Consider the following 57,671-nt stretch of genomic DNA (forward strand, 5'->3'; position numbering starts at 1 on the left):
TTGCTTTTATGCTATAGTAAAGCATTCATTATAATAAATTAAAATATAAATTATGGAAAATCAAGAAAAATTATTCGAAAAAGTGTACGAGATTTTAGGTGATATTACGGAATGTAATCCGAAGGAAATTCAGCCGGATACCAATCTGCTACACGATATGGGAATGACTTCCCTCATGGGGCTTGAAGTGTTGGTAGAACTGGAAAGAAATTTTCAGGTCAGCCTTGATGAAGAGCTTTTGGCTAATATGACTACCCCAAAGGATATTGTTAAAGTTTTGGAAGAAGAATTAGCAAGCTAAAATCTTGACTTTTTATTTCTATTTTGTTTAAAATATGAACAGGTAGGGAATAAAATAATATATCAAAATCAACTTATTGTAACAAACCAACACAAAATATGATTGACAATATTGATGTCGATGATTTGGTGATTGGAGCGGGTCTCTGTGGTTTAACATACGGCTTAACAGCTGCCACAGAGGGACGCTCTGTCGTCATTAGCGAGGCACATCATAAAGTAGGCGGCTATGCTACCAATTTTTACAGAAACAAAAGAAAATTCATTTTTGACTGTAGCCAGCATAAAGTAAGCGGGCTTAGAGAGCATGTAGGAAACCTTTGGAATACTCTAAAAAGACTGGAACTTCATTCTCTGCTGGAAGAATTTCATCTGCATGAAGAAATTGGAACCGTAGTGTATAGAGGCAACTTTATCAGAATTCCCTCAGAACCGAATGAAATTAAAGAGACTCTTACAACATACTTTCCGGACGAAACCACTGGAATAGAACGTCTTTTTAAAGACATAGAAACCCATGGATACCAACATTATATGTTTTTCAGAAGACTGATGAACGAGTATACCATCAACAAAGATATTTTAAGAGAAAGCAGGGGCCTCTCTAAAATAACAGCACGGCAATATTTTGAAACGATATTTAAAGGAAATGATATCATTGAAGTTCTCAGTCCTATTGCCATCTATTCGGGGTCTATTTCCAATGAAGTGAATGCTTTTTATTTTCTTCACTGTCTGTATGCTATGTTTTATGGAGGCCAGGCCTATGTAAAAGGGACAGGACAGCATCTCTCTGATGTATTGCTTAAAGAATTTATCAATCGTGGGGGGATTCTGTTAAAAAAGAACCCGGTCTATGAAATGGAAGACCATAATGAATATATGCTCGTCAAAACCCGGAAAAATATGATCCGGGCCAAAAATGTAATTGCAACCTGCCCTCCGGAAGATGTGCTGAAAATGCTGAATAAACAGGAATATACAGACCGCTTCCAAAGTGTTATCAATAATTTTGAGGTGGGCTGGGGACATTTTTGTGTATACATTGTGATCTCGGTTCCTCCGGAAGAAGTTGACATTTTTTCACCCGAATACCTTTTGGTTTCAGATTCAGGAGACGATTTTACGAAAGAAGACTTTGAAAATGACAGATATTATGATCTTTTTACCCTGAGCATAAGTAATTACCATAGGTTTGATCCTGCCGGCGGCTATGTCATCCAGCTTGTCATGCTGGATCATGGAGACCGATGGTTTCATCTTTCAGAGGAAGAATATACTGCCAGAAAACAAAAAATTCAGGATAAGTTTATAAAAAGAGCCCTTAAGACATTTCCAAAACTGGAAGGAAAACTGATCTATACAGAATCATCAACACCAAAAACAAATTACAAATTTACTCTTGCTACCAAAGGCTCTGCTTTTGCCTATAAAATGCTCCCCAGAACCAATTTAAACCTGCTTAGTAACTTCCCCAATGACAAAATTAAATTAGTCAGCACCTGGGCAGGAGGTCCGGGTTATGAAACCGCCATGTGCTTTGGCTTTACACAAGGTAAATTATTGAGTAAAAACACAAAATTATGAATCCGCTAAAGAAAAAAACACTCAGTCCAAAATTTTCAGATCTGCTGGAGAAGCTTAATAAAGCATCTGAGAAAAAGCAAATGAGCCTGCTTCTGGACCATCCCTGGGATGAACCCACAGATCAGGTATGGCTCAAAAAGAGAGAGAATATTTCCATCTATGGAACTCCGTATTATGATCTTGCATCAGAGGAAGAAAGAAGGCTTCTGTCTGTATATGAAACAGGAGCCTGGTGGTATACATTTATTGTATTTGAAAACCTGGTTTCGGAATATTATATGAAAATTGTAAATCATGGTTCTCTGAAAAGATTTCCGGAGGTAGTACAATATATACATCATTTCTGTAAAGAAGAAATTGTACATGCCATGGTCTTCCGAAAAGCAATGAATTATTTCAATATTGCTCCGTTTCCTGTTCCTTTAAACTTACGGGAAATATACAGCCATAATGCCTCCATGTCTGAATTTCCGCTGAAAGCCATCTATCTCACTATTTTAATAGAATGGCTGGCAGAAAACAATGCCATGGAAGACTGTAACAGCAAGGAAATTTCCAAGCTTTCCCGGGCAGTAGCTGTAGAACACCATAAAGAGGAAGCAAGACATATAGAATGGGGAAAAAATATGATCCGGGAATTTATAGATGTTGTTCCTGAGTTTTTAAACGAAGCCCGGGAAATTACAGCTCCCATGCTGAGAAGTATGCTGGACATGTCCATATCCAGTATAATGGTATACGCCAGAGTAGGCTTTAAAGATAAAGCATTTAAAAATTATAAAGAGCTTATCCCAACTGTTCTGAATGCTGAAAACAGAAAAAAAATCAATTCAAGAATCATGGCTCCCATGATGAGGTATTTCATAGAAATCGGGGTCTGCAACCACGAGAATAAAGAAGTATGGAAAGCGAATGGTTTTGAAAAAGATGTTGAAGATGCTATCGGGTTTTTTAAAAAGAAATCCGTTGATGAAAAAGACATAGACAATGTCATGGATAAAAATTATGATTAAAGAACACATTTCACAAAACTAACATTAATAAACATTAAATTTTCGATATGCACATTAACTTAGACGGCAGGCATTTTCTGGTGACCGGCGGAGGACGCGGAATCGGGAAAGCTATTGTCCGGCAATTACTTTCTTCAGGAGCTTCTGTATCATTCACCTATAACCGGGGTCAGGAAGCTGCAGAGAAATACCTACAGGAACTTTCAGCAGAGTTCCCGGATAAAATAAAGTTATATCATGCAGATATCCAAGATGAGGAACAGTCAAAATCATTAATAGAAACTGTTGAAAAATCCTCATTAGGGCCGTTGTATGGGCTCATCAATAATGCAGGAATTACTGCAGATTCCCCATTTTTCAGCATGTCCCACGATATGTGGAAAGACGTAATCAATACCAACTTAAATGGAACCTATTATCTTTCCAAAGCGGTCATAAAATCATTTATCCGGAAGAAGAATTCAAAAATAATCAATATTTCATCTGTTTCCGGTGTGCGTGGTGCTGTAGGCCAGGCCAATTATGGTGCCTCCAAAGCAGCCATTATCTCCCTTACCAAAACACTTGCCTTAGAATTTGCCAGGTTTAATATGCAGGTGAATGCCGTAGCTCCCGGATTTATAGATACTGAAATGGTTGCCCAAATGAATGAACAGGATAAGAAAAAAATAGACCAGATGATCCCCATGAAAAGAATGGGAATTCCTCAGGAAGTTGCTGACCTGGTCACTTTTCTCTGTTCTGAAAAAAGCAATTATATGACCGGCCAGACATTCATCATTGATGGTGGATTAACCTTATAAAATAAACACAAAACCAATATGAAAAGAGTTGTTATTACAGGAATGGGAGTTGTAAGCCCGCTAGCTTGTGAGAAAGATGATTTCTGGAAGAAAATACTCAATGGAGATACCGGAGTCAGTGATCTTACCAAGCTGGATTCCTCAGATTATAAAGGAATAACAAGAGCTGCAGAAGTGCATCTTGAAAAAGAATATCAAAATATAGACGTCATTGAGCATTTCCGGCCTTATGGAAAGGCTGCTACTTATGCTGCCGCTGCTGTAGATATGGGATTAAAAGATGCAGGGCTGGAAAATAGGTTGAGCCAGAAAAATAACTATGGAATTATCCTGGGAACAACGAATGGCAATCAGGATATTGTAGAACGTATCGTAGACGAATGGGATCTTGGTATGGAGCATGAAGAACTCGATCCTAAGGCAGCCGAAACCCTGAATAGATTCCGGCCTGTAGAACTGAGTGCCGGTATTGCAAAATATTATCATCTGGGTGGAACCAATATGGTTATCCCTACGGCCTGTGCAGCCGGGAATTATGCTATAGGAACAGCTTATTCTATGATTCAGGAAGGCCGGTCTCCCCTTATTATTGCAGGAGGTGCAGATCCTTTTACAAGATCATGTTATACTGTATTTTACAGATTAGGGGCAATGTCAAAAAATGATTGCAAACCTTTTGATCAGGATAGAACAGGGATGATTGTAGGAGAAGGTGCAGCCGTTTTAATTCTTGAAGAATTGGAGCATGCTCTGGCCAGAGGAGCAAGGATTTATGGAGAAATAAAAGGATATGGACTGGCTTGTGACGCTTATGATCCTACAGCACCGGATCCTGAAGGTTCAGGAGCTACATTATCTATGTCTAATGCTCTTGTTTCAGGTCATATTGACAGAGAAAACATTACCTATATAAGTGCTCATGGAACCGGAACAAAAGCCAATGATGCTCATGAGATCAAAGCAATGCGTAATGTTTTTGGAGAAGGAATAAATACTTTATATGTGAACGGAATAAAGTCTATGCTGGGACATTGTATGGGAGCAGCAAGTGCTCTTGAAGCGGTAAGTGCAGTTCTATCATTATATCACCAGCAAATTCCAAAAAATAGAAATACAGAAAAAATCGATGAATCTTTTAATATCAACTTTCAGATACAGCCACCTGCGGAAATAGAGCATCATGTAGAACATATTCTAAGTAATTCTTTTGCTTTTGGCGGTAACATCTGTAGTGTAATATTCAGTAAATATGATGCAAATTAATCCAAAAACCGATATTGTAATTTCTGCTATTGGCTTTAACAGCCCGTATGGAACAGAAATAAATGAATACCTTAACAATTTGGGAGATCAGCCCCTATCTTCTTCTATCATTGAAGATCATGATCCTCAGAAATTTTTAAGACCCAAAGGCCAGCGTTTTCTGAATAAAGCCACATTGATTTACTGTAATGCAGCATTTCAGTCTATTCATAACCGGGATTTAGGGAAGTACATACAAAGCAATCCGGAAAGGATTGGGCTCTATGACGGGACGGAACTGTCTAACCTTGAAGACTGTTTTATTTTCGATTTAACAGCTAAAAATCAGGGACCGGACAGAGTAAGCCCTATGAAGGCACCCAGTACAATAGCTAATGCAGCAGCCAGCCAGATGGCTATACAGACCGGAATAAAAGGACCCAACTTCAGTGTATGTGCAGGAATGGCAGGAAGTCTCCAGGCATTAGATATTGCTTACCTCCATCTGAAACTGGGAATTATAGATTATGGAGTAACGGCTTCTACGGAAGTGCGGAATTCCTATCAGAAACTAATACAAAAAAACCAGCGAGATAAATCTCCGGAATTGGGTATCTCTATGATTCTGGAGCGCCAGGAGTCTTTAGAAAAAGATAACAAAAAGCCTTTAGCCCGGATTAAAATGCTGCATTCTGAAACCTATACCCAAGATGCTATTCCTTTTGAAACCTATTTATATGAAATGCTATTCCCCATTATAAAATTAAATGATACTGATACGATCATTATCTCCGGCGGAACTTCTACAATACATATCAATAGATTCGAAAGTTTATTTAAAGAAAACAGTCTTCCTGTAACAGTACTGTATCCTGAGGATAAATTCGGAGATCTGGATAATGCCGGTGGAATGTTAGGTATTGCCTATGCTATTTCAGTATTTAATGGGCAAAACGCTCACAGAACAGACAAAAAAAACATCCTTGTCTTGTCGGCAGATCCATCGGGGACCGTAATCTACACCATTATAGAAAAAAACAGCATATAGTATGAAAGCCATTTTAGAATCCTATCAAATCACCCAAATAGTAAAATACCGATACCCTTTTTTACTCATAGATAAAGTCACCGAATATGTAAAAGGGGAAAGGCTAAAAGCCGTTAAAGCTGTTTCTATGGGAGAACCTTATTTTGCAGGGCATTTTCCTGATTTTCCCATCATGCCAGGGGTCCTCATTACCGAAGCTCTTGCTCAGGCATCTTCATTAATGATGGTCCTGGATAGTCTGGACTGGCAAGCCGGCAGTAGAATTCTGGCTTCTGAACCGACTTCAATGGGAGTATTGGGAAGTGTTCAGATCAGCTTTTTACAATCCGTACTTCCAGGAAATTTATTGGAACTGGAGGTCAGCATAGATTGGAAAAAGGGATCAGCCAGTTCTGTGAACGTTAAAGCATCCGTAGAAGGCTCTGTCTGTGCAAAAGGTAAAATCACGGTAATGTCTGTTGATAAAAGTAAAATCTCTTCTTAAGTATGAATACTCCTATTTTATTCTGTATTCCTTATGCAGGTGGGTCATCCATGTCATTTTCAAATATAACCAGCCTGATCAATATTGAAGGACTGGAGATTAAGTGCCTGGAACTTCCGGGAAGAGGTCTCCGACATAAAGAACCGCTACTCTCCTCTCTGGATGAGGCCGTGGATGATCTTTATGCCCATGTAAAAGATAGTCTGGGACCTCTGCAAAGACCAATTATCATCTGGGGCCACAGTATGGGTGCTATTTTAGCCCTATTGGTTTCGTCCAAATTAAATAAACATCAGTTCAATATGGTTGGGGTATTGGTTTCAGGAATGAAAGCGCCTACCCACCAGTCAGCTTCCCATACTCTGTCAGAAAAAGCTAAGAATAAATTATTATCTGACCTTTTACCTATCAAGTATGAACAAAATAAAGAAGCTCCCCTTTTTCAAAAGATTTATAAAAAAAGAATGGAGATTATGGAAAAAGATGTAGAAATATTGGAAAAGTACCAGAATGATAATTGGGCAGATATGTCTGTATCCAATACTATAGCCGTCATCATGGGTGAAGATGATGAGCTATATCCTACCCCGTCTTATTATGAAAACTGGAAACTTCATACCTCAGGCAACACTGAGTTCTTTCCAATAAAGGGCAATCATTTTTTCCCGATGCAGCATCCGGAAGAAACCGCAAGATTACTTACTCAGATAATAACACAACTATTGAATTAAAACCATCTATTAACTTAAAAAAAACAAAAAATGAAAAAATTATTATTCTTACCGGCAATCGCCTTGCTCAGCCTAACGTATTCTTGTTCCAACGATAGTATGACAATGGAACCTATTTATGAACCTAATGCTCAAGTATCAGCTTTATCAATGTCCAGAAATGCCTCATCGCTGTCTGCTTATTTTGGTGATAATATAGACTTCAACAGTTTACCCAATTATGCCAATCAAAATATTCCAATGTATATATTCAGGAACAATATTCCGTTTATTAATCGTATTACAAATGAAGGGGCTACCTTGGGAAGGGTTTTATTTTATGATAAGAAGCTGTCCAGCAACAATACCGTCTCGTGTTCCAGCTGTCATAAACAGGAATTGGCATTTGGAGATAATAAAATGGCCAGCCAGGGAGTAAACGGAACAACGGGCAGGCATTCCATGAGGTTGATCAATGTGAGATTTGCAGAGGAAGCCAGATTATTCTGGGACAAAAGAGCAACCTCTCTGGATACCCAGACTACCATTCCTATCAAAGATCATTTGGAAATGGGTTATAGTGGTACGAACGGAGCCCCGTCGTTTAATAATCTGATCACAAAACTTCAGGGGTTGGATTATTATAAAGAACTGTTTACAAGAGCATATGGCAGTCCGGAAATCACTGAGGAAAAAATGCAGAAAGCACTGGCCCAATTTGTCAGCAGTATCATCTCTTTTGATTCAAAGTATGATGAAGGAAGAACTATGATTGCATCAGATTTTCTTGATTTCCCTAACTTCACCGCAGAAGAAAACCTTGGCAAAAAGCTGTTCATGGAATTTCCTGTTGCAGTACGTGGAACCCGCGCAGGAGGTGGTTTAGGCTGTGCAAGCTGTCACCTGGCTCCGGAATTTGGAATGAGTGCCTTAAGTGGTAATAATGGCGTCATTGATAAAATAGGGAGCACTGATATAGATCTTACGGTTACCAATTCTCCTTCAATGCGGGATCTTGTCAATTCCAATGGGCAGCCTCATGCTCCTATGATGCATTCTGCCGTGTTTTCTACATTGGAGCAGGTAATAGATCATTATAATAATATTCCACAAGATCCAAGAAACAATAAACTGGATAACAACCTTCGGTTAAGAGGTTTAAATGCTACACCAGCAGAGAAAAAGGCGGTTATTGCCTTTATGAAAACCCTTACCGGAAAAAATGTTTACAAGGATAAAAAATGGTCAAACCCATTTATTAATTAATTGAATATCATGCAGAAAGCCGGCAAAAGCCGGCTTTCTGCATGATATATCCATATTACTTTAATCAGTTAAAGCCGAATTTAGAAAACAGTCCCGGTTTTTTCCATGATGCCCTGTATTCATCAGCAATAGAATTATAATCTGGAAATGAACACACATAATCCAATAAAATGTGTGCTTCCTTAAGATTGCCGGATTGGTACAAAACTGCGGCCTTTGCCAACTCTACACCCTCCATTAGCTTGTCATATCCCCATTCTTCATCATGATAGATAATAGAAAACCTTTCAGCAAGTGATAAAGTATGGTCTTTATGATTTAGTTTACTATAAACTCTAACTCCGTAGCTAAGCCAAAGCACATAATCTTCAGGATCCATGATTTCTGCATTGAAAGCATCATGGTCACTAAAGACAGACGCTGCTTCCTGATATGCTCCATGAAAATAGTTGCTCTTTACCATCATATAAAGTGTTTTAGCCCTGTCGAAATCATCCAGCAGAAAATCTTTTTTGCTTTCCAAATATTTATGGGCAGTAATGGTAACCTTTCTGTAATCTTCGTGCTCATTATAGATCTGCATCAGAATATATTGTGGATGAGGTTCCCGGGGAAAGCGTTCGGCAAGTTTTTCATAATAAGATTGTCTGGTTATATGATCTTCGGTATCCAGACGCTGATACATTATTTCCTCCAAAACGTTTTTTCCTGCCTCCAGATCCCTGTAGTCGTAGTCATTAATTTCAGGATGTTCCATAGTGTGCTGATAAAAATAAGTAAGCATTTCCTCAGCATTTTTGTAAACATTATCGCATCCCAGCAGGCAATGAACCTCAATTTGGCGTGCTTTATAGTATAAATTTTTATAGAAATAGTCTTCGTCTTCATCATCATAAAGACTGAAATAATTGTTCAGTGCTTCCGCAGTCTCTTCATCATTTTCACCTTCTAATAAAGCATCTATTCTTACAAGATGAAGTTCCCTGAACTCTGAATATGTAAGCCCTTCAGAAGCTTTGGCAGCAGAAGCATCATGATCTCCCTGCAATACATATTTGATGGCTAAGTTATTACAGCACATCGCTCTGGTATGCAGGTCATTGTAATAATCGCTTTCAAATTTTCCTTCTTTATAATATCTTCGGAAAGCTTTATCAGCCTGCTCATATACCATACGGCTCACATCTATCCATTGCAGCTTATCACTTTCATCCTCTATTTCTTCTATAAACTCATTGATACAAACCCCTTCGTTGTAAATGTCTGTGGGGAAATCGGAAAATGCAGGAATTTCAGCCGGTATCACTTTATAAAGATGATATTCCGATTCTGCTTTCCGTCTCCATGCCGTTACATTTGATGATAATGCCACAGCCTTTTGCAGGAAGGGTATGGCTTCAGCATAGCGTTTATTTTCATAGAGATAGGTTCCGGCAAAATGGTAGCCTGAGAAAAGTTCCGGATGTGTAGTAATCACTTCAAGAGCATGCTCATAATAAAAATATTCAGAAATATTCAGCAGGTCAGCATAGTTTCTTTCAATGATCAGCTGATAATAGAAAATATCAGACGGGCTGTACCCCTTTTGAATCAATTCTGCAAAACGATGATGCCATTCTACGAGCTTTTCCTGTATATGTAAAGCACTGTTAGTCCCTTTAATAGCTTTCAGCATCATCTTCAATGAAAGATCCGGAGCATTATTTTCATAAGCTATATCCGCAAGGTTGATAAAATCATAATCATCTCTGCTTACAAAAGTGAGGTGTCCCTGCTCAATAAGACTTATTAATTCCTCTCCTGAGATCATTTTTTCGCGGTCCAGCAGATAGATTTTTTTGATCCAGAACAATGAGGTATTCTTATCCCTCAGCTCACGGTTGTTTGCAAATGCTCTTTGAAAGTAATATATTCCAGCTTCAAGACTGTTTAAAAGAGCTTCATTTTCACCCAGGGATTCATATATTTTCACTAAAAAGTCATAGCCGTAGGCTTCGTATCCTGCATGATCCAGTAAACGTTCCGCATACGCTATGAATTCGGCCTTATTGGCTTCAGTAATATGTTTTTTCATCCTGCCTATCTGCATCAATGTATATTCGTTGCTTAAAGGATAATCCAGGATATTATAAAGTGCTTTAAGGTTGTTGGGATTTAGCTTTAGGATTTTGCGGAGATAAGGAATTACCTTATCATGTATAGCACTGTATACTTCTTCATGTCCTTCGTCATACACACTGTCATGATGAGCCACTGCCATTAAAAATAATACCTCTTCATTGTCAGGATTGGATAATAAATATTTTTCGCCCTCTGCAATACACTGCTCCAGTTCTCCACGGTAAAACAGCTGTTCAAAATTGTTGTACATTATTAATATTTTGTCTATAATTTGATAGTTATATTCTGTCTGCTTTAGAGGCTTCAGAATTTTGATTTGGTTTGCAAAAATAAAAAACAAAATTAAAAATAGGGTAAAACACCCATAAAATCAGCAATAATATAACATTAAATATATATAGATTTGTTTGTATAAACTCAATACATCTGATAGAGAAAAGTTTAGCATCATCATTCTAAATAGCAGATTAATAAATAAAAAATTAAAATCTTATTAAATCAGAAAAATATCTACATAAAATTGCACCTAATCCTTTAATTTTCAAATTTAAAGCCTTAATTTTGAGGCGAAATTCAGAAAATTCAGATTCTTCAACAGCTATGCACATGAAAAAAATGATGATCGGGCTTTGTTCGGCCCTGTCTGTTATTGTTTTGGGACAAAAAAAGCCCTCAAAAGTAAGTAATCTTACCCCTTACAGCTATCAGACATTCAATTGTGACAACAAAGGATATTTTGATGCTGCCAAATATGAGAAAGAAGAAATAGACGGCGTTAATAAACTACTATATAAATTCAATGGGGTCCATTTTGATACGAATCCTATTTTTAAACTTTCCAGCCTTGAAGAGATCCGCAAAAATAAAGAAGCTCATTTAGAAAACCTGGAAAAACAGTATCAGGAAAAAAAAGAAGAGCTGTACAGTCTTAAGGTGATCGATTTGCCTGTTTGGAAAAATCTGTATGAGAATGCTATTCAGACTTTTGAAAATGAGTATGAACTGAACAGGGAAGAGATTATGGCTTTCTCTGATCCTGCAACCCTCAAAAACAGCAAATTTTACAACACCTGTAGAGAACCTATAGACGCGATATCTTCTCCCGACCGGGAAAAAATGTTTGAGGCATGGAAAAATTTCACGGAACTAAAAAGCAAAAATAACGCAGATCCAAAAGCTGTAATGGCGAGGTTTGATCTTAAAATGAATGATCCTCAAAAAGAGGATTACGCTTTGATTGATTTAATTGGCCTTAGTTTTCACAACTGTGCCAACAGCAGCTTCAGACAAAAACGTGAAGATGAAGGAACGGTTTACAAAGATTTTGATAAAATTTTTATGAAGCTCAAAAAAAATTGTGAAGAGTTGTAAGATGTACAATATAAAGGTTGAATATCTCTCTTCTAATGCTTTCAAGATATTGTTTATCTTATCCTTACATAATCTGTTTCAATATGTTTTCATTTCCTTTTTTAAGATAAAAACCAAAGCACCTCAGAAAATCTGAAGCGCTGTAGATAGATCAATGTCTGAAGATCCGGAAAAGATACTTTCGTTCATAAGGTTACCACTATTTTACCTACTACCCGTTTGGTTTCCATTTCCAAATGGGCTTTAGCCATTTCCTCAAAAGAAAAGATTCTATGGATATGAGGAATCAAAGACTTATTTTCAAGTAAATCTGCAATGGCCTGGATTGTTTCTTTTTTGGAAGCCACCATCATAAACTCCAGATTTACATTTTGTTTTTCCGCTTTATCCTTTATGTTTTGAGGGATCTCAGGCGAAGGCAATGTCACAATGATACCTCCGGGCCGCACTATATCTATTGATCTGAGCAGAGTATCTCCCTGAATAGTATCGATAACAATATCAATATCTCCAGCTATATTCAGGCTATCTTTTTGAGTATAATCAATATGCTCATCCGCCCCAATCGACAGCACAAAGTCCCTATTATTTGCAGAGGAAGTTCCTATCACATAAGCTCCAAAATATTTAGCAATCTGTACCGCAAAATGGCCAACTCCTCCTGAGGCAGCATGAATAAGAACCCTGTCGTTTTTTTTGATTTCAGCAACATCCACTAAAGCCTGATAAGCTGTTACCGCCGCTAAAGCAGCCGCTGCAGCCTCTTCAAATGTATGATGTTCAGGAATCAGAGCCAGATGGCTTTCAGGAGCAGCTGTATATTCTGCATAGGCTTTTCCGTTTCCGAAAAAGTTGATCATTCCAAAAACTCTGTCCCCAACTTTAAAGGCCGTTACTTCCTCCCCTATTTCACTTACTTCACCGGCAATATCCCAACCTAAGATCACTGGTCTTTCATCCCTATATATCCAATTGAGAACATGATCATATGCCCTTGCATTTACATCAACAGGATTGATACTTATTGCTTTTACCTGCACCAATACTTCATTAGTTTTTATTTGCGGTTTTTCCGTATCAGTCAACTGCAGCTTATCGACACCTCCGGCTTCATTTAAAATAATTGTTTTCATTATATTTTTACTTTAAGTTTAAAACAAAAGTAAATTAATGCTATATTACAGACAAGTATGCACTTTTTTGTACTCTACATACTAAAAGTATACTATTACTGATTATCAAAGGAATAATTTTAATAAAATCATGAAAAAATATCTAAAAGACGAACCTTCCTGCCCTGTAGACTATGCATTTAAGAGAATTGGCGGAAAATATAAAGGCAGAATATTGTGGTATCTCCATGTAAAGACGATCATGCGTTATGGTGAATTACGAAAAACGATCTCCGATATTACCCCGAAAATGCTTACCCAGACTTTGCGCGAGCTGGAAGATGACAGCCTTATCAGCAGGAAAGTATACCATGAAGTTCCCCCAAAGGTAGAATATTCTTTAACCGAAGTAGGACAGCAGCTCATTCCTTTTATTGACTATTTACGGATATGGGGAAATGAACAAATGGAGAAACAAAAAGTAAAGCAAACAGTATAATAAGATTATAAAAAAGCGCCTCAGAAATCTGAGGCGCTTTTAGGTTAATTAAGGTTTGTTATTTAGTCTATGTGTTTCGGAGTAAATCCGTCTTCACTTAGTTCTTTATGTACATAGTCGGCTTTCATTTCAGTTTCGTAGTCTACTTTTTCATGTTTACCCATTCTTCTTAGAATTGAATCAAACAATGAATACACTACCGGTACAATGATCAGCGTCAGGAATAATGATGATGTCAAACCACCAATAATAACCCAGGCCAGTCCGTTGTTCATCTCTGCTCCTGCCCCTTTTGCAATCGCAATTGGGATCATACCGAAGATCATCGCAATCGTTGTCATCAAAATCGGACGAAGACGGGCATGGTTGGCCTGAATCAAAGCGTCATGCGTATTGGCACCTGCTTCTTTTCTCATATTCGCAAAGTCGACGATCATAATCGCGTTCTTCGCTACCAGACCAATCAACATGATCATTCCCAGCATCGTAAAGATGTTCAGTGAGTTTCCGGTGATGGCAAGAATTACCATTACCCCGATCAATGCCAGAGGGATGGAGAACAATACTACAAACGGATAAACAAATGAATCATATAGTGAAACCATTACCAGGTACACCAATACAATAGCAGCCATCAATGCAATTCCCAGGGTACCGAAACCTTCGGTCTGGTTTTCCATATCCCCGCTCCAGATATAGCTTACTCCTGCAGGTTTGGTCTTTTCGTTATCCATGAACTGAGCAGCCCATTCGTTGGCAACATCTCCTACCGGACGACCTACTACTTTAGATTTTACCTTTACAGAAGGCGCTTTATCTCTACGTTCCAATAAGCTTGGCCCTGAACCCATTTTCACATCTGCAAACTGGCTAAGTCTGATCTGCTCACCTTGAGGATTGGTAAACATCAGGTTTCTAACATCATCAATCGACTGTCTGTTGGCATCACCAAAACGGATGTTGATATCATATTCATACTCTCCGGCTCTGAATTTTCCATCTGTATTTCCACTGAATGCAGTTTGCATCGTTTGACCTACACTGGAAAGATTTAAGCCTAAAGAAGCCATTTTATCTCTGTCGATATTTACCTGAACTTCCGGACTTCCAGAATCGGTTGATAATTCTGCATCTACAGAACCAGGAACTTTTTTAAGCAATTCAAGGATTCTGTTTGCTTCCTTATTGGCTGTTTCGTTATCCTGTGCTGTTACCACCATTTCAATTGGCGCATTATCTGCTCCCATTAATCCGATCGGTGCGGTTTTAAACTCAACTCCGGTGAATTTTTCTTCTAACGCTCTTTTTATTTTAGCAGACTTGATATCTGTACTTTCATTACGTTCAGATTTATCTACCAGGATCACCTGGATTTCTGACTGATACAAAGTTGCCTGCGCTCCACCAAAACCTGATGACTGCTGACCAACCGTTGTAATCATATCTACTACATCCTTATCATTTCTAAGATATTTTTCAACCGCTAATGTCACCTGATTCGTTTTTTCAACAGAAGCATCTTTTGGTAATTCCATCTGAACAAGGAACTGTCCTCTGTCCATTTTAGGGAAGAATTCACCACCGATAAATCCAAAAGCAACCAACATAAATGAAGAGATCAGGATAATGAATGTTACAATCACAGTCATTACTCTTCTTAATGTTGATTTTAAAGCCCATTCCAAAATTCCTGTGATCCAGTGTGTGAATTTCTCCAATTGTTTTTCAAACCAAAGGATAAATTTCTCGAAAGGATTTTTTCCTGTTAAATGTACTAACTTTCCGAATCTTGATGATAACCAAGGAATAATCGTAAATGATGCCAATAAAGAGAACATCGTTGCAATAACCACTGTAACACAGAACTGTGCCAGGATATCAGCTACCAACCCCGAACTCATTGCAATCGGTAAGAATACCACCACGATTACCAGGGTAATAGCCGTTACCGTAAATCCAATCTCTGAAGCACCGTCGTAGGCTGCACGAATTCTGCTTTTCCCCATCTCCATGTGACGGTAAACGTTCTCCAAAACCACAATGGCATCATCCACAAGAATACCTACTACCAATGACAGTCCTAATAAACTCATTAAGTTTAAGGTATACCCCATCAGATACATCCCGATTACCGTTGCAATCAATGACATCGGAATAGAAACCATTACGATAAATGCGTTTCTGATGTTGTGAAGGAACAATAGCATTACCACTGCTACCAGGATAATCGCTAAGAATAAATCGAAGATTACGTGGTCTGCTGCTTCAAGTGTAAAGTCTGTGGTATCATCTACAATATTGATTTTAACTCCCTGAGCTTTATAATTGTCCTGAACCTGAGCAATTGTTTTCTGAATTGCTTCAGAAACCGAAACTGCATTGGCATCAGACTGTTTTTTTACCTGAAGTAAAATGGTCGCATTCTGGTTGTATCTTGCTACTTTTTCTACATCTTTCTGGGTATCAAAAACTGTGGCAATATCGGAAAGACGAACCTGAGCCCCGTTTTTATTGGAAACTACCAGATTGTTCATTTCTTGTACACTTCTATACTTTCCTGAAAGTCTGATGGTAGATCTTGAAGTTCTTGTTTTAAGCGCACCTGTAGGGAAATCTAAGTTGGAAGAAAGGATCGCCTGCTGTACATCTCCAATGGAAAGTCCGTACCCCTGCAATTTCTTTTCATCTAAACTTACCTGAATTTCTCTTTCCTGTCCACCTACAAGATCAACCTGAGCAACTCCGTTTACACGGGAAAAAATAGGCTCTATTTTTTTATCTAAAAGGTCATAAAGATCCTTGTTGTTCAGTTTATCACTGGAAATACTCAACGTCATGATCGGAAGATCATCCAATGAGAACTTCTGTAATGAAGGTGGATCTGCATCATCAGGGAGGTCTGCCAGAATAGCATTTACTTTTCTCTGTGCATCATTCAAAGCATAATTTACATCAGCTCCTGTGTTCAGCTGAACCATAATTACTGATAAACTTTCGTAAGAAGATGATTCTACTTTTTTTACGTTTTCCAAAGAACCTACGGCATCTTCAATCTTACGTGTCACCGAAGTTTCCACCTCTGCAGGCGAAGCTCCCGGATACACCGTAGAAATGGTTACCATATTGGTTTCAAATTTCGGAATCAATTCATACCCCATCATGGAGTAGCTTAATAAACCTCCCAATGTAAGGATCGTAAACAATACGATGACAAGGGACGGCCTTTTAATGGATATTTCTGCTAACTTCATCTGCTCTTACTTTACGATATTGATTTTTGAACCGTTGTCAAGGTTGATCTGGCCGCTGGTAATTACCTGCTCACCGCCATTAAGACCGCTGATGATCTGAACTTTATCACCATACACTTTTCCGGTTTTTACAGTAATCATTTTAGCTGTTCCGTTCTGAACGATGAAGATCTGTCCTGAGCTTACCCCGTTCGCGAAAGCTTGAGCAGGAACCGTCAACATATTCTGAGTTTCAGCACCGTGATTGGTTTTGAACAAAGCGGTTGCGTACATCCCTGCTTTTAGGTTCCCTCTGTTCTGAACTTCAATTTCAACCGGGAAATTTAAAGAAGCATCACTTTTAGGAGCAATGAATGTAATTCTTCCGCTGAAAGAATCATCCGGTAAAACGTTGACCGTAATTGGAACTTCCTGACCTAACTGAATTCTTCCCACCTGGCTTTCGTCTACCAGTACAGAAAGTTTAAGACTGTTGATATTAACGATTTCAAACATGGAAGTTCCTACAGAAACCACTGTTCCGGGCTCAACCATCTTTTTATTGATCGTTCCGCTGATTCCTGCACGGATGCTGGTATCATTTACCCTTACTCCCTGCGCTCTTACCGCTGCCTGTGCATTTTTCAGCTGTAATCTTGAATTATCAACCTGCTGCTTGGTAACACCTCCGGTTTTAAAGGCATTTTCGTAACGTTGGTTGTCAATAATTGCATTTTGCAAATTATTTTGAGCCTGAGAAACATCTACTTCAATTGCATCTTTTTTGATCACTGCCAAAGTCTGTCCTGCAGAAACTCTTGATCCTTCTTTTACCAAAACGCTTACGATACGTCCAGCAATTTCAGAAGACTGATTCATTTCCTGCTTTGGAATAAAAGTTCCGTTGGCTGAGTAATCTGTGTCGATATTTTCTCTTGAAACCGTTACCACATTCACGTTGATCTTATCCACCTGCTTGGCAACTTCTTTTACTTCCTGTGTCTGTTTTTCTTTATTATCTGCAATCTTGTAAGCTGCCAGACCTATCAGTACAGCTGCTACGATGATATATATTAAGGTTTTTTTCATAGTTTATTACGGGTTTTGTAGTGTGTTTAATTCTCCTTTAGCCTTGATTAATTTTATTTCCGCCTGTTTGTAATCCAATAAAGCATTGGCATAGTTCTGTTTTGCCTGGGTAAGAGCATTTTCAGCATCTAAAACCTCTGTAAGCGTTGCCAGCCCATACTGATAGTTGGCCTGAGTATTTTTCTGAACTCTTTCTGCCAGCCCTACATTATCTTTCATACTTTCGATATTGATTAATGCATTTTCCATATTGGTAATTGCATTTTTATAATCTAAACTTAAGTTCAGTTGGGTATTTTGAATATCTAAATCCAGGTCCTGAATATCAATTTCTGCCTGATTGATTTTGGCTTTGGTAGCTCCTCCGGTGAAAATCGGAACATTAATATTCAAACCAATTGCTGAATAATCACTCCACAGGACTCCATTGTTAATCCCGTTTGTAAGAGGAAATTTTCTACCTTGTCCTCCCCAGCCGTAATTGGCAACTAAACTCACTGTCGGATATAAATAAGCTTCCGTAGCTTTTTTATTAAACTGTAGAAGTTCTCTGTTTTTATTTAAAACTTTGATTTCTGTACGGTCATCAAGGTTTACATTGCTTGCTATCAATTCAGGTTTGGGTTCGATTGTTTTTTCTTCAAGCTCAATATCTGTAGAAATAGGAACTCCCATATAAAATTTCAAAGCATTTTTTGAAAGCTCTACCGAGTTGATTAAGGTCTGCTTATTTGAACCAATATTAGTCAGCTGAACATTGGTACGGTCTAAGTCGATGGCTTTTGCCAATCCGTTATCAACCAAACTCTTGATGACATTCCTTGTTCTTTCCGTATTGGCGTAGCTGGCTTCAACCGTTTTAAGATTCTCTTCCTGAACAAAAACCTGATAATAGGCTGTGGCTACATTTTCAATGATCTGTTCGTTCGTTAACTGAGCATTCAGAACATAGAATTCTCTTGTAGATTTTGCCGCTTTAAGACCGGTAAAAACTCTCTGGTCAAATATGGCCTGCTGAAGCTGTACAGAAGCTGTTGAGCTCCATGGCTGTCCCAGCTGCGCTCTGATTCTTTCTCCTCCGAATTCAAGCAAAGATTCCTGAATAACAGGATTGTAAGTTAAGCCTGCTGTGGCACTGATCTGCGGTAAAGCTCCAGCTCTTGCCTCATCAATTTTATATTCAGCCTTTTTGATCTGCAATGCTGCTTTTTTGGCTTCTGCCTTATTTTGCAGTGCCTGCTTGATGGCTTCCTGTAAAGAAACCTGTTGCTGGGCAGATACGGATGAAAAGCCGAAAATCATAAATGCTGCAGCTATCCCAATTTTTAGCTTATTAGCAGTTATACGTTTTCTTTTCATAATTTTATACTTCGTTTATTTTTTTAATGTAATTTTTCTCACAAATGTTTTTATTCCTAAAGGACGAATCATTTCTTAAAATACTTTAACATTTTTTTAATTTTTGAAAAGCATATTGATAATGATCTCTTTTCTGTCGGAAATAATTTCATCATATTCTTCATCACTGATCATCAGATTCTCCATAAATAAAGGCCTTATGGCACTTGGAAATACAAGTAGTGAAACCATATTCAGAATAAACTGAACAGGAGCCATTTTTTCAATATTCCCCAGTTCCATTTCTTTTTCAATATCCTTGTAAAGCGCATCCAGGATATCTTCTTCAATTTCTCTTTGATGACAGGTTCCTTTATTGATCTGAGAAACAATATAAGTTTCCAGATAGGGATACTGTAGGCTTGTAGCAAGACTGCTTTCTATAAACTCGCTCATTTTCTCTTTAAAGGGAAGGTCTGAGGTCTGAATAATTTTTGATTTCTCCTGTTCCACTTTCTGCGCTTCATCGAAAATAATCTGAATCAGATTATCTCTTGAGCGGAAATAGTAGTTAATCAGTGTTCTGTTCACTCCGGCTGCATCAGCAATTTCCTGCGTTGTAGCATCAAATTTTCCTTTCACAAAGAATAAATTCTTCGCCGTCTCCTTGATCAATTCCTGTGTTTGGTCTTTTTTTGCTTGATTTGACATTATTGTTAAACAATTTTGTGCAAATGTAAATCAAATTTTATTTTTGACAAAATTGTTAAACAAATTAATTAAACAAATTTGTTATGATTTGTGTCATATTTTTCATATAATTCAACAACTTGTGTTATTTAATATTTGATGAGAAGGGCATTTTTATATCTTTGCCGCAAAAAATTAATACCCTGATGCGAAAAATTTTATTGGTGTTCTCCGTTCTGAGTGGAGTTCTTCTATTTTCACAAAAAAAGATATCAGAAAACAATTCCTACTATTTTTACGAAAACAAAGGCCAGATCATAGATCAGGATGGAAAAGAAAATAATGATGTAAAATACCTGTTCCATTCTGATGGACTGAATGTACAGCTTCGTTCCGGTGGTTTTTCTTATGATATTTATGAAACCAAGAAAATAATAAATCCCAACTTTTCAAAAAAGACAGAGAATAAACTTCCAAGTCCCAGCCATTATAATATTGATGAATATATTTATGAGAAGTTGATACACAGAGTAGATATTGAACTTGTCAATTTTAATAAAGGAGCAACTATTATCACAGAAGGAAAATCTCCTGATTACAACAACTATTATAATCTTCCAAATCATCATAAAGGGGTCACAAATGTGTATCGTCATCAAAAGGTCCGTTATAAAAACATATATCCTCATATAGATTTGGTTTTCTTCAAACCTAAAGACAGTTTAAAACCGATTGAATATAATTTCGTTATCAATCCGGGTGGTAAAGTATCAGATATTAAAATGAAATTCCACGGAGCTCCCACTTCAATAAAAGACGGTAAACTTGCCATGAATGTGCGTTTTGGAGAAATTCATGAAAATATTCCTAATAGCTGGATAGAAGGACTCAGAAGAGAAAATATTAATGTTTCATTTAAAGATTTAGGAGATCAGACTTTTGGATTTAATTCGCCTGTAGATTCTTCAAACAGAACTATTATAATTGACCCTGTTCCTACGAGAGTTTGGGGAAGTTATGCAGGTGGAGCAGGTGAAGATTATGGAAGAGCTAAAACTGACAGCCAAAACAATGTTTATGTTCATGGATCAACCAGCAGCAACACTAATTTTGCAACTTCCGGAACTTATCAACAGAATCTAGCAGGTGGTACTGATGCCTATCTTATGAAGCTAACTAAAACCGGGCAAAAACTTTGGGGAACTTACTACGGTTTCGGAATGACTGATTATTTTATGGATGTTGACTTTGATGAAAATTTTAATATTTATGCAGGCGGAAGTGTTCAAAGAGGTTTATATAATGAAAATATTGTTTTAGTAAAATTCAATAATAATGGAAACTTGATTTTTCAAAAAGAATTTGTGTCAAGTAGAGAAGATAAACTTTATACTGTTTCTTATAATCAAAATCATGTATATATTGGGGGGCATGCTTTTAGCTCAGACTTCCCTACTGTAAATGCCATACAGCCAACAAAAGCTACTCCATCAGGTATGTCGGATGGGATTTTAGCATCTTTAAATTCAACAAATGGAAATGTAGATTGGGCAACTTATTTTGGGGGATCAGATTCTTCAACTTCTATTTTTCAAATATTTTCTTCAGTAAATGATCTGGAAATTGTGGGAGCTACACAATCTGTAAACATTCCAATGATTAATCCTTTTCAAGCCGTAAAAGCGGGAGTTACTGATGGGATATATTTAAAACTTTCAAAATCTGGAACTACACTTATAAGGTCCAGTTATTATGGTGAAGTAGGACAAGATGTGATACGACAGGCCAGAATTATTAATAATACACTCATACTTGCCGGAGAATACACCATACCTTCTCCATCAGGCGGTATCATAAACAAACCGGGAGTCTGGAGAGTAAATCTAACAAGTAATATTATAACGAAAAGTTATTTCGATTTCAATCCAGGTGGTCAGTTATTTGCCTATACTGATGTCTCAGGAAATATTTTCTTCATGGGACTTCATTTACAAAATTTTGGACAAGCAGATATTTCAACTCCCGGAGCCTATATGGGAATTCCTGCCATGTATATTGCTACCTTTTTAATTAAATACAATCAAAATAATATAAAAGAATGGGGAACGTATTATACAGGAAATGGGGCTACTCAGCTTGGCGAAATTACAAAGGATAATGAAGGTTCTATTTATCTAACAGGAATGTCTAGTGGAAATACCTCCGGCATTGCAACCCCAGGCACATTTCAGCAATCGCCTGGTGGTGGAAATGACATTTTTATAGCTAAATTTCAAGACTGTACCTCAGCTGCAGTGATCACGTCCAATTCTCCGGTATGTATTAATTCAACACTCCAACTTAATGCAACGGGAGGCACCACATACAGCTGGACAGGGCCAAATGGCTTTTCTTCTACTTTGCAAAACCCTAGTATCAGCAATGCAACGGCAGCCAATTCCGGCACTTATATATGCCAGATTTCCGGATCTGGAGCCTGTGACGGAAGTTTTACCGTAAACGTTGTGGTAGGTGATCATGTCGCTCCGGTTCCGGATATTGCCAATCTAGCAGACGTTACCGGAGATTGCCATACAACAATTACCAACATCCCAACTGCTACGGACAACTGTGCCGGAGTGATTAGTGCAACCACCACAGATCCTTTGTCTTATTCAATCCCAGGAACCTATATTATTTATTGGATATACAATGACGGAAACGGAAATACAGCCACTCAGAATCAAAATGTAATTATTACGTCTCCCGCTCTTCCCACTGCAATCAACTTAACACCCACCTTCTGTGCTACAAACAATCCAAAAATTTCAGATATCCAGATCACGGGCCAGAATATAAAATGGTATGATACTGCAGGAACTCTATTAGCGGTTACAACTCCTCTTGTCAATGGCCAGACTTATTATGCCACTCAAACTATTAACGGATGTGAAAGTAGTAAAGTTACCATTCAGGTGACAGTCAATACCACTCCTAAACCAGCGGCCAATACTGACCAGGATTTCTGTGCTTCGGCCAATCCTACGATCGCTAACCTGGCAGTAACCGGAACATCTCTGGTATTTTACAATGCTTCAGGAACGGTATTACCTATTACCACTCCTCTTGTACATGGACAAACCTATTATGTAACACAGACATTAAACAGCTGTGAATCTGAAAAACTGGCTATTTCTGTGACACTTTCTATCAACAACATTCCGGCCAAAGATTACTCGCCACTGTTGTGTAATACTACAACGGGAAACACCATGACTGTAGATCTTCATTCTTTTGAAAGTAATATCATTAATAATCCAAGCACCTATATATTTACTTATACAGATATGGCTGGAAATATTATTGCCAATCCTTCAGCTTATGTTGTAAACAACGGATCAACATTAATTCATGTAAAAGTTGCCACAGCTGACGGATGTTTTATAGTGGTAAGGCTCAATATTACAATTAATCCAAAACCTTTCATTAACCTTCCCGATCAGCTGGATTTCTGCGAAGGAAAATCTGTAACTTTAGATGCAGGACCCGGATTGCAATACCTATGGAATACCGGTGCTACCACACAGACCATTACCGTATCAACTCCGGGAACCTATTCTGTAAAAGTAACAAACAGTTTTGGCTGTGAGAATACCGATTCTGTACAGACCACCTATTCTGTGCTGGCTCAGATTGTATCTGTGAATATTGTTAACAATACAGCAACAGTCATTCTTTCTCAAACCGGAAATTATGAATACTCTTTAAACAATACTATATGGCAGGATTCCAATATTTTCACCAATTTAAATATAGGCGAATATACCGTGTATGTAAGAACAAAATCAGGTTGTATTATTGGTCAGAAAAACTTCTCAATATTTAATATTCCTAATGCCATCACACCCAATGGTGACGGAACCAATGATACATGGAAAATAGCCGGACTAGAAAATTATCCGGGTACAGAAATCAATTTATATGACAGAAAAGGATTGATGATCTTTAAGGAGACCATCAGTAAAAAGCCTTTTCAATGGGATGGAAAATACAATTCCCAACCCATACCCACAGGAACCTATTGGTATACCATAAAAGTTTCCGATGGAAGAACCTACAGCGGATGGCTGCTGGTTAAAAACAGAGAATAACAAAAAAGAGCAGAAAATTCTGCTCTTTTATTTTTTTATAATAATTTGATCTTATCGTCTAAGATATCAATCATCTTATCTTTATAAAGTCCTCCAATTGCTTTCTTAAAGTTTTTCTTGCTCATCTGAAGTTCATCCTTGATCTCTTCAGGAGAAGACTTGTCTGACACATGTAGAAGCCCGTAGTTTTCTTCCAGTCTGTTCAGAATCTTTTGTCTGAATTCATCAATATTTTCAAAACCTTCAGGTTGCAGAGAAACATCAATTTTTCCATCTTCCCGAATCGCCTTAATATAACCTGTTTCTTCAGACAAAGGATAAAGCTTCTTAAAAACATCGGCAGCATAGATCAAACCTATATATTTTTTGTTGATTACCACATTCCAGCCAAGTTCACTTTCATTCATTATAAGCAGCTCTACACTATCCCCTTTCTTGAATGGCAAATCCTGATATTGAGGATTTCTCTTAAATTTCGTAGTTCCTGTAATCAGCTCCATATCTTCATCTACGTAGATATATACCAGATACCTTTTACCTTCTATTATTTTGGTTTTCTGCTGTTTGTACGGGATAAACAAATCTTTGATGATTCCCCAATCCATAAACGCTCCGGTTGGAAGGCTCTGTACGCAACTCATTACGGCAAACTCACCTACTTCAGCTAATGGAATTTCAGTAGTAGCTTTCAATTTATCATCATCCTGATAAACAAAAACCTCTACTTCGTCGTCTATTTCTTTTTCGTCATTTGTGAAAATTTTTGGCAAAAAAGCCTTTTCACCGGATTCATCTGCCAAGATCCATCCTGAGTTATTTTTTTCTGAAATTTTTAAAGTTTGAGTTTTTCCGAGTTGCATTTGAGATAAAATTAGCTGACAAAGGTACGGAAATTTGAAGATTTCCCCTATTTAATACTTTTAAGAATTATTTTATCTTTCAGAAGCCTTTAAAACCTGTACATTTGAATAAAAACTCCCAGAAAACATGAAAAAGTATTTCGCTGTGGCATTTCTTATTTCCGTCATCACTACCCATGCCCAATTACTGGAAAAAACAGCCATTAATGTAGCTTATCGCTATACCGGGAGAAATGTTTTACAGGCCGGCTTGGAGTTCAGAACAGGGAATACTCACGGGAAATCTATTATTTTAGGGCCATCCTTTCTTTATAGTTCTATCAATCATACAGATAAATTTATACCGGAAGCTCATATTTATCTTTCTGACCAGGGAAAGTTATTTGGAATATCAGGAAATCCATATTCATTGGAGCCAAGAATCGGCATTTCATTATTCAATGCAATCTTTCTCAATACGGGTTACGCCTTTCCAATTCATAAAGAAAAATATTTTAAAGGAATAACCTTTGGGATACAGTTCAATATTGCTCCTAAACATACCCGGTTTTATGATCAAATAAGAATGATGTAATTGGGGACGAAAGCCCATTTATATTGAATAAAAAGCTGTTGGAGAACATTTTTTTATCCATTATAATGTGGCACACATATCTTACGGTCCATGAGGCACACAAAAAAAGAAAGAGAAGCGGATGCTTCTCTTTCTTTTTTAATATTTTAAATGATTACATCTTTTAATCAAATATTACATATGGATTGATCTTTTCCCTGTAGCATCCAACGCTGCTTCTTTAATAGCTTCAGCATAAGTTGGGTGAGCGTGAGAACTTCTTGCAATATCTTCAGCACTTGCACGGAATTCCATAGCAATTACTGCTTCAGCAATAAGATCAGCAGCTCTTGCTCCAATGATGTGCATTCCTAAAACCTCATCAGTTTTCTCATCTGCAATAATCTTCACAAGACCATCGGTATCACCACTTGCACGGCTTCTTCCTAATGCTCTCATTGGGAAAGAACCTACTTTATAAGCGACTCCTTCTTCTTTCAGCTGCTCTTCAGTTTTACCCACTCCGGCAACTTCCGGCCAAGTATACACAACACCAGGGATCAGATTATAGTTGATGTGAGGTTTTTGACCTGCTAATATTTCCGCAACAAGAACTCCTTCTTCCTCCGCTTTATGAGCAAGCATTGCTCCTTTGATAACGTCACCGATCGCATAGATGTTGGCAACGTTTGTCTGTAAGTGATCATTTGTTTTTACCCTTCCTCTTTCATCAAGTTCTACTCCAGCTTTTTCAAGACCAAGACCATCTGTATAAGGTTTTCTTCCCACAGAAACTAAACAATAATCTCCTTCTACCACTACTTCTTCTCCTTTTTTATCTTTAGCTGTAACTTTTACAGTGTCTCCGTTTCTTTCCACTGCAGAAACTGCTGTAGAAAGCATAAACTTCATTCCTTGCTTTTTAAGAACTTTCGTCAATTCTTTGCTTAAAGCACCGTCCATTCCAGGGATAATTTTATCCATGAATTCAACAACCGTTACCTGAGCTCCTAATCTTAAGTATACAGAACCTAATTCAAGACCAATAACGCCTCCTCCAATTACGATAAGGTGTTTAGGAATTTCTTTAAGGTTTAATGCTTCAGTAGATGTGATCACTCTTTCTTTATCAAGAGAGATAAAAGGAAGTGAAGACGGCTTAGAACCCGTTGCAATAATTGTATATTTAGATTCTATCGTTTCAGAAGAACCGTCGTTTTTAGTTATTTTAATCTGAGTAGCAGACTCAAAACTTCCCAATCCTTCAAAAACAGTGATTTTGTTTTTGTCCATCAAAAAGTTGATTCCTTTTGTCGTTTGATCTACCACTTCATTTTTACGCTCAATGATTCTTGCAATATCCGCCTGCAGCTCATTGATGATAATTCCGTGGCTTGCAAAATTGTGTTTTGCATTCTCGAAATGTTCAGAACTGTCAAGAAGTGCTTTTGACGGAATACATCCAACGTTAAGACAAGTTCCGCCTAAAGTTGAATATTTTTCAATAATTGCTGTTTTGAAACCTAACTGCGCTGCACGGATCGCAGCTACATAACCTCCAGGACCAGAACCTATTACGGTAACATCGAATTGACTCATGTTATATTATGAATTTGTTTATTATTATCTATCTTAATTCTCACAAATTTACATATAAATTACCAAGCACCAAAGTGAGTTTTATCAATTTTAAAAATGATAATTATAGGCTTTAGTTTTATGAAAAATGTTATTTTATGAGTTTTATATTTTCCTCACTCCCTTCCTTCAAATAAATTGCGGTAAAGACAAGTGGCTTTTCTGCTGATGCATTATCAAAATGAAGGATTTTTACATTTTTAGGTTCATAAAAAGCATCTCCTTCATGAAGTATCACTTTTTGCTGCCCCTCTATCTGAAAAACAGCCTCTCCTGAATTGATTATTCCTAAAACGGGACAGGGATGCAGATGTTCAGGAGCTCCTTGTCCTGCGGCCATTGTTATTTTCTGAATCTCTTTTCAGCAATTCTTTTCTGGAAATTGTCTTCTGCTGGGCCATCATGACAACAGAGGTCAGTATCAAAATAAAACTTATCAATGGCTTCATAAATTTGATATTTAATTTTACTACTTCAGCATAAAATGTTACAGACTCACATTCAATTTTCCTTGTCCAAATGTACCGGTATTTTCAAAAAAAGAACCGCCATATACATACCAGTCAAGGCTTTCCAAAAATTCCACAGCATTTTCCGGAGTTATTTGAGGACGCTCTTTTTTTGAAACAATTCCTTTATACCATCTTCCGGATTTCGAAAAACTTTCATATTCAACAAAATAATGAATCCATATTCTCTGGCATAACTTACATTGTTGAATAGTTACTTCGCCATATCTTCCGTTGGTATGATCTATACCTAATTCCGAACTTCTATATTCTGTATAATTGTAGCCAGGTTTTTCACAGGCACATCCTAATTTTTGGATTTTATTCATGAATGAAAAATATTTTTTTCTTATAAAATTTATAGTTCCAAAAGTAAGAAATTAACAATCCATAACGCAAATAATGTCATTAAGGTTTCATCAAATCCAGTAAAACCTTTTCATATTTATCCAGAATAATATTCTTTGAGAATCTTGATTTTATTGAGTTTCTGATGGCATCCCGATTGTAATTGCTTTGCATGATCCTTATAATCTGCTGAGCAAAGTTTTCATAATTTTCTATATTAGAGATTTCTCCATTTACATTATGCTGAATGATTTCGTTGATTCCTCCGGGGCAGTTATTGGCTAAAGAGTAGGTTCCGCAAGCTCCTGCTTCCAATAAAACATTCGGAAAGCCTTCATATCGTGATGAAAGAATGAATAAATCGGCATATTTTAAAAACTGGTAAGGGTTTTCCTGCCTGCCGTGAAAAATTACATTTTTTAATCCTAAAAACTCTTTCATCTGAAGCAAGACTTCTTTATCTTTTCCATCTCCTAAAATATGAAGCAGGATATGTTCATTTTTAAGCCGGGAGAACACTTTCAGAAGGTTGTCAAAACCTTTCCTTGCCGATAAATTACCGATAGCCACTACATTTTTGTAATTGTATTTAAAGCTTTCAGGTTTAAGGGAAACAGCCAATTTATCATCAATAAAATCGAAATCAACAGGATTATTTATTTTAACAATTCTCTTCTTTTTGATATTAAAATTATCAATCAGGTCTTTCATCATATCATCACTTTGTGCAATGATCTTCTGATAGTTATTATAAAAATTATAGAAAAATTTTATTTCTTTTCTTGTCACATGCTGAGTAACCACATTCGTTTCCCTGGCAATGAATTTCGTCCTTGGAAAAAGCTTGATAAATAATGCCAAATAAGCATTCACTTCCCCAAAACCCGAAAACACAATATCAGGCTTCCTCCTGTAAATTTCTCCCAAAATAGGTTTCAGAGAATGTCTGATCCTTTCCGTATTAATGTCGATGATTTCAACATCTTTTTTTAGAAAATTAAGATATCCGCCCTTCTTACGCAACAGCAAAATCTTAGGTTCAAACCGATCTCTGGAGAGATGATTCGCAATAGTGGTAACAATTCTTTCTGCGCCTCCGGTTTCTAAGTCCGGCAGAATAAATATAACAGAAATCTTTTTCATCACTGTAAAATTAGTAAAAAGTTTTGTTAACCTTCAAACCTAGCTCTTCAAATAAAGGAATAATTTCGTCAATATGTTCAACACTTAGAAAAACATACTTGTCCTCATCAAAATTTATCCCTCTTCTTTTAAACAAAGAAAAAGGTTCGTCATTTTTTCCAAATATATTTTCCGGTTCTCCGAAGATAATATTTCCGAAAAATCGGTTATTCAGTTCAATATTTACCTGATCTATTTCTTCCAGTTTTTTATATTTCCAAATATCTTTACTGGATTTTTCAGCTATAATTATTCTTTGATTGGTTATTAGATAATAATCATTTTTTAAATCAAAATACCTTAAAACCCATCTGAAAAAAGCGAAATATAATCCTGCTCCAAACATTATTATCGCAAAAATGAACAAAAATGAATTCATAGTTGAAAGCAATAAAATGGAAATGGCTAAATAAAAAAATGAAAAAACAATCCTAATTTTCTCCGTCATATTAAAAAAGAAACTCTTCGTTGGAAGAATTTCTTTTAAAATTATTTCGTTTGCGTTCAAAATCATTATTTTAATTCGCTACATCACTGATAAACTTAATTCTCAGCATTCTCACTTCTTCATCAGAAAGTTCATCTCCAAATTCATCCAACAGCACCTTCATGCTGTCACTTTCAGAATCAGTCATGAAATCCATAAAGCCATCAACGATATCTTCATCAAAATTATCTTCAATATAGTAGTCAATATTCAATTTTGTTCCCTGATACACGATACTTTCCATTTCTTTTAATAATTCGTTCATGGAAAGATTTTTTGCTCTTGCAATGTCTTCAAGGTCAATTTTCTTATCGGTACTCTGGATAATAAAAACTTTATGACTCGATTTATTGGCCACCTGCTTCAGGACCATATCCTGGGTACGCTCAATATTATGGTCTTCTACATATGTTTTTATAAAGTCGGCGAACTCTTTACCATATTTTTTGGCTTTTCCTTCTCCTACCCCATAGATCTTTGCTATTTCTTCTAACGAGATCGGATACTGAACAGTCATATCCTCCAAACTGGGATCCATAAATACGGTATAAGGAGGAATCCCATATTTCTTAGCAACTTTTTTTCTGAGCTCCTTTAATTGGCCAAACAGGTTTTGATCCAGTCCGCCGCCAGCCTGCTGCTGGATCTGATCACTTTCTGCTTTGGTCTGGCTAAGGTCAAATTCTCGGTCTTCAGCAATTAAGAATACATCTTTGGTTTTGCCAGCCACAACATCTCTTCCTTTAGCTCCCAATTTTAAAACCCCATAGGTTTCAATATCTTTCTGTAAAAAATTCTGAACAGTAGCCTGTCTCAGAATGGTCTTCCAATAATTGTCTTTTTCTTCTTTCCCAAAACCAAAATGTGAACTTTGTTCCAGCTTGTAAGATTTTGTAACGGCAGTTTCTTTTCCTACGATTACGGAAATAAGATCTTTAGCTTTAAATTTTTCACCGGTATCACTGATCAGCGCCAGTACCCTTTCCAGATCATCCGTGGCATCTTTTAATTTTGGAGGATTCGATGAGTTGTCACACATCTTCGCTCCGTCTCCGTTTACAGGATCAAAACTTTCTCCAAAATAATAAAGGATATATTGTCTTCTGCTCATAGAAGTTTCGGCATAGCCTACCACTTCATTTAAAAGCTGTAAGCCAATTTCCCTCTCGGAAACCGGTTTTTGTGCCAGAAATTTCTCTAATTTTTCAATATCTTTAGGATCGTAGAATGCCAGGCAATGTCCTTCACCACCGTCTCTTCCCGCTCTTCCGGTTTCCTGGTAATAGCTTTCCAGTGATTTAGGAAAATCATAGTGAATAACGAAACGTACATCCGGCTTATCTATTCCCATTCCAAAGGCAATGGTAGCCACAATAACGTCCACATCTTCCATCAGAAATTTATCTTGATTGGCAACCCTAATTTTCTGGTCAAGACCGGCATGGTAAGGAAGTGCATTGATCCCGTTAACTTGTAAAAGCTGGGCAAATTCTTCCACTTTTCTCCTGCTCAGACAGTATACGATTCCGGATTTTCCTTTGTGCTGATTGATAAATTTTACGATTTCCCTATCTACATTCACTTTTGGACATACCTCATAATATAAATTAGGACGGTTGAAACTTTCCTTAAAGACCAATGCATTGGTCATTCCCAATGTTTTTTGGATATCATCCTGAACTTTAGGAGTGGCAGTAGCTGTCAGTGCAATGACAGATACATCTGCGATCTTATCAATAATCTGTTTAAGATTTCTGTATTCAGGCCGGAAGTCATGTCCCCATTCTGAAATACAGTGCGCTTCGTCAATAGCAAAGAAAGAAATTTTCACTTCTTTCAGAAACTCCAGGTAATCTTCTTTGATCAATGATTCCGGAGCAACATACAAAAGTTTGGTTTTTCCGCTTTTAATATCGTCGAAAACCTGCTTTGTCTGTGTTTTGTTTAATGATGAATTCAATACATGGGCTACTCCATCTTCCGAGGAAAGGCCGTTCACTGCATCTACCTGATTCTTCATTAACGCGATCAGGGGCGAAACGACTATTGCCGTGCCTTCGGAAATAAGTGCCGGAAGCTGATAACATAATGATTTTCCACCACCTGTAGGCATTAAAACAAATATATCCTTCCCTTCCAATAGGTTTTCTATGATTTGCTCCTGCTGACCCTTAAATGTAGAAAACCCAAAATACTTTTTCAATTCGCCTGATAAATTGGCTTTTTTTGCGCTCATCTAATTTTCTATTGCTAAATTTGCATATAACCCAAAGTTATAAAATTTTTGCTTAAAATAAAAGCGAACGAATTTATAAAAATAAAATTTATATTAAATATTCTTTTTAAAATATAACATTTTTTAAGAACTTTTTTGTATACCATATCATCGTAAAATGGATAGAACCAACATTATATCAATCGCTAAAAGTACTTTAGAAATAGAGATTTCGGAACTTGAAAAATTAAAAAACAGAATTGGTGACCAATTTGCCGAGGCCGTGGAAATTATTCATGCTGCAAAAGGGAAACTTATTGTAGTGGGAATAGGAAAATCTGCTCATGTGGGGAATAAAATTGTGGCTACCTTAAATTCTACAGGTACACCGTCACAGTTTCTTCATGCATCAGAAGCTATTCATGGGGATTTGGGAGTTATTCAGAAGCAGGATGTTGTTTTATGTATTTCCAATTCCGGCAACTCTCCTGAAATTGCCAATCTTGTTCCTTACTTAAAAGACTATTCTTCGGCTTTGATCGGGATGACCGGCAACAAAAAAAGTAAACTTGCTGAGTTTTCTGAAATTGTTCTGGATACCCACGTTGATGTTGAAGCCTGTCCGAATAAGCTGGCTCCTACCAGCTCTACAACCATTCAGATGGCATTGGGAGATGCTCTGGCTGTAGCCTTAATGGAACTGAATAATTTCAAAGCCAATGATTTTGCCAAATTCCATCCGGGAGGCAGCTTAGGAAAAAATCTTACATCGAGAGTGGAGCAGTTTCTTTCTTCACAGAAACCTCAGGTTACAGAAGATGCCACCATAAGAGATGTTATTATTTCGATCAGTGGATCCAGTCATGGCATTACAGTAGTAACCCATGAAGATCAGATTATAGGAGTTGTTACCGATGGAGATTTGAGAAGAATGTTGCTGAAAGGAGAAGATATCAGTAAGGTTCTGGCTAAAGACATCATGTCTGCCCATCCGAAAACCATTGAAAAAGAAGCTCTTGCCAAACAGGCAATGAAAGTATTGAAAGAAAACAACATAGGCCAGCTTATTGTCACTGAAAACGGGAAATATTTCGGAATCATTGACCTTCATAAGCTGCTGGATGAAGGCATCAATTAAGATATTTATATGGAGGACTTTCTGAAAAAACATATCCAGGAGATTATCAATCTGACTGATGATGAGTTTGAAACGGTAGCATCACTTTTCAGAAAACAGAAATTCAGAAAAAGGCAGTTTTTAATACAGGAAAACCAGCTTGTAAAGGAAATATACCTGATTGAAAAAGGATTTCTTAAGAGCAGCTTCATAGACAGCACAGGAAAAGAACATATTCTTCAGTTTGCAGCACCCAATTGGTGGATTTCAGATTTTGCAGCCTTTTTTAAGCAGGGTCTGTCCTCGGTAGCTGTTGACTGCATTGAAAATGCTGAAGTTTACAGTATATCCTATGAAGACTTAGATCTTCTTTGTGCAAAAATCCCAAAAACTGAGCATTTCTTCCGGGTAAAGTCCAATTTTGGATATATCGCTTTACAGCAGAGAATTCTTTCATTAATGAGTAAATCTGCCAAAGAACGTTATGAAGATTTTTCGCAGCAGTATCCGGGCTTTATTGACCATATTCCCAAACAGCTTATTGCAAGCTACCTGGGAGTTTCAAGGGAAACATTAAGCAGACTATATTCTTAAGATGTGACCTGGGTCACATCTTTTTTTTGAGCTATGTCATGGAGATAATGACACTAAATTCTTCATCTTTGTTTTATAATTTAATCTAAAAAAACAATGAGAAAGAAAGTATTAATCGTAGTGACAAGTGTAGAAAAATATCCTGATATGGATAGAGCAACCGGTTTGTGGCTGGGTGAAGCGGTCCATTTTTATGAAAAATTACTTGAAAAAGGATATGACATTGATTTTGTAAGCCCAAGAGGAGGATATACTCCACTGGAACCTATTTCATTACAAATGTTTGTACAGCCATCAGAATGGAAATTGTATGCGGATGAAATTTTCAGAAAAAAACTGGCCGATACTTTAAAACCCGAAGAGATCAATGCGGAAGAGTACAGTGTCATTTACTACACCGGAGGACATGGAGTTGTCTGGGATTTTCCTGATAATGAAATATTGCAGCAAATAGCTCAAAAAATTTATGAAAAGGGAGGTGTTATTTCATCGGTATGCCACGGGGCTGTAGGTCTCTTTAACATTAAACTCTCTAACGGAGAGCTTTTAATTAAGGGAAAAACACTAACAGGCTTTTCAAATTCGGAAGAAATAGCCTCTGAGTTGGCAGACCATATGCCTTACCTTACAGAAGATGTTTTAAAAAGCAAAGGGGCTCATTATGTAAAAGCTGACCAGGATTTTGTTTCTTTTGCAGTATCTGACGGAAAACTGGTAACAGGTCAGAATCCTCAATCCGGGGGTGCCGTAGCAGAAAAGGTATTGGAAATACTTGAAAAATAAACAATTTACTAAGAATAAAACATTTAAAACAGACTATAACTCAAACTAAAAATTGGTTGTGTCTGTTTTTTTGTGATAAAACCTGCTTATTCAAGCATTAGTCTTACTCCCCTGCCTAAAACAACATCAAGTCTATAAGCACAATATTGAACAAAATCATGATCAATAAATTCTAAATACTGATTATTATTTCATAATTTCGCAGACTTAAACGGCATATCCGGACAGGTGAGCCGTTTGGATAGATTTTACTATATGGACAATAATAAAGACATGTCCTTTCTGGGGCATATTGGAGAATTAAGAGGACACCTGATCCGTTCAATTATTGCTATCGTAATTGCTGCTTTTGCAGTTGGTTTCAATATCAATTGGATTATGGACCATATCTTTTTTGGGCCAACAAGAAATGACTTTCTTACCTTCAGAGTGGTGAACCACTTTTCAAGAATGCTTTTAGGTGAAGACAGTATTCATCTTCCAAAAGATTTCCCTGTACGTGTACAGAGACTTTACCAACAGTTCAATGTGATGATGGCTGTTTCTGTTTTTGGAGGCATGGTGGCTGCTTTTCCTTATATTGTTTGGGAGCTATGGCGTTTTATAGGTCCTGCTTTACATCCCAGAGAGAGAAAAAATTCCATTTATATCATTAATGCGGTGTGGATTCTCTTTATGACAGGAATTCTATGCGGTTATTTTTTAATTCTTCCTTTTGCTGTCAACTTTGGGGTTATTTTTAAAATTTCGGATATTATTGTTCCACTGTATGACCTTAGTGATTATACTACTCTCTTTTTACAGGTAATTTTGGGAATGGGTATTATTTTTCTTTTCCCTATCCTTATTTACTTCCTTACCAGTATTGGCATTCTGACTCCACAATTTATGAAAACATATCGCCGTCATGCTATTGTTTTAATTATGGTCGTGGCTGCAATCATTACACCTGCAGATGTTTTAAGTATGCTTATGGCCGCTTTCCCACTGCTTATTTTATATGAATTCAGTATCATCATGTGTACTTTCACTTATAAAAAGGTACAGAAAAGCAACGGAAATCTTCCGGCTGTTCAGAAATAATAATCAAATAATAATATACAATATAAGCACTGGTTTAGTAATTAAACCAGTGCTTTTGTATTATACCCTTAAGTACGACTTATTATTTTTCTTTAAATAAAGTTATTTATATTAAAAAATCAATCTAATTATCATTTATGTAATTTTTAATTCATTTACAAAAAGAAATAACACGAAATAAACACATAATTCACGAATATTCACAATAAAATATTTAATTTTACAGAAAAGCATAAAATCAATTTATAAAAATATTATGAAAAAGAAAATTATTTTCGTTTTTGCATTAGCTATTGGTTTAACCAGCCTGCAAGCACAGCGCTGGGAGCCGGTATCTGAGAAGATTACTCCGATAAGGAAAGAGGTTAACATCATTCATGCTTACAAAGTTGATCTTGCATCACTTCGTGAACTTTTGAAAAATGCCCCTGAGGCTGGAAAGGGAGCTAACCCTGTAATTATTTCTCTCCCAACTACCGAGGGGAAAATTGAAAGATTCTCTGTATACAGTTCGCCGGTGGTTGAAAAATCGATGGCTGAAAGATACCAGCTTGGAGCATATTCAGGGGTGGGCATAGACCATCCCAATAAGCAGATCAGATTCAGTACGGCTCCTAATGATTTTCAATCCATGCTTTTTGACACTAAGACAGGGCAATATGAATTTATTGAGCCGGTAACTAAAGAAAAAGATATATACGGAGTCTTTTTCAAATCCGACAAAGCACAAGGAAGCAGTATTTTTGAATGTAAAGTATCCGAGCCTGAAAGCTCAAAAAAGGAAATGAAAAAACTGTTACAGTCAAAAAAAGGATTAAACGGAACAGGAATTAATAAGAATAACGATCAGAAATATCGCACTTATAGAATTGCTGTTTCCGTGAATGGTGAATACACCCAGCTGGCAGGAGGAGTTCCTGGTGCAGCAGCCCGCATCAACGCTACCATCAACAGGGTAAATGGCGTATATGAAAAAGACCTGGGGATTCATTTGATTGTACAGGATCTTCCGCAACTGATTTTTATAGATCCAGATACAGATCCTTATTCAGATGTAGCAAGTATGGATAACTGGAATCTGGAAGCCCAGCGAACATTTACCAATACCGCAGGTGTAGGTAATAATGCATATGATGTGGGGCATTTTTTCGGACACAGAGGTGGTGGTGGATCTGCAGGGGATATAGGAAATGTATGTAGAAACCCCAGTAATAACAATGATGATAGTTCAAAAGGGGCGGGAATTACTTCTCCCGCAGTAGATGATCAACCATTTGGGGACACTTTCGATATCGACTATGTAGCTCATGAGCTAGGGCACCAGTTTGGGGGACGTCATACGATGTCTGTAGTTCATGGCCAGACAGATATTCCAATAGAACCAGGATCAGGATCTACCATCATGGGATATGCCGGAATTACTCAGGCTAATGTGCAAATGCATTCTGATGCCTATTTCCATACCATCAATATTGAGCAGATACAGGCTTATGTAAACAGTAAAAATTGTGATATCGCTATTCCAGTGGCTAATACACCACCGGTAATACAGCCATCTCCTGATAAAGCTATCCCTAAGGGTACTGCTTTTGTGTTGACAGCAAGTGCCGCAGATGCCCAAAACGATCCTATGACCTATACATGGGAACAATATGATATTTCAGCTACTAAGTTTAATAATCTGGATGCCACCCGGACCAGCGGAGCTAACTTCCGATCACTGCCGCCTATAGCATCCCCAACACGTTATTTTCCTAAGCTCGAAACAGTTCTTAACGGAACACTTACGACTGTACAGGACTGGGAACTTCTACCCAATGTTCCCAGACAGCTAAAATTCAAGGTTACGGTAAGAGACAATAATCCTGATATTACCCAACAGCAGACCCAAAGCAGTCTGGTGAAATTAAATGTAGGAAACGAGGGGCCATTTAAAGTAACTTCCGCTACAGTTTATAATAATTTGCCGGGTGCTATTACCTGGGACGTGGTCAATACCAACAATGCTCCATACAGTGTACAAAATGTTAAAATAGACTATACAACAGACAATGGAAGTACATGGACCGTTATCAGCCCATCGACTCCCAATGATGGGGCTGAACCTTTTTCATTCTCTTCACTGGCTGCCGGATCCACTGTAAAAATCAGGGTAAGCGCCATTGACAATGTTTTCTATGCTATTGGCAGTGCTACCGTTTCTGCATCCGCAGAAAACTGCTCTTCAGCGACCCCCACAGGAATTGCGGTCTCGGGAATTACCAAAACTTCCGCCAGTATAAACTGGGCTGCATTGCAGGGCGCAACGTATTCTTTAATGTATAGAAAAACAGGAACTGCCACATGGACTACCGTTCCTGTACCAACAAATTCTTATAATCTCTCCGGATTAAACGAGGGTACTCAGTATGAAATTCAAGTGGCGAATGTCTGTGGATCTACCACTGGAAGCTATTCCGCATCTACTAATTTCACTACCCTTCCGTTTATCATGTGTTCTGTGACCGGAACAGATTCTTCAGATGAATTTATTTCTAACGTTACGGTAACACCTACAGGAATGAGCCCTATTTCCAATACCAGCACTGCTTCACCTTATACCAACTATACTACGGATCCTACAAAACTGATCACCCTTATTAAGGGATCTTCCGGTAATACGATCAGTGTACAAAAACAATGGTCAGGTAGTCAGTATAACGAAGGAGTAAGCGCATGGATCGATTTTAACAGGGATGGAATTTTTTCTGATTCTGAAATCATTTTCACAAGTGCTCCTAATAAAATCACTCCGGTTTCAGGAAACTTCTCAGTACCTGTAGATGCACATGTCGGAAGCAATATAATAATGAGGGTTGTGCTTGCCTACAATACACAACCTGCCAACGGATGCAACAGCCAACAATATGGTGAAATTGAGGATTATCCAGTACAAATTCAAGCAGAAAATCTTGCTACTAAAGACATCACAAAAGATAACAGCTCAATACAGATTTATCCTAATCCAGCCAGCGATGTATTAAATGTGACTAAAGTTTCGGCTAAAGCCCAATATATCATCACCAATATGGCCGGACAAATTGTAATGAACGGACAGATTACAGATCACAAAATTTCGGTATCAAAACTGATCACCGGAGCTTATGTGATTTCAATTGAGGATCAGGGAGCCACTTCAAACCTGAAATTCATAAAAAAATAAAAATAAGCATTCTTCAAACCTGGCCCGGCAATCAATAAGCCGGGCTTTTTTATGTCTGAAGGATTGATCTTCCTGTAATATTGTACATTTTTACCTTTTCACAATTTTGCTGTTAATTAAATTTTCTATTTTTGAAAAGATTATTAATAAAGTTTAAAAATGAAGAAGTTATCATATACACTTTTATTTGCTTCAGGATTGGTTTTCGGACAATTCTTTGAAAAAGGCCAGGTTTATACCAAACAGGACACTTTAAAGGGTTCGGATACTCAATTCCGGAATTTTTGGGATGTTAAAAAATATGACCTTTCCGTAGAGCCTGATTTTGATCAGAAAAGTATCAAAGGAAATAATAAGATTAGTTTTGAAATCATTAAGGATGTTACCAATCCTGTATTTCAAATTGATCTGCAGCAACCTATGAAAGCTGATAAAGTGGAAGGAAACTTCTCTATTAAAAGTTATAAGCAAGACGGCGACTTTATTTTTATTACCGCCAATAAAAAGTTTAAAAAAGGAGAAAAATACAGTATTGATGTTACCTATTCCGGGAATCCTGTAATTGCTAAAAGAGCTCCCTGGGATGGTGGATGGGTGTTTGCAAAAGATGAAAAAGGAAACCCCTGGATGACCGCTGCTGACGAAGGGATTGGAGCCTCCATCTGGCTTCCTACCAAAGATATATGGAGTGATGAGCCCGATAATGGCATTACCATGAAAATCCTCACCCCTAATGATCTTGTAGGGGTTGGGAACGGAAGGCTGATAGACAAAAAGACCAAAGGCAATACAACAACTTACACCTGGGAGGTGAAAAATCCTATCAACGCCTATTCTATCATTCCCAGTATCGGAAAGTATGTAAACTTCAAAGATACTTTTGATGGTGAAAAAGGAAAACTGGATCTGGATTACTGGGTACTCGACTATAATTTAGATAAAGCCAAAAAACAGTTTCAACAGGTAAAACCTATGCTTTCAGCATTTGAATACTGGTTTGGCCCCTATCCATTTTATGAAGACTCCTATAAATTGGTAGAATCTCCTCACCTGGGTATGGAACATCAAAGTAATGTAGCTTACGGGAACGGATACCAGAACGGATACCTTGGAAGAGATTTATCAGGGACAGGAGTGGGTCTGAACTGGGATTTTATTATTATTCATGAAAGTGGCCACGAGTGGTTCGCGAATAATATTACAGCAAAAGATCAGGCTGACATGTGGATCCACGAAAGTTTCACTAACTATTCTGAAACTCTTTTCACTGAAAAATTTATGGACAAAAAATCTGCGGAGACATATGTTCAGGGAATCAGAAGCATTATTAACAATGACATCCCCATTATCGGCCACTATGGGGTAAGAAATGAAGGCAGTGGTGATATGTATCCCAAAGGCGCCAATATGCTTCATACGATGAGACAGGTGATCAATAATGACGAAAAATTCAGACAGATTTTAAGAGGGCTCAATAAAGATTTTTACCATCAGACCGTTACCACCAAACAGATTGAAGATTATCTGTCCTCAAAATCCGGAATCGATTTCTCCACTGTTTTTGATCAATATCTGAGAACTGTAAAAATCCCTACTCTTGAGTATTCCCAGAACGGCACAACGTTGAAGTTCCGGTATACAGATGTGGTTAAAAGCCTGAAGCTCCCCATCAGAATTGACGGAGATCAGACGATTACCCCAACAGAAGACTGGCAGACGGTAACTCTTAAAAAAAATACTCCTGTTGAGTTTAACAAGAACTATTATATCAATTATAAAAATGTTCAGTAAATAATAAAAAAGGCAAATTCGCATATCAGCAAATTTGCCTTTTTATTTTTTTAACCCTTGATGATTAATTTTAAGAAAAGTTTAATACCCTATCACGTAACAAAATGAGAAAAACAACAACTATTTAACTATAAAATTTAACGTAATGAGAAAAACAGCACTTAGCTTAGGCCTTTTTGCCGCTTTTTTAGCGAATGCCCAGTCTATAAAGACTACCATTGATCTCGTCAATGTAAAAGATGATAAAGTAGCCGTTACCATGGAATTTCCAAAAATGAAATCCGGTGATGTAAAGTTTCATTTTCCAAAGACCGTTCCCGGTACGTATTCTGAAGATGATTACGGAAGATTTATAGAGGGTATCAAATTTTACGATAATAAAGGAAGGGAACTTACTTATTCTAAAGTGAACGATAATACTTATTCATTAAAGAACGCTCAAAATTTAAATAAAATCACGTATCTGGTCAATGACAGCTTTGATGATGAAATGGATACCTCAAAGCATAAAGCTGTATTTTCACCGTCAGGAACTGATATCGAACAGGGAAAAATCTTTATGGTCAATACGCATGGCTTTATTGGATATATTGATAATATGCAGGATGTTCCTTATCAGCTGGTGATCCAAAAACCCACCGATTTTTATGGAACTACCGCTTTGGTAGATCAGGATAAGTCTGAAGCTACCGATACTTTTACGTTGGCCAATTATGCTAAAGTTACGGACTCTCCCCTTATGTATACCAAACCGGATTACATTACCTTCAATGCCGGTGGAATGGAGCTTGTACTGGGAGTATATTCTCCAACAGGAAAATATAAAGCTGCCGATTTTAAGGAAAATCTGGAAAAAATGGTCATTGCCCAGAAGAAATTCCTGGGAGATATGAACACGAATAAAAAGTACGCTATCATGCTTTATCTTTCCGGAGGTGACGGACCGAAAATTAAAGGATTCGGAGCTCTGGAACACCATGAATCAACGAGTGTAGTACTTCCTGAAATGATGCCGAAAGATGCCATCGACAAAACCATTACCGATGTAGTTTCTCATGAGTTCTTCCATACCGTGAATCCTTTGAAAACCCATTCTGAGGAAATTCACTATTTCAATTATGCAGATCCTAAAATGTCTCAGCATCTGTGGATGTATGAAGGAGGTACGGAATATTTTGCCAATTTATTCCAGATCCAGGAAGGACTGATTACAAAAGATGAGTTTTTACAGAGAATTAACGAAAAAATCACCAATTCAAAGAATTATGATGACACCATGCCGTTTACGGTTATGAGTAAAAATGTACTGAAAGCGCCTTATAAGGATCAGTATAGAAATGTTTATGAGAAAGGAGCCCTTCTGGCCATGTGTCTGGATATTGAGCTGAGAAAGCTTTCCAATGGAGAGATGGGCTACCGTGATATGATCAGAAAATTATCTCAGAGATTCGGAGAGAATAAGCCTTTCAAAGATGATAAATTAATTGACGAACTGGTAACGGTAACCGGATATCCTCAGGTGAAAGATTTTTATAATAAATACATCGCAGGCAACCAGCCGACCCCTTATGCTGAATATCTAAGTCAGGTAGGTGTAGAATTACAGAAACAAGAGACCCCTCCGATTTTCTGGTTCGTGAAAGATCCTAACCAGACGGGATATGATGAGAAAAACAATGCTTTTGTATTTGATGAAAGCTCCGCCCTATCTCCTTTTGCTAAAAGTATCGGATTCAAAATCACTGACCAGGTTCTTGCATTAGACGGAAAAACAATTAACGTTCAGAATATGCAGGATTTCATTAATTATGCTAAAACAATCAAGGAAGGACAAAATGTTACCGTGACTGTTTTACGAGGTAATGGCGAAAAGAAAGAGAAAGTAGAATTGAAAGGAAAAGCAATTCTTGATAAACTGACAATGGAAATGCTTAAATTCAAAGCCAACCCTAGTCCGGCAGAACTGAAACTGCAAAGCCAATGGCTAACAGGTAAAAAATAAATAGAAAAGCGAGGGATATTTCCTCGCTTTTTTTGTTATAAAGAATTTAAAAACTTAATCAATAATTAGGTCATAAGTTCATCTATTCCTTTCTCCCTAATGAACATAAGGGCATTTACTATTTCCGCACTTCTTACTTAAAAAAATAATTTATACCTAACTGGAAATTAGTATTTTTTGAAGTTTCTCCACCTCCATTTTTAACAATATCTGTTAAACCGGCAGTATAACGGGCATTGATGCCTAATTTGGAAGTAAATTTGTATCCTAAGCCGATCCCCAGTCCAAAATTAAAAGTTTTTAATGAATCTTTATTACTCGCCTCATAAGAATTACCATTAATATCTCCTTTAGCCTGGGCATTGACCAGAAATCCAAATTCAGGACCCGCTTCCAGATAAAACTCAGGAGTGGCATTGTACTGAACCATTACAGGAACATTGATATAACTAAGGGTCTGTTTCATATTCGTTATGGTATACCCCGCAAAGTTATAATCATCTTTTGCCTTTGCTCCCTGTTGGCTGTACACAACCTCCGGCTGAATACTGAATGCCTCAGAAATTGGAACATTTACCAAGGCTCCGGCATAAAATCCAAACTTTGATTGGGTGTCATCTCCTGTTATGCTTGAAAGGTTACCTCCGGCTTTAATACCAAATTTCGGTCCCTCTGTAGATTGAGCGAATGCCATAGTTCCTATAGCTATGCATAAGCTTAGTAATTGTTTTTTCATATCATATGTTTTTTATAAATTGTATTTTAATAAAGTATCAGATCAAACATTCCCGGTGACATAATATTCTTTAGAGAATCATTATACTCCATACTTTTACTTCTAAAATGTATCTGCACGTTTTATCATTAATTTTTCGTCTTTCCTGAGAAACAATATCCAGATCCAGGCAACCAATCCCAATATAAAAGAAATAATAATATTCACATAAAATACTTCTTTTACGGTTTCATTTGTTTGAAACTCCAGAATTGCCTGCTTTAAAGTAGAACCTTCTTTTATTAATAAAGCAAGTACTGTCATAACATTTGCCATAATGACGCTTGCAATGTTTGTCAGAAAAATGATATACTTTTTTAATGCACCTTCACGCCCTTTTAAAAAGCCATATCCTATAAAAGCAGAAAAAGCAACAATAAGGGCCATTGCGGAGGCAATTCTTCCTAAATATACGGCAGATAAAACCCAAAGTATAATTCCTGGAATTGAAAATATTACGGCACCTAAAAATCCTGTCAGATAATTTTTCTCCTTTGAAATTCGTAGTTTTTCAATTTCGTAGAATTTATTGTTTGTTTCGTGAAAACAAGTGTCACAAAGTAATATTCCATTATCATTTAAGTTGTAATAGTTGACTTTTTGATTTGTTCCACAGCTATGACATTTGTATTGCTCAGGTATATTGAGTTTTTTGAAAAGATCAACTAAAAAGTCAAACAAAGAATAAACAGTCTTAAGCTTAGTATAAATAAAGCTTTCTGCAAACCGAAAGAAAATACCGGTATCTCCAATTTCAAAACTTGTAAATTTTAACCTCTTTTTGTTAGTGACCAGTTCTGTATTGATCTGCAGCCTTTGTTCTTCTGTTAGGTTACCGGTTGTCACGGTTACAAATTTGTATTGAGGGTTGCTTATTAAACTTGCGTCTGAAACGTTGAAAAAGTACCCTTTGTAAAGTCCGAATACACCATCCTCTGTTTTATACCAGCCAAGGTCTTCAGCTATTTTTTTTGCTTTTGGAAAAATCATTTGTGTTTATTTTGTTTTCGTTATTCTGGAAAAACTGGTGGCATGTTTTTATACTGCCTAAAATAATGATTATTTACAAATATTACGAAACCAATATATTGAAAATGTATTCTCTTCATATTTGTTTTTAGATCGTTGTTGAAAACAGGAGTACTTGTATCCATGATTCTCTACAGCACTTTATAATTAGTCACTATTTCTCACCCTTTTAAATATAAATTCTTTGTTAGTTTTAATTATTACTAGTGTATCACTATTTGCTCTCTTAATAATTTTAAAAGGAAGATTAACTTCTCTCCAATAAATTGAAAACTCATCATTAACCAAGCTTCCTGGTATTAAAAGTTTTCTTTCATTCAAATCTTTTGTGTAATAGATAAAATCATACTCTTTTTCTATATAACTTTTTTTATCAATACTAAAAACATAACCTATATTAAAACTTCCTTCTCCGTCAACATTTGTGTTAAATGGGTAATCATTAAAATCAAGAAGATCTTTACCATTTTTATCCTTACAACTTAAAGTAGTGAAAAAGGAAAATATTATCATTAAAACTGTACGATAATTCATACGCTATTGTAAGGTTAATATAATTATTCTACCCAATATATTTATACTAAAAGAAGAGGTCTTCAATTTTTCATTATTAATCAACAAATTTTGACATTAAAACTATTCTTTTATAAATTTCATAAGCTCTGGAGGTATTGGAGGAAATTTATTTTTATCTTTAATAAAAGTTCCTTTTTTCCCTTCCATAATAAATACACTGGTCTCTTGATAATCTACATTATAAAACCATATTTGATCTTTATTATCAATGTAAATAGCCCATTTCATGTTATTACTAATTGAAGTATTAATATTTCTCTGATATAATATATTATTATAATAATCACAAATTCCATAGACAATAGTATTATCTTTAAATTCTTTTACAATAATACTTATGTTCCTAAAGTAATATATACCTGGCGAATTTATAAATGTATTTGTCTTAACAAATGTTGCTCTATTCTTATCATTTCTAGTAACATTAGAATTTTTATTACAATTAATAAGAAGAAATAACACTATAATTATCGTAATCTTTCCCATTCTTTACTTTTTATTATAAATAACTAAAATACTGAGTTCCATGTAGCATACCATAACCAGTATTATATGTATTATCTATTATTGTTTGTGCCTTGACCAAGAGCGGCTCCAGCGAACCCTCCTTCCACTACAGAAGTTCAGGTGTTTTTCCAATCTCATTTTACAGTATTCCAATTCCATGATTGCCTGAACTCCACTTAAATAAGTTCCTACTACGACTCCTATAAACCACCATCAGAACTTTCTTCCATTCAGGGATGGAATTATTAATTATTTATTGGCATCATTCTGCGAGATGTTCAAAAATAAACTGTCCTCTATTATAGGTTGTGCTATAAATTTCGCCTTTCCAAAATTTAGTTTTGAAAATCTTCTTAAGTATTCTCCTTCAGGATAATTCCCTTTTAATACTTTATCATAAGGATAATAGTTTTGTTTAAATTTTGAAGAATATTTAAGTATTGGGGGAGATTGTTTGATGATTAACTTATATTTTACGCTCAATTTTCCATTGCTTTTTAGATAAAATACAGACTCCCCATCACCAGGCATTACTTGATTTATTAAATCAGCCATTCCTCTCTCTGATAAATTGAAGTTTCTAATACTATCTAATGTTTTTTGATAAAATTTTGAAAAATTGATTATCCTTTATTGTTGCATAAACTGTAATAGGATAAGAACCTTCCATATTACCTTGTGTAGAAATATCTTTAAAGTTCTTATCTCCAACTTCAAGTGTATTGGGTGTTAGAAATATAATATCCTTCTCAGTGTCATTTTCAAATATAAGAGACAGTTCATTATCATTTCTAATATATTTTAGACTAAATGAATTTTTCTCTTTTTGCTCACAAGAAATAAAAAGACAAAATATTGTTACTATTATAGAATTTCTCATTTAATGTACTCTTTAAATATTTTTTTATATTCAATTGTAATGAATCCGTCTCAGTTGTGAGACGGATTCATTCAAGTTATAATGTTATTATTTTAGTAATTTGTATCCTTTTCAGAAACTTTTATAAATAAGCTATCTTCTATTACTGGTTGTAATACAAATTTTGCTTTACCAAAATTAAGCTTAGAAAATTTCGTTATATAATCTCTTTCTAAATAATTCTCTTGTATTCCTCTTTTGTAGGGATGATAAATTTGTTTGTACTTAGAAGGAATAGCTGTTCTTAGGATATTTAGTTTGTAAAATACCTTTAAAGAACTGTCTTTTTTCAGGTAAAATACAGAATGTCCGTCGGAAGGACGTTTTAAATCAATAAGAATCTGCATATTTTCATTTATCAATGCTTTTATATAAAGACTATCTACTATTTTTTGATAATACTTATCTTGTTTGTCGGTATTTATTATAGCATATACATTTTGAGAGTCTTTATTTTTAACGTTCTCAAACCCTATCATATTAGGTGCTAAAAATACGATGTCGGTGTTGGTATTATTCTTAAAATTAAGCACAATATTTTTATTATCCTTTATGTAGGATAAATTAAAAGTATCTGTTTTCTTCTTTTCACAGGAAAAAAGAAGAAAGTAAGAAAAAACCAGAAAAATTATTATGTTTTTCATTTTAAAGTGCTTTTTAAATAATTATTAAATATTGGTCTTATTTTTTGTATAAGTGGTTTTAAGCTATCATCAGTAGTTACATAGTTGAATAATGACTGCATGCTTAAATTCAATTTTTGCCATCCTCTGAATCGTACATATTGCTGCTCCCACTGTCCAGTAAAATATTCATGTACACTGTCTTTTCTATTCAGCCACCCACCCTGCTGATCAAAAAGGCGTGCATTATTTAAAATAGAATGGAAAATCTCGTGTCCCATTGTTAAGTCTAATTGCTCTAAACTTATAAATGCTCCTTTTGGTAAGTATATCCTTTGCCAGACAATAACATCATTATGAGTAACGATTTCTGTTAATCCCCAAACTTTATTATCTCCATTGACTAAAAGATTTCTATTACTACTACCTCCAAATGAATAGCCTTGTCCTCGTAGATATGGGCTTAAATCACTTGTTTCATCTACAAAATGCCAACTACCCCGAATAAATTGATTTTCATAATGAGCATTGGCAACTTTTAATACTGTATCACGGCTAAACTCAGCTTCAGTTCCACCAATTAAAGTATTTTCATCACTAACAAGCATTTCACTTATACTGTATTTATATCCTGCAAAATCCAGATCAGTAGATGTCATTCTATTCCCCGATAAATTAAATGAATAATTTATTCCTGCGAATCCTGTTAATGCACTTTTAAAAATGTTTTGTCCATTGGCGAGTCCATTAAATATACTTCCAACAGCTCCCACTACGGAATTTTGAATAAATTTTGTTCCGTATACACTAATATTGCTTATCCCTTGACCAAGTGCGGCTCCAGCGAATGCTCCTCCAATTACAGAGGTCCAGGTGTTTTGCCAATCCCATTTTACAGGATTCCAATTTCCATGATTGGCTTGAACTCCACTTAAATAGCTTCCTACTATAGCCCCAATAAGCCACCCTAAGAACTCTCCACTTGGGTCATTATACATGAGTGGATTGTTCATCACATACCCATACTTATTATAGTTTTGGGTATTCATAGGGTCCTGTATGTTTTCATCAGCATTTAAGAACCTTCTAAGTAGCGGGTCATATAACCTGCCATTCATGTGAATAATTCCTACCTCAGCAAAATGTTCATGACTGGTATAGCCCCTGTCTATTAATAACGCGGAATTATCAATCTTGTTTTTATCCATGATCACTTCTCCGTGATTTCCAAATGATAAGGCTACCAAGCTGCCCCATGCATCATAATGTCTTTGCTCTAGCTTGTTTCCTGCTTCATCGCTGATGGCAAGAATACTTCCTATATAGTCTTTGTGAAGAAACTTATAAGAACCAACAGTCTGATCAAAGTCTTTCAAATATACAATATTGGATTCATAAGGATTGCCTCCGATGTATAAAATATGTTTCTCCCTGGCTGTTTTATTGTCTTTTACTACTTCAAAGCTACCATCTTCATTATAAAATTTTGTGAATTTACCTTCTCCCTTAGTATCGAAATTACCACCATAACTAACCTTCTGTCTCATATCTGAAAACCCATACTGAAAGGCAACATCTCCTTTCGCTCCATCAATGAATACCGGGTCATTATTCTCATTATAAACAACAGTTTGGATTAAATCACCATTATAATTTTGTATTCCGGCAGCGTTGAGTGTCATCCCGGTAGGTTGGTAGATTTTAGCAGAATTTTCATACTTCATTGTTCCTACCTGATCATTTTCTATAATTCGTCCTTTTTTATCATATCCATTTCTCTTATCAGTTGGTTTAATTCCTGTTACCGGATCAGTCCAGTTGATAAGCCGGTTATTACTATCATAATCAAAAGATTCTGCAATATCGAAATCTCCTCTTGTCTTTCTTGTTTTGAGCTCATTCCTTATCGCATCAAACGAATAGGATACATCAAGAATGTCTGTCATTGCCTGTGAAGAATGATTGACGTTTGTCAGAAGGCCATTGGCGTCATAGGTATTATTTACGGCTGTTGCACCTAATATTTCTTTTAATAGCAACCCTTTGGCGTTAACATCTTTCAATTCCCATAAGATCTTCCCGGAATTTTTATCTTTGATTTGATAAAGCTGACCGTTCCATGGGTTGTATACGTTTTCTACCGTAACTTTAGTTAAAACTCCCGAAGATTGTAATTCTTTTTCATAAGAAACCACTCTTCCTTTATCATCGTAGGCGATACCTTTCTGCGTGTAGGTTTTTCCATAGCTGCTTTCTGCGGAAGATAATAGCCTTCCCTGCGGATCATAGGTGAACGTGGTGTTAAATGTTTGCCCATTTATTATAACTGCTTTTCCAGAAAGCATACCTTTATTAGTATAGCCGAAAGAAATCTTTTTATTGGTGGTTTGCCCACCATCGATTGTAGAAAATTCTTTTTGGGAAGCTAACTGTCCCAGACTATTATAGGTATATTCTTTTGTTCCTTTCGGGCTGATGGTCCTTTTAGGTTGGCCGAGTCCATTATATTCATATTTATAGATCCCATTAGATGGGTCATTAAATTCTGATTTTCTTCCCCATGAATCATATTTAGTTCTCACTATATTATCTTCGTAACTGGCCATTATTTGTTGTCCAGCAGCGTTATAATTGAATTTAAGAGTTCCTCCGCTATCTTTTGAAGAAATAATATTTCCTAACGCATCAGCAGTTTTGGATGTTGTTCTTCCATAGTCTGCAGGACTTGACTCTTTTACTGTGGTTGTCAACCCTGAAACAGTGGTTTCCGTTTGCTTACCGTTAAACAAAGTGGCTGTTACTTTTGCCGGATATACAGAGTCATCGTAGGCAATGATATTCCACTGGCTGGCGCTTTGTCCCTCAAAATAAGGTTCAGATTCCTTAATTTTTCTGCCTAATACATCATAAAGGGTTTCTTTAGATACGAATTGTCCCTGTCCAAAAGCTTTAGTTGAAGTCTTGTATTCCTGTCCTAATTTATTGGTGAAAATCTTTGAAACATTACCATCCGGATCGCTCTGAATAATCGTTATATTGGCATCAGAGTCCCTTTCATAGTTATAAGTGGTTGTTCCATCTAAATTGGTTGTGGAAGTTAATAATTTGCCCCAACCGTCATAGGTATTGGTGAGGGTATTGCCTAACGGATCTGTTTTAGTTATTATTTGCCCCCAATCGTTATAAGTAGTCTCTATTTGTAATCCTAAATTATCGGTTTGTTTTATTATAAATCTGCCTTTAGAATCATACTCAAAACCTGATGTTATGGTTTGTGGATCTATGCTATTACTTGATACTTTCTGAGTGAGATTTCCGAAACCATCATAGCTGTAAGTATCCAATATATGGCCTGTATTATTTTCATTCCATTTTTTTATGGTTTTTATACGGTTATTTTCATAGGTATATTCTTCTTTACCTGATTTGGTATCACCATATGCCTTAATAACCTCAGTTTTTGATTTTGATCGTCCTACATAATAATCAGCGCCAAGACCAGAAGGATTGTTATTATATTCAAAAGTAGAGGTCGTTACAGAAAGACTGGAATTGATCTTCGAGACACTTTGTGTCGGAAGATAATACTCTCCGTATGTAATGGCACTCTCGGCAATAGCACCTGTTAAGAAATTCTTTGCTTTGCTTGTTTTTGGAACAATGGCTGTTACCACTTTAGCTTTTTCTGCATCAGGAACGGTTGTTACAATCTGGCTGTTCAGAAGCTTATCAGTTTGATAAGTTGTAGACTTGAAGCTTAATAGTTCGGTATTATTTTCAGAAATATCTGCCGGGAATATTTTAGTCTCGTCGTTAGTTCTGATGGACCACTCTTTAACCGGTACTCCTTCATTCCAAGGATCGACTTCAGTTCCAGACCATATGATTGTATTCTCAAAGCCAGACCCATACCATGAAGAGCTTGCCAGCTGTCTGAAACCGATTGTCTTCTTATTGTGCAGATTTATAATAAGCCCACGATAGCGGAATTTTTTAAATCTACTATTGTTAGAAATCGCTGAAACTAGTTGTGAATTTACGTCTCCCAGTTCCATTAATGGATATTGTTCATTTTTTACTGGCTTATAATAGGGATTTGTGCCACCATAGGTGATTAAATTTGTTACTTCTCCCTGTACAATCTTGTTAATTGATGAGTTTGGAAGATTAGAATAATGCAAAAAATTAGTTACTCTACCAAGATTTTGATTATAAGTAGGAGTATAAATATGTAATTCATTCTGTCTTAATCCTAAAATATCTCTAAAAATATATGGGGCATCATAGGTATTAGTAACTGGCGGGATAAAACCAAATTGAATTCTCCCATTCAAATACCCTTGGTTTTCATTAACTTTTATTGTAAGTGAGGTATTTGCAGAAGTAGGTGTCGTAATACTATAGCTGGTACTAAAATCTATAATATCAGACTTCCCATCTGCGTTAATGTCTAAAACTTTGGCCGTATAATAATAACCGTTTTTATCACTTGTATTGCTTTCAGTTCCATTAAAATCATTAAAATACGGTATTTCTAAGAAGCTTTTCCCCGTATTTAGGTTTATAATGTAATGATTATTGATGTTTGTACGAACAAATAAATCTGATATCCCATCCCCATTGAAATCACCCATCTGTACCTCTGAAGAAAGGCCAGAATACCTTCCAGAAAATACTTCAGATAAGCCATAATTTCCTTGGTCGTTTTTTTTCAGGTTATAGGCCTGTAACATGTTTCCTGGTACTGACTCTCCATTTATAGTAGTATTTGAGTAAAAATTAGATCTCCCAATATCATCAATTCCATCTCCATTAAAATCGCCAAAAAGAAGATTTTCATTTTTATAAAATTCAAATTGGAAAAAAGGAAAGGAGCTGTCTTGCTGCTTGACCACAATATATTTATTCTCCTCATAAGTTGTTATCTCACACTCATCCTCTTGTGGTATTTGACCCTCCACATGTGGACATGTTTTATCCCTAATAGAATTATTTTTTGCTATTAAAACTTCTGGTATACCATCTCCTTCGATATCATAGGGGATAAGTTTCACTATATTACTTGTTTTTTGATGTGAATAGTAAATATCAGGAGGGAAATTACTTTCACTTTCATCCCATTGATTACGTGCAATAACTTTTGTTCCTACTAAATATAACGCGTTAGGAAAAGAGCCAGTTGAATAATTAATACGTTTTGTTAAATCAATAAGATAATAGTTAAGGGTTAAGTCTTTTGTTGTTGGATTTATCGAATAAGAAACAAACCCTTGTTTACTGCTGACAAAATTATTGGCATCTTTGATATTTATTGAAACCGCACCCTTATAAACATTCTCTGGACCTAAATAATAACCGGGTTCGTTACCCCCATAATGTAAATAATAACCCTCTGGATTACCTGCTGATACTTTTTTATATATAATAAAATCCGTAGCATGAGTTCCACGAAAATCCCCACTCAAAGTAAGCTCATAGAAATTTGTCCAACCTCCAGTATTAACATGGGTATAATTGGGGTTATTCTCAGTCCGAAAAAATTCAATTGGGTTTGCCGGCTGATTTTCTGAATTATATTCTTGTATTTTTTCTACAAATTGATATTTTGTATCATCTGATTTATATATTATATCATATTTTCTATACTGAAAGGTATTAGTATTTACCACAATATTGTTTAACAGCTTATCTTGAATAAAGGATATACCATTCATATAAGATTGTTCTGTAAGACCCCGTGTGACATTTACATTATAATTGAACACAATTTCATTAAAATGTGTCTTCCCTAAAGGTTCATTTCCTCCCCATTTAATGGAAGAAATTACCGCGACATTAGTTCCTGTGTCTTGTGTATAATTATAAGTGATATAATTTCCTTGTGAATCCTTCGATTTCACAATATTATATTCCAAAGGGGTTCTGGCGTCACTATTACCTGAACTTGTTGCCCCATACCAAGCTTGTGATCCATCAGGGGATGTAACTTCCCAATATTCGGGGCCCTGCCACGACTGTCCTGAAACCGATCCCACAGACTTAATCTTTACATTAGAATATTTCTCCGTTACATATTCTGCACCATCCTTTCCATATTCTCCGGATTTTAAAATGAGCCTTTGACCGTTAAAGCTATAATAATCGGTATAATCTAACTGAACACCTTTCACTTCTCCATCTTTTTCTATATTCTTCCCTGTTCTTGAAATTGAACTAGTGGCAGAGATATTCCAGCCATAGCCTGCAATTCCATTGGATGCGCCGTTGTTATAGACAAGATTCACCTGCGGTGCTACGCTTTTTATACCCGGCGGTAGAGCGATGGGTAATGTAAACTGAAGCTGCCCGGCTCCATTGACGTCAATATTTCCCTTGGTATCATGAAATTTTTGTATCGGTGTTGTTTGTGCAAAACACATCATGGAGATGAAGAACAGCACAAAGCACGAAAAGAATCTCTTTTTATTGTTATTGTATTTCATGGCATTATCTTTTAGTGATGTTTTTACTGAAAGCTCTTCCGTCTTTTAGCGTAAAGCGCAGTACATATACTCCCCAGTCATAACCAGTCATATTGATTTTCAATTGCTTGTTAAGGTCAGGTAAATTCTGCTGCTGGAATTTCCAATGGACTGTACTGTGCTGGTATAATGAGACGGATTCTATCAGTCCGTCCACTTCCTCCGTCCAGTCAATAGTTAAGATATCGCTGACCGGAACAGGATACAGTCGTATCTGTTTCCAGAATGTTTTTTCATCCATCAGCTGTGGCCCAGCTAATGCAGCGGTTTTAGATTGTTCAGCAGCCTGTTTGGCAGCGGAGTCGGGACTCCGGTACCGTTGGTTCCCGGCTTCGTCATATTTGAAGTAAACTTCGGTGACCTGGGCATACGACAACCCCAGGGAAGCGCATAAGAGTGATGCGCTTAAATAAATCTTTTTCATTGTGTTGTGGTTTGTGTGAATGTAAAAAGTAGATATAAATCTCTATAAAGAGAATGATTATTTATACTGTTTTGTCGCAGGAATATTTTCGAGAAAACAATTATCCAAATGTGATCAGGCCAAGAACTGATAATGTTTTTTTCATAATTTTTGTGTTTTATACGTTATTTTGTGAAAGAGTATTCTATGTTTTGTTGTGTACAGATACAAAAAATAAATCGCTGTACTTTATCTGGAACAAAAATGCATTTGATTCTTTTAGTCTGCAAGAAAAGCATATCTGAATTTATAAATTCAGGGATAATAATATATTGAATTTATAAATTCATATAGAATAATTACGATTCAAAATATTGATTTATAACTTACTAACAATAAATATTCATTTTATAGTGAAAAAATAGTATTAAAAAGATGTATTTTTGTATATCGAAACACAATATGCAAAGAAAATTCCTTATTTATTTGTTGGCCCTTTGTCAGAATTTATATTTTTCCCAAAATATAAAAGGATTTCGTATTCCAGACTCTTTAAAAAACAGAAGTTTTGAACAATTAGAAAAATCTTTTAATAAAACACTCTATTCCAATAAAACTAAAGCTAAAGTTTATGCTAATACTATAATTTTAAAGGCTAAAAAAAATAAAAATAATGAGAAAATTGCTGATGGATATGAGTCTTTATATAAAATAAGCAGTGATGCGCAGACTCTTTTATTTGTAGACAGTATGATTACTGTATCCAAGAAAATGCAAAATCATAAATATTTATCAGAAGCTTATCGGTACAAAGGTGTTTATTATTATTACGCTGCTGATTATGCTAAATCATTAGATAATTACTTAATCGCCAGAGGTTATGCTAAAAGAGAAGGTGAAGTTTACAATAATATCAATTCCTGCATAGGTCTACTAAAGCTTGAATTGCAGGATTATCCCGAAGCTTTAAATTTATTATTAGGTTATAAAAATTATTTAGAAAAGAATAATCTCACAAGTCATATCAATTATGAGAAGTGCTTATATAATTTGGCATATGCATATCATGTAAGTAATCAATTAGATTCTTCAAATTACTATGCCCAACGTGGACTTGAAAAGAATTTGAAAAGCAAAGATCAGGATCTATATGCCTCCTTATCATTAGTTTCAGGTATTAACACTTTCAAGCAAAGAAACTATAAACTCGCTTTACCAATTCTGGATAGAGCTTCCTATCTTTTTACAAAAAACCCAGACAATATTCAAAATATAGCTCTAAGTGAATATTATATAGGAAAAATTTTATATAATATGAACAATAAAAAGTTTATAAATAGATTTGAAAAGGTAGACTCTATTATTACTACAAGTAAAAATGTTTCTTATGAGCTACGAAATACTTATCCATTTTTAATTGATTATTACAAAAAAACAGGAAATAAGGAAAAACAATTATTTTATATAGAGCATCTCTTGTTTGTAGATAGTATTTTAACTAAAAACTATAGCTTTTTATCAACAGAAATCAATAAAAAATATGATACACCTCTTCTGTTAAATGAAAAAGAGATTTTGATTGCAGACTTAAATTCTAAGAACTATACCTTATTTTGGCTATTGGGTGCAGGTGGTTTGCTTATAGCTAGTTTGTTTGTTTTACAAATAAGAAATAGGAAAAAAATAAAATTATATCAATCTAAAGCCAATTTGCTAACTGAAAAACCAGATATAAAAGAAGCTATTTCAGAAGTTGATGAGCCATATAACAAAGTACCTTATCCTTCACTAAAACAAAAGAATGAAAAATCTAAATTGTTGAATCTATCTGATAGTAAAATCAAACAGCTTAGAATACAGCTAGAAGAATTTGAGAGCAATAAACGCTTTTTAGATAAAACAATCAATCTAGATTTATTATCAAAAGAGCTTAATACAAACAGAGCTTATTTATCAAAATTGGTCAATGAATTGAAAGGGCAAAATTTTCCTCAGTATCTTAATGAATTAAGAATTAATTACATTATTGAAGAATTAAAGAAAAATAAAAATTTACAAAAATTTACGATAGCTGCTATTGCGGATGAAGCAGGATACAATAATGTGGAGTCTTTTACTAATGCATTTAAAAAAATTACAAATACGCTACCTTCCTATTTTATAAAAGCCTTAAAAGAAGAAGAAGAAGACACATGATTTTCTTCCTTGGCGGACACGGTGGACGTGACCAGCTTCTAAAACAAAAATATTCAAATTTAGCTGATGTTTTCTCTTTTGCTCTCTGGCAATTAGGTCATCCGGATTACCAGCCTAAAGAAAACATAAAAAAGTAACACCTTATTTTCCTTTCTAATCTTTTGATGGATACGTTTTCCGTACTCATCTTATTTTCATTCAGGGAATTTCAGGAAGATATAAATTCTCACCATGATTTGGCATATGATTTATACATTTCCAAGATATTTTCTTACGTTTTTTTTATAGTTATTCTAAAGGTACTACCCTTTCCCACTTCAGTCTGAGAGATTTTAATATCTCCGTTATGGTATTCATGGATTACTCTTCTTGCCAGCGATAATCCCAGTCCCCAACCTCTTTTTTTGGTAGAATAGCCCGGCTTAAAAGCATTTCTCGCCTGCTGTTTTGTCATTCCGCTTCCATTGTCTTTTACTTCCACAAGAATACTTTTATTTCTTTCAAAAACGGACATGGTAATAGATCCTTCCCCTTTCATCGCATCTACTGCATTTTTTACCAGATTTTCTATTACCCAGCTCATCAGGATCTTATTATGAGGAACCAGAACTGTATAATTTGGAAGCTGTAGGGTAAAATTAACCTTTCTGGAAATTCTGGTTTTTAAATAATCATAATTTACTTGAATTGTTTCATTGAAATTCATATCATTCAGCTCCGGCACAGAACCTATTTTTGAAAACCTTTCAGAGATCGTTCTCAGCCTTTCAATATCTTTTTCTATCTCGTGTACCCCTTCTGAATCCGGATTTTCCAGCTTCATGATCTCCATCCATCCAATCATAGATGATAAGGGAGTCCCGATCTGGTGAGCTGTTTCTTTGGCCAAACCTGCCCAAAGGTATCCTTCGTCTGTTTTCTTTATCGTCCTGAAAAACCAGAAAGAGAAACCGAAATACAAGAGTATAAATAATCCTAAAATATAAGGTGAATAACGAAGGTTATTAAGCAGTCGTGAATTGTCATAATAGACAAACTGGTTGTTTCCGTCAGGTACTTTAATTTCTATAGGATCATAGTTTTTCTCCATATTCCTGATGAGATCCTGCAGCTTTTCGGGATCTTTTATGGTATTTTCAGGGATATTCCTGTAATATCCCAAATCAAGGATGGCCCTTTTATTTTTATCGGTTACAATAAACGGAATGGTATTATTGATATTCAGAATCTCCGGTAAAAGGTCCAAAACATCGGTATCAGGAGTTTTCACTTCCTGCTGGATCCGTATGGCTTTAGACAGCAGGCTGATCCTTTTAATTTCTTCTTTTCGGAGGAAATTGATCAGTGATGTAGATGCTACTACAATGCCTACCACTAAGGCAGTCATTACAACAAAAATAATCCAGTTATTCAGTCTGGTTAATATGGATTTCCTCAAAGTTTTTTATTTTAAAACATTCAGAATTTTCTGCAGCTCTGTACTTCCACTCCCCTGATAGTTATTGATAATAATTGAAAACACGTATTTTTTTCCATCTTTAGCAGTATGATATCCTGCAAAGGATTTGGTGTCTCTCATGGTTCCGCTTTTCATTTTCATTCCATTCTCCTGAACCGGAAAACCGTCCTGATAAGCTTCAAACCAGGATTGCTTTTTAGCATATAGTAACGCTTGTACCTCTGCTTTTGCCGCCACGTAATTCTGAGGGGAAAGTCCACTGCCAT

The 57,671-nt window shown here is 36.1% G+C and carries 46 protein-coding genes (1 of these 46 only partly in view); 22 read left to right on the forward strand and 24 right to left on the reverse strand.

The window, feature by feature from the left end:
* The first annotated feature begins 52 nt into the window (after positions 1-52).
* The 9 genes from MP477_RS02405 (at position 53) to MP477_RS02445 (ending at position 8,453) form a co-directional block, all read left to right on the forward strand.
* Positions 53-301 (forward strand): acyl carrier protein, encoded by a 249-nt coding sequence (locus MP477_RS02405; protein WP_230035179.1) that lies wholly within the window; start codon positions 53-55, stop codon positions 299-301.
* A 98-nt stretch (positions 302-399) separates the two neighbouring features.
* The gene (locus MP477_RS02410) at positions 400-1,887 is read left to right on the forward strand and encodes an NAD(P)/FAD-dependent oxidoreductase (RefSeq protein WP_257188995.1); all 1,488 of its coding nucleotides are present in this window, start codon (positions 400-402) and stop codon (positions 1,885-1,887) included.
* Complete coding sequence (locus tag MP477_RS02415) at positions 1,884-2,900, forward strand: diiron oxygenase (RefSeq protein ID WP_257188996.1); 1,017 nt, start codon at positions 1,884-1,886, stop codon at positions 2,898-2,900. Before MP477_RS02410 ends, MP477_RS02415 begins: the two co-directional genes overlap by 4 nt.
* Before the next feature lie 47 nt (positions 2,901-2,947).
* A complete protein-coding gene (fabG, locus tag MP477_RS02420) occupies positions 2,948-3,703 on the forward strand; it encodes a 3-oxoacyl-ACP reductase FabG (RefSeq protein WP_257188997.1) in 756 nt (251 codons plus the stop codon).
* An 18-nt stretch (positions 3,704-3,721) separates the two neighbouring features.
* The gene (locus tag MP477_RS02425; protein WP_257188998.1) at positions 3,722-4,966 is read left to right on the forward strand and encodes a beta-ketoacyl synthase; all 1,245 of its coding nucleotides are present in this window, start codon (positions 3,722-3,724) and stop codon (positions 4,964-4,966) included.
* On the forward strand, positions 4,953-5,993 hold the full coding sequence (locus tag MP477_RS02430; RefSeq protein WP_257188999.1) for a beta-ketoacyl synthase N-terminal-like domain-containing protein: 1,041 nt from the start codon (positions 4,953-4,955) through the stop codon (positions 5,991-5,993). The genes MP477_RS02425 and MP477_RS02430 overlap by 14 nt, the downstream gene beginning before the upstream one ends.
* A gap of 1 nt (position 5,994) precedes the next feature.
* A complete protein-coding gene (gene fabZ, locus MP477_RS02435; protein WP_257189000.1) occupies positions 5,995-6,477 on the forward strand; it encodes a 3-hydroxyacyl-ACP dehydratase FabZ in 483 nt (160 codons plus the stop codon).
* Positions 6,478-6,479: 2 nt separating this feature from the next.
* Complete coding sequence (locus MP477_RS02440) at positions 6,480-7,208, forward strand: thioesterase II family protein (RefSeq protein WP_257189001.1); 729 nt, start codon at positions 6,480-6,482, stop codon at positions 7,206-7,208.
* Positions 7,209-7,238: 30 nt separating this feature from the next.
* Positions 7,239-8,453 carry a cytochrome-c peroxidase gene (locus MP477_RS02445; protein WP_257189002.1) on the forward strand — a complete coding sequence of 405 codons (1,215 nt, stop codon included), beginning with the start codon at positions 7,239-7,241 and terminating at the stop codon, positions 8,451-8,453.
* Between the two features lie 64 nt (positions 8,454-8,517).
* On the opposite strand, the gene MP477_RS02450 is transcribed toward MP477_RS02445, so the two are convergent.
* Positions 8,518-10,824, reverse strand: coding sequence for a lipopolysaccharide assembly protein LapB (locus tag MP477_RS02450; protein WP_257189003.1), 2,307 nt, complete (start codon positions 10,822-10,824; stop codon positions 8,518-8,520).
* Between the two features lie 356 nt (positions 10,825-11,180).
* On the opposite strand from MP477_RS02450, the gene MP477_RS02455 reads away from it, so the two are divergent.
* Positions 11,181-11,945, forward strand: a complete 765-nt coding sequence (locus MP477_RS02455; protein ID WP_257189004.1) for a hypothetical protein — start codon at positions 11,181-11,183, stop codon at positions 11,943-11,945.
* A gap of 185 nt (positions 11,946-12,130) precedes the next feature.
* On the opposite strand, the gene MP477_RS02460 is transcribed toward MP477_RS02455, so the two are convergent.
* Entirely contained in the window at positions 12,131-13,078 is a 948-nt protein-coding gene (locus MP477_RS02460; protein ID WP_257189005.1) for an NADP-dependent oxidoreductase, read from the reverse strand.
* Between the two features lie 130 nt (positions 13,079-13,208).
* On the opposite strand from MP477_RS02460, the gene MP477_RS02465 reads away from it, so the two are divergent.
* Positions 13,209-13,556, forward strand: coding sequence for a helix-turn-helix domain-containing protein (locus MP477_RS02465; RefSeq protein ID WP_257189006.1), 348 nt, complete (start codon positions 13,209-13,211; stop codon positions 13,554-13,556).
* Between the two features lie 62 nt (positions 13,557-13,618).
* Here the strand turns inward: MP477_RS02465 and MP477_RS02470 are convergent, their stop codons facing one another.
* From MP477_RS02470 to MP477_RS02485, 4 genes are all read right to left on the reverse strand, one after another.
* The gene (locus MP477_RS02470; RefSeq protein WP_257189007.1) at positions 13,619-16,807 is read right to left on the reverse strand and encodes an efflux RND transporter permease subunit; all 3,189 of its coding nucleotides are present in this window, start codon (positions 16,805-16,807) and stop codon (positions 13,619-13,621) included.
* Between the two features lie 6 nt (positions 16,808-16,813).
* Positions 16,814-17,875, reverse strand: coding sequence for an efflux RND transporter periplasmic adaptor subunit (locus tag MP477_RS02475; protein ID WP_230035150.1), 1,062 nt, complete (start codon positions 17,873-17,875; stop codon positions 16,814-16,816).
* Positions 17,876-17,881: 6 nt separating this feature from the next.
* Positions 17,882-19,234 carry a TolC family protein gene (locus tag MP477_RS02480; protein ID WP_230035147.1) on the reverse strand — a complete coding sequence of 451 codons (1,353 nt, stop codon included), beginning with the start codon at positions 19,232-19,234 and terminating at the stop codon, positions 17,882-17,884.
* A 96-nt stretch (positions 19,235-19,330) separates the two neighbouring features.
* The gene (locus MP477_RS02485) at positions 19,331-19,924 is read right to left on the reverse strand and encodes a TetR/AcrR family transcriptional regulator (protein ID WP_230035145.1); all 594 of its coding nucleotides are present in this window, start codon (positions 19,922-19,924) and stop codon (positions 19,331-19,333) included.
* A 185-nt stretch (positions 19,925-20,109) separates the two neighbouring features.
* Between MP477_RS02485 and MP477_RS02490 the strand changes: the two genes are divergently transcribed.
* Entirely contained in the window at positions 20,110-24,033 is a 3,924-nt protein-coding gene (locus tag MP477_RS02490) for a T9SS type B sorting domain-containing protein (protein ID WP_257189008.1), read from the forward strand.
* A 35-nt stretch (positions 24,034-24,068) separates the two neighbouring features.
* On the opposite strand, the gene MP477_RS02495 is transcribed toward MP477_RS02490, so the two are convergent.
* Positions 24,069-24,893, reverse strand: a complete 825-nt coding sequence (locus tag MP477_RS02495; protein WP_230035134.1) for a S1 RNA-binding domain-containing protein — start codon at positions 24,891-24,893, stop codon at positions 24,069-24,071.
* Between the two features lie 127 nt (positions 24,894-25,020).
* Here MP477_RS02495 and MP477_RS02500 point away from each other — a divergent pair, with 127 nt between their 5' ends.
* Complete coding sequence (locus tag MP477_RS02500; RefSeq protein WP_257189009.1) at positions 25,021-25,467, forward strand: hypothetical protein; 447 nt, start codon at positions 25,021-25,023, stop codon at positions 25,465-25,467.
* A 174-nt stretch (positions 25,468-25,641) separates the two neighbouring features.
* Here MP477_RS02500 and lpdA read toward each other — a convergent pair whose 3' ends face one another.
* The 6 genes from lpdA to recQ form a co-directional block, all read right to left on the reverse strand.
* Complete coding sequence (lpdA, locus tag MP477_RS02505) at positions 25,642-27,045, reverse strand: dihydrolipoyl dehydrogenase (protein ID WP_257189010.1); 1,404 nt, start codon at positions 27,043-27,045, stop codon at positions 25,642-25,644.
* 130 nt (positions 27,046-27,175) lie between these two features.
* Positions 27,176-27,424 carry a cupin domain-containing protein gene (locus MP477_RS02510; protein ID WP_257189011.1) on the reverse strand — a complete coding sequence of 83 codons (249 nt, stop codon included), beginning with the start codon at positions 27,422-27,424 and terminating at the stop codon, positions 27,176-27,178.
* A gap of 147 nt (positions 27,425-27,571) precedes the next feature.
* On the reverse strand, positions 27,572-27,922 hold the full coding sequence (locus MP477_RS02515) for a hypothetical protein (protein ID WP_257189012.1): 351 nt from the start codon (positions 27,920-27,922) through the stop codon (positions 27,572-27,574).
* A gap of 79 nt (positions 27,923-28,001) precedes the next feature.
* The gene (locus MP477_RS02520; protein ID WP_230035125.1) at positions 28,002-29,084 is read right to left on the reverse strand and encodes a glycosyltransferase; all 1,083 of its coding nucleotides are present in this window, start codon (positions 29,082-29,084) and stop codon (positions 28,002-28,004) included.
* 10 nt (positions 29,085-29,094) lie between these two features.
* Positions 29,095-29,502, reverse strand: coding sequence for a hypothetical protein (locus MP477_RS02525; protein ID WP_257189013.1), 408 nt, complete (start codon positions 29,500-29,502; stop codon positions 29,095-29,097).
* Between the two features lie 139 nt (positions 29,503-29,641).
* Positions 29,642-31,846: a DNA helicase RecQ gene (gene recQ / locus MP477_RS02530; protein ID WP_257189014.1), complete on the reverse strand. Its 2,205-nt coding sequence runs from the start codon at positions 31,844-31,846 to the stop codon at positions 29,642-29,644.
* Between the two features lie 157 nt (positions 31,847-32,003).
* On the opposite strand from recQ, the gene MP477_RS02535 reads away from it, so the two are divergent.
* The 7 genes from MP477_RS02535 to MP477_RS02565 all read left to right on the forward strand — a co-directional run bounded on the left by MP477_RS02535 (position 32,004) and on the right by MP477_RS02565 (position 42,397).
* Positions 32,004-32,963: an SIS domain-containing protein gene (locus MP477_RS02535; RefSeq protein WP_257189015.1), complete on the forward strand. Its 960-nt coding sequence runs from the start codon at positions 32,004-32,006 to the stop codon at positions 32,961-32,963.
* Positions 32,964-32,972: 9 nt separating this feature from the next.
* The gene (locus MP477_RS02540) at positions 32,973-33,536 is read left to right on the forward strand and encodes a Crp/Fnr family transcriptional regulator (RefSeq protein ID WP_257189016.1); all 564 of its coding nucleotides are present in this window, start codon (positions 32,973-32,975) and stop codon (positions 33,534-33,536) included.
* Positions 33,537-33,632: 96 nt separating this feature from the next.
* Positions 33,633-34,319 (forward strand): type 1 glutamine amidotransferase domain-containing protein, encoded by a 687-nt coding sequence (locus tag MP477_RS02545; RefSeq protein WP_257189017.1) that lies wholly within the window; start codon positions 33,633-33,635, stop codon positions 34,317-34,319.
* Between the two features lie 255 nt (positions 34,320-34,574).
* Positions 34,575-35,402, forward strand: coding sequence for a twin-arginine translocase subunit TatC (gene tatC / locus MP477_RS02550; protein ID WP_257189018.1), 828 nt, complete (start codon positions 34,575-34,577; stop codon positions 35,400-35,402).
* 256 nt (positions 35,403-35,658) lie between these two features.
* Positions 35,659-38,604 carry a reprolysin-like metallopeptidase gene (locus tag MP477_RS02555; protein ID WP_257189019.1) on the forward strand — a complete coding sequence of 982 codons (2,946 nt, stop codon included), beginning with the start codon at positions 35,659-35,661 and terminating at the stop codon, positions 38,602-38,604.
* 159 nt (positions 38,605-38,763) lie between these two features.
* The gene (locus MP477_RS02560) at positions 38,764-40,395 is read left to right on the forward strand and encodes a M1 family metallopeptidase (RefSeq protein ID WP_257189020.1); all 1,632 of its coding nucleotides are present in this window, start codon (positions 38,764-38,766) and stop codon (positions 40,393-40,395) included.
* Positions 40,396-40,540: 145 nt separating this feature from the next.
* On the forward strand, positions 40,541-42,397 hold the full coding sequence (locus MP477_RS02565; protein WP_230035105.1) for a PDZ domain-containing protein: 1,857 nt from the start codon (positions 40,541-40,543) through the stop codon (positions 42,395-42,397).
* A gap of 133 nt (positions 42,398-42,530) precedes the next feature.
* Here the strand turns inward: MP477_RS02565 and MP477_RS02570 are convergent, their stop codons facing one another.
* The 9 genes from MP477_RS02570 to MP477_RS02610 form a co-directional block, all read right to left on the reverse strand.
* Positions 42,531-43,133, reverse strand: coding sequence for a porin family protein (locus MP477_RS02570; RefSeq protein WP_257189021.1), 603 nt, complete (start codon positions 43,131-43,133; stop codon positions 42,531-42,533).
* A gap of 102 nt (positions 43,134-43,235) precedes the next feature.
* Complete coding sequence (locus tag MP477_RS02575; RefSeq protein WP_257189022.1) at positions 43,236-44,162, reverse strand: hypothetical protein; 927 nt, start codon at positions 44,160-44,162, stop codon at positions 43,236-43,238.
* A 186-nt stretch (positions 44,163-44,348) separates the two neighbouring features.
* A complete protein-coding gene (locus MP477_RS02580; RefSeq protein ID WP_230035099.1) occupies positions 44,349-44,735 on the reverse strand; it encodes a hypothetical protein in 387 nt (128 codons plus the stop codon).
* 102 nt (positions 44,736-44,837) lie between these two features.
* Complete coding sequence (locus MP477_RS02585) at positions 44,838-45,263, reverse strand: hypothetical protein (protein WP_257189023.1); 426 nt, start codon at positions 45,261-45,263, stop codon at positions 44,838-44,840.
* A 270-nt stretch (positions 45,264-45,533) separates the two neighbouring features.
* Positions 45,534-45,839, reverse strand: coding sequence for a hypothetical protein (locus MP477_RS02590; protein WP_257189024.1), 306 nt, complete (start codon positions 45,837-45,839; stop codon positions 45,534-45,536).
* 31 nt (positions 45,840-45,870) lie between these two features.
* Positions 45,871-46,164, reverse strand: a complete 294-nt coding sequence (locus tag MP477_RS02595; RefSeq protein WP_257189025.1) for a hypothetical protein — start codon at positions 46,162-46,164, stop codon at positions 45,871-45,873.
* Positions 46,165-46,256: 92 nt separating this feature from the next.
* Positions 46,257-46,847 (reverse strand): hypothetical protein, encoded by a 591-nt coding sequence (locus MP477_RS02600; protein ID WP_257189026.1) that lies wholly within the window; start codon positions 46,845-46,847, stop codon positions 46,257-46,259.
* Entirely contained in the window at positions 46,844-53,308 is a 6,465-nt protein-coding gene (locus MP477_RS02605; protein ID WP_257189027.1) for an RHS repeat-associated core domain-containing protein, read from the reverse strand. The genes MP477_RS02600 and MP477_RS02605 overlap by 4 nt, the downstream gene beginning before the upstream one ends.
* 4 nt (positions 53,309-53,312) lie before the next feature.
* Complete coding sequence (locus MP477_RS02610; RefSeq protein WP_257189028.1) at positions 53,313-53,771, reverse strand: T9SS type A sorting domain-containing protein; 459 nt, start codon at positions 53,769-53,771, stop codon at positions 53,313-53,315.
* Between the two features lie 441 nt (positions 53,772-54,212).
* On the opposite strand from MP477_RS02610, the gene MP477_RS02615 reads away from it, so the two are divergent.
* Together MP477_RS02615 and MP477_RS02620 are read left to right on the forward strand one after the other, a co-directional pair.
* Positions 54,213-55,946, forward strand: a complete 1,734-nt coding sequence (locus MP477_RS02615; protein ID WP_257189029.1) for an AraC family transcriptional regulator — start codon at positions 54,213-54,215, stop codon at positions 55,944-55,946.
* Entirely contained in the window at positions 55,943-56,083 is a 141-nt protein-coding gene (locus MP477_RS02620; RefSeq protein WP_257189030.1) for a hypothetical protein, read from the forward strand. The genes MP477_RS02615 and MP477_RS02620 overlap by 4 nt, the downstream gene beginning before the upstream one ends.
* A gap of 134 nt (positions 56,084-56,217) precedes the next feature.
* Here MP477_RS02620 and MP477_RS02625 read toward each other — a convergent pair whose 3' ends face one another.
* Both MP477_RS02625 and dacB read right to left on the reverse strand, forming a co-directional pair.
* Positions 56,218-57,384 (reverse strand): HAMP domain-containing sensor histidine kinase, encoded by a 1,167-nt coding sequence (locus tag MP477_RS02625; protein ID WP_257189031.1) that lies wholly within the window; start codon positions 57,382-57,384, stop codon positions 56,218-56,220.
* 6 nt (positions 57,385-57,390) lie between these two features.
* A protein-coding gene (gene dacB / locus MP477_RS02630) for a D-alanyl-D-alanine carboxypeptidase/D-alanyl-D-alanine-endopeptidase (protein WP_257189032.1) crosses the window boundary here: on the reverse strand, positions 57,391-57,671 show its 3' end. It continues 1,093 nt past the right edge of the window; the window shows 281 of its 1,374 coding nt (coding positions 1,094-1,374); its start codon lies off the right edge, out of view — the gene reads right to left on this strand; it ends in the stop codon at positions 57,391-57,393.

It is taken from the genome of Chryseobacterium sp. WG23 (assembly GCF_024586575.1).
Classification (GTDB): Bacteria; Bacteroidota; Bacteroidia; order Flavobacteriales; family Weeksellaceae; genus Chryseobacterium.

What these genes read in the sequence shown, in the direction of transcription:
- MP477_RS02405 (WP_230035179.1), top strand. Translation starts at nt 53, where the DNA reads ATGGAAAATCAAGAAAAATTATTCGAAAAAGTGTACGAGATTTTAGGT.
- MP477_RS02410 (WP_257188995.1), top strand. Translation starts at nt 400, where the DNA reads ATGATTGACAATATTGATGTCGATGATTTGGTGATTGGAGCGGGTCTC.
- MP477_RS02415 (WP_257188996.1), top strand. Translation starts at nt 1,884, where the DNA reads ATGAATCCGCTAAAGAAAAAAACACTCAGTCCAAAATTTTCAGATCTG.
- fabG (WP_257188997.1), top strand. Translation starts at nt 2,948, where the DNA reads ATGCACATTAACTTAGACGGCAGGCATTTTCTGGTGACCGGCGGAGGA.
- MP477_RS02425 (WP_257188998.1), top strand. Translation starts at nt 3,722, where the DNA reads ATGAAAAGAGTTGTTATTACAGGAATGGGAGTTGTAAGCCCGCTAGCT.
- MP477_RS02430 (WP_257188999.1), top strand. Translation starts at nt 4,953, where the DNA reads ATGATGCAAATTAATCCAAAAACCGATATTGTAATTTCTGCTATTGGC.
- fabZ (WP_257189000.1), top strand. Translation starts at nt 5,995, where the DNA reads ATGAAAGCCATTTTAGAATCCTATCAAATCACCCAAATAGTAAAATAC.
- MP477_RS02440 (WP_257189001.1), top strand. Translation starts at nt 6,480, where the DNA reads ATGAATACTCCTATTTTATTCTGTATTCCTTATGCAGGTGGGTCATCC.
- MP477_RS02445 (WP_257189002.1), top strand. Translation starts at nt 7,239, where the DNA reads ATGAAAAAATTATTATTCTTACCGGCAATCGCCTTGCTCAGCCTAACG.
- MP477_RS02450 (WP_257189003.1), bottom strand. Translation starts at nt 10,824, where the DNA reads ATGTACAACAATTTTGAACAGCTGTTTTACCGTGGAGAACTGGAGCAG.
- MP477_RS02455 (WP_257189004.1), top strand. Translation starts at nt 11,181, where the DNA reads ATGAAAAAAATGATGATCGGGCTTTGTTCGGCCCTGTCTGTTATTGTT.
- MP477_RS02460 (WP_257189005.1), bottom strand. Translation starts at nt 13,078, where the DNA reads ATGAAAACAATTATTTTAAATGAAGCCGGAGGTGTCGATAAGCTGCAG.
- MP477_RS02465 (WP_257189006.1), top strand. Translation starts at nt 13,209, where the DNA reads ATGAAAAAATATCTAAAAGACGAACCTTCCTGCCCTGTAGACTATGCA.
- MP477_RS02470 (WP_257189007.1), bottom strand. Translation starts at nt 16,807, where the DNA reads ATGAAGTTAGCAGAAATATCCATTAAAAGGCCGTCCCTTGTCATCGTA.
- MP477_RS02475 (WP_230035150.1), bottom strand. Translation starts at nt 17,875, where the DNA reads ATGAAAAAAACCTTAATATATATCATCGTAGCAGCTGTACTGATAGGT.
- MP477_RS02480 (WP_230035147.1), bottom strand. Translation starts at nt 19,234, where the DNA reads ATGAAAAGAAAACGTATAACTGCTAATAAGCTAAAAATTGGGATAGCT.
- MP477_RS02485 (WP_230035145.1), bottom strand. Translation starts at nt 19,924, where the DNA reads ATGTCAAATCAAGCAAAAAAAGACCAAACACAGGAATTGATCAAGGAG.
- MP477_RS02490 (WP_257189008.1), top strand. Translation starts at nt 20,110, where the DNA reads ATGCGAAAAATTTTATTGGTGTTCTCCGTTCTGAGTGGAGTTCTTCTA.
- MP477_RS02495 (WP_230035134.1), bottom strand. Translation starts at nt 24,893, where the DNA reads ATGCAACTCGGAAAAACTCAAACTTTAAAAATTTCAGAAAAAAATAAC.
- MP477_RS02500 (WP_257189009.1), top strand. Translation starts at nt 25,021, where the DNA reads ATGAAAAAGTATTTCGCTGTGGCATTTCTTATTTCCGTCATCACTACC.
- lpdA (WP_257189010.1), bottom strand. Translation starts at nt 27,045, where the DNA reads ATGAGTCAATTCGATGTTACCGTAATAGGTTCTGGTCCTGGAGGTTAT.
- MP477_RS02510 (WP_257189011.1), bottom strand. Translation starts at nt 27,424, where the DNA reads ATGGCCGCAGGACAAGGAGCTCCTGAACATCTGCATCCCTGTCCCGTT.
- MP477_RS02515 (WP_257189012.1), bottom strand. Translation starts at nt 27,922, where the DNA reads ATGAATAAAATCCAAAAATTAGGATGTGCCTGTGAAAAACCTGGCTAC.
- MP477_RS02520 (WP_230035125.1), bottom strand. Translation starts at nt 29,084, where the DNA reads ATGAAAAAGATTTCTGTTATATTTATTCTGCCGGACTTAGAAACCGGA.
- MP477_RS02525 (WP_257189013.1), bottom strand. Translation starts at nt 29,502, where the DNA reads ATGAATTCATTTTTGTTCATTTTTGCGATAATAATGTTTGGAGCAGGA.
- recQ (WP_257189014.1), bottom strand. Translation starts at nt 31,846, where the DNA reads ATGAGCGCAAAAAAAGCCAATTTATCAGGCGAATTGAAAAAGTATTTT.
- MP477_RS02535 (WP_257189015.1), top strand. Translation starts at nt 32,004, where the DNA reads ATGGATAGAACCAACATTATATCAATCGCTAAAAGTACTTTAGAAATA.
- MP477_RS02540 (WP_257189016.1), top strand. Translation starts at nt 32,973, where the DNA reads ATGGAGGACTTTCTGAAAAAACATATCCAGGAGATTATCAATCTGACT.
- MP477_RS02545 (WP_257189017.1), top strand. Translation starts at nt 33,633, where the DNA reads ATGAGAAAGAAAGTATTAATCGTAGTGACAAGTGTAGAAAAATATCCT.
- tatC (WP_257189018.1), top strand. Translation starts at nt 34,575, where the DNA reads ATGGACAATAATAAAGACATGTCCTTTCTGGGGCATATTGGAGAATTA.
- MP477_RS02555 (WP_257189019.1), top strand. Translation starts at nt 35,659, where the DNA reads ATGAAAAAGAAAATTATTTTCGTTTTTGCATTAGCTATTGGTTTAACC.
- MP477_RS02560 (WP_257189020.1), top strand. Translation starts at nt 38,764, where the DNA reads ATGAAGAAGTTATCATATACACTTTTATTTGCTTCAGGATTGGTTTTC.
- MP477_RS02565 (WP_230035105.1), top strand. Translation starts at nt 40,541, where the DNA reads ATGAGAAAAACAGCACTTAGCTTAGGCCTTTTTGCCGCTTTTTTAGCG.
- MP477_RS02570 (WP_257189021.1), bottom strand. Translation starts at nt 43,133, where the DNA reads ATGAAAAAACAATTACTAAGCTTATGCATAGCTATAGGAACTATGGCA.
- MP477_RS02575 (WP_257189022.1), bottom strand. Translation starts at nt 44,162, where the DNA reads ATGATTTTTCCAAAAGCAAAAAAAATAGCTGAAGACCTTGGCTGGTAT.
- MP477_RS02580 (WP_230035099.1), bottom strand. Translation starts at nt 44,735, where the DNA reads ATGAATTATCGTACAGTTTTAATGATAATATTTTCCTTTTTCACTACT.
- MP477_RS02585 (WP_257189023.1), bottom strand. Translation starts at nt 45,263, where the DNA reads ATGGGAAAGATTACGATAATTATAGTGTTATTTCTTCTTATTAATTGT.
- MP477_RS02590 (WP_257189024.1), bottom strand. Translation starts at nt 45,839, where the DNA reads ATGGCTGATTTAATAAATCAAGTAATGCCTGGTGATGGGGAGTCTGTA.
- MP477_RS02595 (WP_257189025.1), bottom strand. Translation starts at nt 46,164, where the DNA reads ATGAGAAATTCTATAATAGTAACAATATTTTGTCTTTTTATTTCTTGT.
- MP477_RS02600 (WP_257189026.1), bottom strand. Translation starts at nt 46,847, where the DNA reads ATGAAAAACATAATAATTTTTCTGGTTTTTTCTTACTTTCTTCTTTTT.
- MP477_RS02605 (WP_257189027.1), bottom strand. Translation starts at nt 53,308, where the DNA reads ATGAAATACAATAACAATAAAAAGAGATTCTTTTCGTGCTTTGTGCTG.
- MP477_RS02610 (WP_257189028.1), bottom strand. Translation starts at nt 53,771, where the DNA reads ATGAAAAAGATTTATTTAAGCGCATCACTCTTATGCGCTTCCCTGGGG.
- MP477_RS02615 (WP_257189029.1), top strand. Translation starts at nt 54,213, where the DNA reads ATGCAAAGAAAATTCCTTATTTATTTGTTGGCCCTTTGTCAGAATTTA.
- MP477_RS02620 (WP_257189030.1), top strand. Translation starts at nt 55,943, where the DNA reads ATGATTTTCTTCCTTGGCGGACACGGTGGACGTGACCAGCTTCTAAAA.